At 54.6% G+C, this 54,746-nt stretch carries 66 protein-coding genes, 1 tRNA gene and 1 pseudogene (2 of these 68 cut by a window edge); 51 read left to right on the top strand and 17 right to left on the bottom strand.

Annotated elements, in window-relative coordinates; translation table 11 throughout:
• Positions 1-306, top strand: the 3' end of a protein-coding gene (gltX, locus tag RBT11_01830) for a glutamate--tRNA ligase (protein ID MDX9785486.1). It extends 1,104 nt beyond the left edge of the window; only the last 306 of its 1,410 coding nucleotides appear in the window; the start codon falls outside the window, past its left edge; its stop codon occupies positions 304-306.
• Between the two features lie 129 nt (positions 307-435).
• Positions 436-509 (top strand) — tRNA-Gln (locus RBT11_01825).
• Positions 510-837: 328 nt separating this feature from the next.
• Here RBT11_01825 and RBT11_01820 read toward each other — a convergent pair.
• From RBT11_01820 to RBT11_01810, 3 genes are all read right to left on the bottom strand, one after another.
• Entirely contained in the window at positions 838-1,158 is a 321-nt protein-coding gene (locus RBT11_01820; protein ID MDX9785485.1) for a hypothetical protein, read from the bottom strand.
• Between the two features lie 34 nt (positions 1,159-1,192).
• Positions 1,193-1,882, bottom strand: coding sequence for a hypothetical protein (locus RBT11_01815; protein ID MDX9785484.1), 690 nt, complete (start codon positions 1,880-1,882; stop codon positions 1,193-1,195).
• Positions 1,883-2,177: 295 nt separating this feature from the next.
• On the bottom strand, positions 2,178-2,885 hold the full coding sequence (locus tag RBT11_01810; protein MDX9785483.1) for a helix-turn-helix transcriptional regulator: 708 nt from the start codon (positions 2,883-2,885) through the stop codon (positions 2,178-2,180).
• A 143-nt stretch (positions 2,886-3,028) separates the two neighbouring features.
• Between RBT11_01810 and RBT11_01805 the strand changes: the two genes are divergently transcribed.
• The 3 genes from RBT11_01805 to RBT11_01795 all read left to right on the top strand — a co-directional run bounded on the left by RBT11_01805 (position 3,029) and on the right by RBT11_01795 (position 4,485).
• Positions 3,029-3,310: a hypothetical protein gene (locus tag RBT11_01805; GenBank protein MDX9785482.1), complete on the top strand. Its 282-nt coding sequence runs from the start codon at positions 3,029-3,031 to the stop codon at positions 3,308-3,310.
• 234 nt (positions 3,311-3,544) lie between these two features.
• A complete protein-coding gene (locus RBT11_01800) occupies positions 3,545-3,961 on the top strand; it encodes a hypothetical protein (GenBank protein ID MDX9785481.1) in 417 nt (138 codons plus the stop codon).
• Positions 3,962-4,056: 95 nt separating this feature from the next.
• Complete coding sequence (locus RBT11_01795; GenBank protein MDX9785480.1) at positions 4,057-4,485, top strand: hypothetical protein; 429 nt, start codon at positions 4,057-4,059, stop codon at positions 4,483-4,485.
• Positions 4,486-4,494: 9 nt separating this feature from the next.
• Here RBT11_01795 and RBT11_01790 read toward each other — a convergent pair whose 3' ends face one another.
• A complete protein-coding gene (locus tag RBT11_01790; GenBank protein MDX9785479.1) occupies positions 4,495-5,136 on the bottom strand; it encodes a hypothetical protein in 642 nt (213 codons plus the stop codon).
• 97 nt (positions 5,137-5,233) lie between these two features.
• Between RBT11_01790 and RBT11_01785 the strand changes: the two genes are divergently transcribed.
• The 33 genes from RBT11_01785 (at position 5,234) to RBT11_01625 (ending at position 26,205) form a co-directional block, all read left to right on the top strand.
• Positions 5,234-7,444 (top strand): transposase, encoded by a 2,211-nt coding sequence (locus RBT11_01785; GenBank protein ID MDX9785478.1) that lies wholly within the window; start codon positions 5,234-5,236, stop codon positions 7,442-7,444.
• A gap of 67 nt (positions 7,445-7,511) precedes the next feature.
• Positions 7,512-8,231, top strand: coding sequence for an ATP-binding protein (locus RBT11_01780; protein ID MDX9785477.1), 720 nt, complete (start codon positions 7,512-7,514; stop codon positions 8,229-8,231).
• 5 nt (positions 8,232-8,236) lie between these two features.
• Positions 8,237-8,794, top strand: a complete 558-nt coding sequence (locus RBT11_01775) for a hypothetical protein (GenBank protein MDX9785476.1) — start codon at positions 8,237-8,239, stop codon at positions 8,792-8,794.
• 446 nt (positions 8,795-9,240) lie between these two features.
• The gene (locus RBT11_01770) at positions 9,241-9,600 is read left to right on the top strand and encodes a hypothetical protein (protein ID MDX9785475.1); all 360 of its coding nucleotides are present in this window, start codon (positions 9,241-9,243) and stop codon (positions 9,598-9,600) included.
• A gap of 3 nt (positions 9,601-9,603) precedes the next feature.
• Positions 9,604-10,317, top strand: coding sequence for a hypothetical protein (locus RBT11_01765; GenBank protein MDX9785474.1), 714 nt, complete (start codon positions 9,604-9,606; stop codon positions 10,315-10,317).
• Positions 10,318-10,383: 66 nt separating this feature from the next.
• Positions 10,384-10,605, top strand: coding sequence for a hypothetical protein (locus RBT11_01760; protein ID MDX9785473.1), 222 nt, complete (start codon positions 10,384-10,386; stop codon positions 10,603-10,605).
• A gap of 24 nt (positions 10,606-10,629) precedes the next feature.
• Positions 10,630-10,836 (top strand): hypothetical protein, encoded by a 207-nt coding sequence (locus RBT11_01755; GenBank protein ID MDX9785472.1) that lies wholly within the window; start codon positions 10,630-10,632, stop codon positions 10,834-10,836.
• Positions 10,837-10,855: 19 nt separating this feature from the next.
• Positions 10,856-11,386: a DUF1018 domain-containing protein gene (locus RBT11_01750; protein ID MDX9785471.1), complete on the top strand. Its 531-nt coding sequence runs from the start codon at positions 10,856-10,858 to the stop codon at positions 11,384-11,386.
• Positions 11,383-11,595, top strand: a complete 213-nt coding sequence (locus tag RBT11_01745) for a hypothetical protein (protein ID MDX9785470.1) — start codon at positions 11,383-11,385, stop codon at positions 11,593-11,595. The genes RBT11_01750 and RBT11_01745 overlap by 4 nt, the downstream gene beginning before the upstream one ends.
• 17 nt (positions 11,596-11,612) lie before the next feature.
• On the top strand, positions 11,613-12,041 hold the full coding sequence (locus RBT11_01740; protein ID MDX9785469.1) for a hypothetical protein: 429 nt from the start codon (positions 11,613-11,615) through the stop codon (positions 12,039-12,041).
• A 2-nt stretch (positions 12,042-12,043) separates the two neighbouring features.
• Positions 12,044-12,559: a host-nuclease inhibitor Gam family protein gene (locus tag RBT11_01735; protein ID MDX9785468.1), complete on the top strand. Its 516-nt coding sequence runs from the start codon at positions 12,044-12,046 to the stop codon at positions 12,557-12,559.
• A 15-nt stretch (positions 12,560-12,574) separates the two neighbouring features.
• Entirely contained in the window at positions 12,575-12,790 is a 216-nt protein-coding gene (locus RBT11_01730) for a hypothetical protein (protein ID MDX9785467.1), read from the top strand.
• 12 nt (positions 12,791-12,802) lie between these two features.
• Positions 12,803-13,255 (top strand): DUF1353 domain-containing protein, encoded by a 453-nt coding sequence (locus RBT11_01725; GenBank protein ID MDX9785466.1) that lies wholly within the window; start codon positions 12,803-12,805, stop codon positions 13,253-13,255.
• A 22-nt stretch (positions 13,256-13,277) separates the two neighbouring features.
• On the top strand, positions 13,278-13,802 hold the full coding sequence (locus tag RBT11_01720) for a hypothetical protein (protein ID MDX9785465.1): 525 nt from the start codon (positions 13,278-13,280) through the stop codon (positions 13,800-13,802).
• The gene (locus tag RBT11_01715; protein ID MDX9785464.1) at positions 13,799-14,110 is read left to right on the top strand and encodes a DNA-binding protein; all 312 of its coding nucleotides are present in this window, start codon (positions 13,799-13,801) and stop codon (positions 14,108-14,110) included. Before RBT11_01720 ends, RBT11_01715 begins: the two co-directional genes overlap by 4 nt.
• 190 nt (positions 14,111-14,300) lie before the next feature.
• Positions 14,301-14,747 (top strand): N-acetylmuramoyl-L-alanine amidase, encoded by a 447-nt coding sequence (locus tag RBT11_01710; GenBank protein ID MDX9785463.1) that lies wholly within the window; start codon positions 14,301-14,303, stop codon positions 14,745-14,747.
• A 1-nt stretch (position 14,748) separates the two neighbouring features.
• The gene (locus tag RBT11_01705; GenBank protein ID MDX9785462.1) at positions 14,749-14,937 is read left to right on the top strand and encodes a hypothetical protein; all 189 of its coding nucleotides are present in this window, start codon (positions 14,749-14,751) and stop codon (positions 14,935-14,937) included.
• Entirely contained in the window at positions 14,918-15,151 is a 234-nt protein-coding gene (locus RBT11_01700; GenBank protein ID MDX9785461.1) for a TraR/DksA family transcriptional regulator, read from the top strand. The genes RBT11_01705 and RBT11_01700 overlap by 20 nt, the downstream gene beginning before the upstream one ends.
• On the top strand, positions 15,148-15,492 hold the full coding sequence (locus tag RBT11_01695) for a DUF2730 family protein (protein ID MDX9785460.1): 345 nt from the start codon (positions 15,148-15,150) through the stop codon (positions 15,490-15,492). The genes RBT11_01700 and RBT11_01695 overlap by 4 nt, the downstream gene beginning before the upstream one ends.
• 5 nt (positions 15,493-15,497) lie before the next feature.
• The gene (locus RBT11_01690) at positions 15,498-15,803 is read left to right on the top strand and encodes an ArsR family transcriptional regulator (protein MDX9785459.1); all 306 of its coding nucleotides are present in this window, start codon (positions 15,498-15,500) and stop codon (positions 15,801-15,803) included.
• Positions 15,796-16,398 (top strand): DUF3486 family protein, encoded by a 603-nt coding sequence (locus tag RBT11_01685; protein ID MDX9785458.1) that lies wholly within the window; start codon positions 15,796-15,798, stop codon positions 16,396-16,398. Before RBT11_01690 ends, RBT11_01685 begins: the two co-directional genes overlap by 8 nt.
• Positions 16,395-17,708, top strand: coding sequence for a terminase family protein (locus RBT11_01680; protein MDX9785457.1), 1,314 nt, complete (start codon positions 16,395-16,397; stop codon positions 17,706-17,708). Before RBT11_01685 ends, RBT11_01680 begins: the two co-directional genes overlap by 4 nt.
• Positions 17,701-19,209, top strand: coding sequence for a DUF935 family protein (locus tag RBT11_01675; protein ID MDX9785456.1), 1,509 nt, complete (start codon positions 17,701-17,703; stop codon positions 19,207-19,209). The genes RBT11_01680 and RBT11_01675 overlap by 8 nt, the downstream gene beginning before the upstream one ends.
• The gene (locus RBT11_01670) at positions 19,196-20,500 is read left to right on the top strand and encodes a phage minor head protein (GenBank protein MDX9785455.1); all 1,305 of its coding nucleotides are present in this window, start codon (positions 19,196-19,198) and stop codon (positions 20,498-20,500) included. The genes RBT11_01675 and RBT11_01670 overlap by 14 nt, the downstream gene beginning before the upstream one ends.
• 110 nt (positions 20,501-20,610) lie before the next feature.
• Positions 20,611-21,105, top strand: coding sequence for a phage virion morphogenesis protein (locus RBT11_01665; GenBank protein ID MDX9785454.1), 495 nt, complete (start codon positions 20,611-20,613; stop codon positions 21,103-21,105).
• Positions 21,106-21,215: 110 nt separating this feature from the next.
• The gene (locus RBT11_01660; GenBank protein ID MDX9785453.1) at positions 21,216-22,256 is read left to right on the top strand and encodes a hypothetical protein; all 1,041 of its coding nucleotides are present in this window, start codon (positions 21,216-21,218) and stop codon (positions 22,254-22,256) included.
• 40 nt (positions 22,257-22,296) lie between these two features.
• Positions 22,297-22,692, top strand: a complete 396-nt coding sequence (locus RBT11_01655) for a hypothetical protein (GenBank protein MDX9785452.1) — start codon at positions 22,297-22,299, stop codon at positions 22,690-22,692.
• Positions 22,693-22,726: 34 nt separating this feature from the next.
• Positions 22,727-23,710, top strand: coding sequence for a hypothetical protein (locus RBT11_01650; protein MDX9785451.1), 984 nt, complete (start codon positions 22,727-22,729; stop codon positions 23,708-23,710).
• A 45-nt stretch (positions 23,711-23,755) separates the two neighbouring features.
• On the top strand, positions 23,756-24,208 hold the full coding sequence (locus RBT11_01645) for a DUF1320 domain-containing protein (GenBank protein MDX9785450.1): 453 nt from the start codon (positions 23,756-23,758) through the stop codon (positions 24,206-24,208).
• Positions 24,209-24,217: 9 nt separating this feature from the next.
• Positions 24,218-24,655 carry a DUF1834 family protein gene (locus RBT11_01640; protein MDX9785449.1) on the top strand — a complete coding sequence of 146 codons (438 nt, stop codon included), beginning with the start codon at positions 24,218-24,220 and terminating at the stop codon, positions 24,653-24,655.
• 11 nt (positions 24,656-24,666) lie between these two features.
• The gene (locus RBT11_01635) at positions 24,667-25,638 is read left to right on the top strand and encodes a hypothetical protein (GenBank protein MDX9785448.1); all 972 of its coding nucleotides are present in this window, start codon (positions 24,667-24,669) and stop codon (positions 25,636-25,638) included.
• Positions 25,639-25,702: 64 nt separating this feature from the next.
• Positions 25,703-26,062 carry a hypothetical protein gene (locus RBT11_01630; protein MDX9785447.1) on the top strand — a complete coding sequence of 120 codons (360 nt, stop codon included), beginning with the start codon at positions 25,703-25,705 and terminating at the stop codon, positions 26,060-26,062.
• Complete coding sequence (locus tag RBT11_01625; protein MDX9785446.1) at positions 26,062-26,205, top strand: hypothetical protein; 144 nt, start codon at positions 26,062-26,064, stop codon at positions 26,203-26,205. Before RBT11_01630 ends, RBT11_01625 begins: the two co-directional genes overlap by 1 nt.
• On the opposite strand, the gene RBT11_01620 is transcribed toward RBT11_01625, so the two are convergent.
• A complete protein-coding gene (locus RBT11_01620; protein MDX9785445.1) occupies positions 26,185-26,400 on the bottom strand; it encodes a hypothetical protein in 216 nt (71 codons plus the stop codon). The two genes, RBT11_01625 and RBT11_01620, sit on opposite strands and share 21 nt — an antisense overlap.
• Before the next feature lie 17 nt (positions 26,401-26,417).
• Between RBT11_01620 and RBT11_01615 the strand changes: the two genes are divergently transcribed.
• From RBT11_01615 to RBT11_01570, 10 genes and pseudogenes are all read left to right on the top strand, one after another.
• A complete protein-coding gene (locus tag RBT11_01615; GenBank protein ID MDX9785444.1) occupies positions 26,418-29,567 on the top strand; it encodes a hypothetical protein in 3,150 nt (1,049 codons plus the stop codon).
• Positions 29,568-29,936 (top strand): hypothetical protein, encoded by a 369-nt coding sequence (locus RBT11_01610; GenBank protein ID MDX9785443.1) that lies wholly within the window; start codon positions 29,568-29,570, stop codon positions 29,934-29,936.
• Positions 29,937-29,945: 9 nt separating this feature from the next.
• The gene (locus RBT11_01605; protein ID MDX9785442.1) at positions 29,946-30,929 is read left to right on the top strand and encodes a hypothetical protein; all 984 of its coding nucleotides are present in this window, start codon (positions 29,946-29,948) and stop codon (positions 30,927-30,929) included.
• A complete protein-coding gene (locus RBT11_01600; GenBank protein ID MDX9785441.1) occupies positions 30,926-34,717 on the top strand; it encodes a hypothetical protein in 3,792 nt (1,263 codons plus the stop codon). The genes RBT11_01605 and RBT11_01600 overlap by 4 nt, the downstream gene beginning before the upstream one ends.
• Positions 34,717-36,189 carry a hypothetical protein gene (locus RBT11_01595; GenBank protein ID MDX9785440.1) on the top strand — a complete coding sequence of 491 codons (1,473 nt, stop codon included), beginning with the start codon at positions 34,717-34,719 and terminating at the stop codon, positions 36,187-36,189. Before RBT11_01600 ends, RBT11_01595 begins: the two co-directional genes overlap by 1 nt.
• Positions 36,190-36,212: 23 nt before the next feature.
• Positions 36,213-36,449: a hypothetical protein gene (locus RBT11_01590; protein ID MDX9785439.1), complete on the top strand. Its 237-nt coding sequence runs from the start codon at positions 36,213-36,215 to the stop codon at positions 36,447-36,449.
• The gene (locus RBT11_01585) at positions 36,446-37,174 is read left to right on the top strand and encodes a hypothetical protein (protein MDX9785438.1); all 729 of its coding nucleotides are present in this window, start codon (positions 36,446-36,448) and stop codon (positions 37,172-37,174) included. Before RBT11_01590 ends, RBT11_01585 begins: the two co-directional genes overlap by 4 nt.
• A gap of 16 nt (positions 37,175-37,190) precedes the next feature.
• Positions 37,191-38,807, top strand: coding sequence for a NosD domain-containing protein (locus RBT11_01580; protein MDX9785437.1), 1,617 nt, complete (start codon positions 37,191-37,193; stop codon positions 38,805-38,807).
• Between the two features lie 201 nt (positions 38,808-39,008).
• Positions 39,009-39,290, top strand: a complete 282-nt coding sequence (locus tag RBT11_01575) for a hypothetical protein (GenBank protein MDX9785436.1) — start codon at positions 39,009-39,011, stop codon at positions 39,288-39,290.
• Between the two features lie 190 nt (positions 39,291-39,480).
• A pseudogene (locus tag RBT11_01570) lies at positions 39,481-40,239 on the top strand (DNA adenine methylase).
• A 1,037-nt stretch (positions 40,240-41,276) separates the two neighbouring features.
• On the opposite strand, the gene RBT11_01565 reads toward RBT11_01570, so the two are convergent.
• From RBT11_01565 to RBT11_01545, 5 genes are all read right to left on the bottom strand, one after another.
• The gene (locus RBT11_01565) at positions 41,277-41,762 is read right to left on the bottom strand and encodes a response regulator (protein MDX9785435.1); all 486 of its coding nucleotides are present in this window, start codon (positions 41,760-41,762) and stop codon (positions 41,277-41,279) included.
• A 1-nt stretch (position 41,763) separates the two neighbouring features.
• The gene (locus tag RBT11_01560) at positions 41,764-43,524 is read right to left on the bottom strand and encodes a hypothetical protein (protein ID MDX9785434.1); all 1,761 of its coding nucleotides are present in this window, start codon (positions 43,522-43,524) and stop codon (positions 41,764-41,766) included.
• A 38-nt stretch (positions 43,525-43,562) separates the two neighbouring features.
• Entirely contained in the window at positions 43,563-44,501 is a 939-nt protein-coding gene (locus RBT11_01555) for an NAD-dependent epimerase/dehydratase family protein (GenBank protein MDX9785433.1), read from the bottom strand.
• A gap of 80 nt (positions 44,502-44,581) precedes the next feature.
• On the bottom strand, positions 44,582-45,511 hold the full coding sequence (locus RBT11_01550; GenBank protein MDX9785432.1) for a DUF4037 domain-containing protein: 930 nt from the start codon (positions 45,509-45,511) through the stop codon (positions 44,582-44,584).
• Positions 45,512-45,591: 80 nt separating this feature from the next.
• The gene (locus tag RBT11_01545) at positions 45,592-46,170 is read right to left on the bottom strand and encodes a YgiT-type zinc finger protein (protein MDX9785431.1); all 579 of its coding nucleotides are present in this window, start codon (positions 46,168-46,170) and stop codon (positions 45,592-45,594) included.
• Positions 46,171-46,382: 212 nt separating this feature from the next.
• On the opposite strand from RBT11_01545, the gene nifU reads away from it, so the two are divergent.
• Positions 46,383-46,898, top strand: coding sequence for a Fe-S cluster assembly scaffold protein NifU (nifU, locus tag RBT11_01540; protein ID MDX9785430.1), 516 nt, complete (start codon positions 46,383-46,385; stop codon positions 46,896-46,898).
• Positions 46,899-46,920: 22 nt separating this feature from the next.
• Entirely contained in the window at positions 46,921-48,090 is a 1,170-nt protein-coding gene (locus tag RBT11_01535) for a cysteine desulfurase family protein (GenBank protein MDX9785429.1), read from the top strand.
• Positions 48,091-48,111: 21 nt separating this feature from the next.
• Here RBT11_01535 and RBT11_01530 read toward each other — a convergent pair whose 3' ends face one another.
• From RBT11_01530 to ndk, 3 genes are read right to left on the bottom strand one after another with little or no spacing between them, the layout of a single operon-like run.
• Positions 48,112-48,957, bottom strand: coding sequence for a fumarylacetoacetate hydrolase family protein (locus RBT11_01530; GenBank protein MDX9785428.1), 846 nt, complete (start codon positions 48,955-48,957; stop codon positions 48,112-48,114).
• A gap of 40 nt (positions 48,958-48,997) precedes the next feature.
• Positions 48,998-49,789 (bottom strand): RNA methyltransferase, encoded by a 792-nt coding sequence (locus RBT11_01525; GenBank protein MDX9785427.1) that lies wholly within the window; start codon positions 49,787-49,789, stop codon positions 48,998-49,000.
• Positions 49,786-50,205: a nucleoside-diphosphate kinase gene (gene ndk / locus RBT11_01520; GenBank protein ID MDX9785426.1), complete on the bottom strand. Its 420-nt coding sequence runs from the start codon at positions 50,203-50,205 to the stop codon at positions 49,786-49,788. Before ndk ends, RBT11_01525 begins: the two co-directional genes overlap by 4 nt.
• A 256-nt stretch (positions 50,206-50,461) precedes the next feature.
• On the opposite strand from ndk, the gene RBT11_01515 reads away from it, so the two are divergent.
• Positions 50,462-50,713: an acyl carrier protein gene (locus RBT11_01515; GenBank protein ID MDX9785425.1), complete on the top strand. Its 252-nt coding sequence runs from the start codon at positions 50,462-50,464 to the stop codon at positions 50,711-50,713.
• Positions 50,714-50,735: 22 nt separating this feature from the next.
• Here RBT11_01515 and RBT11_01510 read toward each other — a convergent pair whose 3' ends face one another.
• The 4 genes from RBT11_01510 to RBT11_01495 all read right to left on the bottom strand — a co-directional run.
• Positions 50,736-53,429: a bifunctional acetate--CoA ligase family protein/GNAT family N-acetyltransferase gene (locus RBT11_01510; protein MDX9785424.1), complete on the bottom strand. Its 2,694-nt coding sequence runs from the start codon at positions 53,427-53,429 to the stop codon at positions 50,736-50,738.
• A gap of 107 nt (positions 53,430-53,536) precedes the next feature.
• Positions 53,537-53,881, bottom strand: a complete 345-nt coding sequence (locus RBT11_01505; protein MDX9785423.1) for a carboxymuconolactone decarboxylase family protein — start codon at positions 53,879-53,881, stop codon at positions 53,537-53,539.
• A gap of 94 nt (positions 53,882-53,975) precedes the next feature.
• Positions 53,976-54,221 carry a phosphopantetheine-binding protein gene (locus RBT11_01500; protein ID MDX9785422.1) on the bottom strand — a complete coding sequence of 82 codons (246 nt, stop codon included), beginning with the start codon at positions 54,219-54,221 and terminating at the stop codon, positions 53,976-53,978.
• A protein-coding gene (locus RBT11_01495) for a dihydrolipoamide acetyltransferase family protein (GenBank protein MDX9785421.1) crosses the window boundary here: on the bottom strand, positions 54,218-54,746 show its 3' portion. It continues 683 nt past the right edge of the window; the window shows 529 of its 1,212 coding nt (coding positions 684-1,212); its start codon lies off the right edge, out of view; it ends in the stop codon at positions 54,218-54,220. The genes RBT11_01500 and RBT11_01495 overlap by 4 nt, the downstream gene beginning before the upstream one ends.

Here is a 54,746-nt window from a genome sequence, read left to right as displayed (position 1 = left end):
ACCTACGAAGAAAAAGGCGCTCAGAAATTCCTGAACCGGGCGGCGCTGGAACCGATGGAACACCTTATCGCAAAACTGGAAGCGCTTGACCCGTTCACGCACGAAAACCTGGAAGCCGCTTTCCTTTCCGTTATGGAGGCAACCGGCTTAAAACTGGGCAAAATCGCGCAACCGGTCCGACTGGCATTAACCGGCACCACGGTAAGCCCCGGGATTTTTGAGATCATCGCAGTGCTCGGCAAAGACCGAACCCTGGTCCGGCTCAAAGCGGCCAGGGCGTTCATGGCAAGCCGCCCGGAAAGCTGATTCTTTTTTGAAATCCGAGGGCTCGCGGGCCGACGGAAAGCGTGCATCCAACCGCTTAGCGCGGCCCGCGCCGCGCCATATTTTTATTGACTCCACCTTTTCGCTGTTATAAGGTCGCGCACAATTTGATGGGAGATCGTCCAGCGGCAGGACTACGGACTCTGACTCCGTCAACCAAGGTTCGAATCCTTGTCTCCCAGCCAAAAGAAATCAAAGGGTTACGGCAAAAAACGCCGTAGCCCTTTTTTCATCTCCGGTCCTCCTCCGGTCCGCGGACGAAATTACATATGTGCATATGGGATTTTGGATGTGAATTGACAGATTAACTAAGAAAAATAGATTTGGGGCGGGATTGGGTGGGATTGTGTGGGATGCTTTGGGATATTGGTAGGTTATATTGGAGGATGTTTTGGTAATTGGGTGGTTTAGGGCGTGATTTTTAAAATGAGAAATTTGGCCGAACAGATACCGAATCGGGATTAGATTTGCAGGTTATCTCAGAAAAACCAGATTAATGTTCGGCCGATTGTTTTAAATATTGTCAGGGATCTCCATAATAGGCCGGTTATCTTTATAGTGGCCGAAAGCTCCGAGGGGGCGGGCGTTTGTGAAGCGCCATGGGGCTTTTACCATGATTTCGATGGCGGGCTTACCCATACCTACTAAATAAACCGGGAGCGAAATGCCAGCCAGGGTTAATGTCGAGCCTATGGCCACGGCTAAACTAACAGGCCTTACAAAAATCAAATCCACAGCTTTGAGGCCGCCTGAAGGTTGACTTCCAGCGAAAGCTGTGTGGCACGATGCCATTACGAGAGCGCACGCAATAGCAACAACAAAAAGATTTTTCATAACACCCTCCTTTGTTTGGTCAACGGATAAATTTTTATTCTTCCTGCTTCACGTATTCACTAAAAAACATTTTGAGATTATTAAGGAATGAGGCAGAAATATCCTGGAATTCGTAAGTGACTGAACGCTTTGAACCTTGTATTTGGACAGCCAACGAATCTGCGGCAACTATATCATGGTATTGATTGACAGAAATGAAAGCTGTCCCGGATTCAATTATAGTCGAGGATGCTGATTTGCTGACATTGTTATATTGTGCCTTATCGCCCCACGATACATCACCATTCTTAATTGGTAATGATATGGTTTGATTGTTATTTAATAAAAAGGTGATGTTAGACATCACGCCAAGTGTGTTGCTGCCCCCAAACTTTGTATCGTAGAACGTTTTATTAAAAATTGAGAGCCAAAGAGAGATGATCTCTCCGGTATCCTTGGCCTTCATCACCGTTGGATTAATAAAAACACCACTATCATCAATGTGGACGCCGCCAGTTATTGATTTTGTTGAAATTCTATTGTTTCGGCTCATCAGGATTGGGCCTTTTTGATTGCTGAATCTTGTATCTGCCTCAACGACTTCAAAAGGCCCAGGGCCGAACAAACCATATTTCCCAGAGCATCCATAAGCGGCAGTTAAAATAAAGACAATAATTATCGCGAAATTTAAATGGGTTACATTTTTTTTATCTGTTAAACAAGAGAGGGTTGAAGTGTCATGCATTTTTAAGTACTCCTACCATACAATATGGGCGATTCATTATTGAGCAAAGTTGGGGGGGGATGGCTTTTTGTATAGCATTAATGGTGGGGTATGGCACAATAGGCATAAGTGCCTATTTTGCGCCTGTTAGAAATACCTATTGTTTAATTTAAGTGGGTGCCGATGATTGATTTTGTTAGATATATCGTGTTCCCGTCTGTGATGTATGTGTGGTTTTGGTCCCAGAGCAGCCCGCTTTGGGAACATGCGTATATCAAGCCCGCCCGGGCGGTCAGACTGCAACCCCTACCGAGCGTCAACGATGGTTCGCGGCGTCAAGCAGACCACTTCCCCGGTCCGCCAACCGCTGTTGCAAATCCCCCAATTCCTCCTTCAGCTTCCCGTTTTCCTTACGCAACTCCGTATTTGCTGCTTCAAGCTCGCCCTGGCGGCGGTCCTGGGAATCCATCCGCCGTTCCATCTCGGCCATTCGGTCATCCCGGGCCTTTTGCCCTGCCTCAAATTTAAGGGCTTGGTGGAAGGCGTTTATATTGCTGGCCAGCGCCGTCCTAAAAATCGTTTCAGATTCGAGTATCTCCATGGTTTTAGTAACCATATCGGTTATTTTAAAATCTTCAGCATTATGTATCCTTGCCTGTTTTTCAACGGGTTCGGCCTGTTTCTGTTTGGTGACGCAATCAATTTCGTTACCAATTTCTTTTGTTACCGGTCCGTTCGGGTCACCCTCACCTATTAAAAGCCAGTCCGTGGTACATCTTAACGCCTTAGATATTTTTACAACCGCATCACCCTTTGGAGGTTTACCATATTCGTAATTTTGGATGGTCGCCTTCGTAACATCTGCTTTATGCGCAAGAGTCTCTTGAGTAAGCCCTAAAAATTCACGCCGAGACTTTAATCTGTCAGCAAAATTTTGGTCACACCTTTTTTCGTCCAAGGTGTGACCAAAGCTGTGACCAGATTCTTGGGCGGTTGCGCCGAGGTTTTTTGTTATTTTATCCATATGTTAAAAATAAATACCGGTAGGTGCGTAAAAAATTAAAGGTGTGACCAAAAAAAATATACTTTTAGGGTTGACATCAGTAAAAATTTGGCCTAAAAAAATAATTAACTCAAACACTCAATTCAAACCCAAAAAGAGGCCTTATGAAAAAAGAACCCAAAGACATGTCTCCTCAAGAAATCAGGGTGGCGATGTTGCTTGCCAAAGTGACGCAGGCCGAGCTTGCCAGGCGGTTATGCGTGTCGCCAAGCATGATCAACAGGGTGATCGACGGCTTGACGGTATCCGATCGGGTCCGGCGTGGTATCGCTTCCGCCATCAATATGGACGTTAAAACCATCTGGCCTTCTACCTATATATATAGCGAGCCCAGAAAGCAGGGCCGGCCGTTTTGCGGTCCGAAAGAGGTCAGGGATGCTGCTTGATAGCCTGTTCCCCATCGGCCGCATACTTGAGAGAGGCCTTGGCTTTAAACATATAGTAGCAAGAACGGGATGCGTTACGCCCCATGCGTTCACGACCGACACAGCCCTTATTCGCGGATTCCCCGGATTTTTGCTTTTTGGAAATTAAATCGTGGAGAAACCAACCAATGTCGAACCCTCCCCCCGTACAATTCGGATTGGGGCAGGGAGAAAAGTTTCCAGGAGAATGTTGCAATGAGTAATTATACCTCTCTGCTCGACCAAACCCATTCGGGGTCGCCGTCACCTCCAAATCAAGGTGTGTCAATTGCGGATAAGCCTTCTGAAACGTCGTCTTTTGTTCAAGAAAATGATCCGACTTTTCAAGAAGATCCTGCGCGCTCGGAAGTTTTTTCATCGGCAATCCTCCGTTCTAATTTTCCAGACCTCAATGACCGCGTGCATGCAATCTGGCACTTCTTAAGTTTGCTTGTTGTCGAGAACGTCCCTTATGACGATTACCGCCAAATCGGCCAGGTCTCAATAGACGAACTTATTGAACTCTCCGGTTTCAAGATCAGCGATTCCAGCCGTCGATATTTTGATGACCATTTTCGATGCAGACGCCCGACCACCGAGCGTAATCAACCAAAAGTGAAGGGCTATCGTTAAGTTAACTTATAAACCCATTTTTTTAATCGGTCAACGTCCGATTAGGCCTAAAAATTGGACAGCTTGACCAGGATTTACGGACAAAAGGCATAAAAATGGCCCACCATACCCAACTTTCCTTGTTCGACGCACCCACTTTTAATGTGTTCAAACCGTTAAAAGAGGCCATGCAGTCGGCGGCAAAAAAGAGCGGAAAATCCGTTGCCCAAATCGTGGACATGATGAATGACCTGGCCGGTCGTTTCGGGGTCAAACTGACGAACGGGAACAGTGAGGCGCTGAGTAAGGACACGATGGAAAAGTGGTTGAACCCACAGGATACCAGCCGGTTTGTCACGCTCCAGGCGCTGCCGATTTTTTGCGCGGTTGCAGGGGACAGCAGCCCGATGGATGTGCTCGCGAAACCGCTTGGGTTCCGCATCATCGGTCCGGAAGATCAAGAACTTCTGGTTTGGGCGAAGAACAAACGCGTTGCCCGCAAATCGAATCGAATTGCACGCCAAATAGAATCTAAGTGGGATTGATCCAGATCGTTATATTTCGGCTAACAGGCTCCCCCCGGGGGTCAAAGGGAAGAAGTGTAACCCATCAAAGGCATCAACAAATACTTTAGGAAAAACGAAAAACCCGTTCGTATGAAGATCATCTACGCATCCGTTGTAAAAATCAGCGGCATATCCGAGCGTCTTTACGTCGGAAGATGAAAGCCCGGTTTCACTAAACGACAACCCTTTTTCGAACGGAGCGAGAGGAGATAGATCAAATGAAAACGCAGAAAGCTTACGGAGCGCAACATCCCGGACGTAGAAGCCGGAAACAAGCCACGGGACATCGCTATCAGCCTTCAAATACTCTTTCCAAACACCGGGGGGATAGCCAACAGACCCGAAATAAAGTTCGGGCGTATATATCAAGGAGCATAGAAGAAGCTCGTCTGGAAGATGTTCTTGAATGTTTACAATGCTCATCACCATCCATGCATGGGCTATTTTCAGCGATTGCAGCGGACGATGAACTTTTGCGGACTTTTCGCCAAAAGGCAGCCGAGGTTTTTTGTACGGGGGACGCATCGTATTTTTTAGAAAAAGTGCCTTCTTATCCATTTTGCTGCGTAACGCCAGGATATTCAGGTCGGATATGCGTTCTAACCCAAAAACATCACCGGGACTATTCATTACAGGACCTCGCTGATCTAGCTGAAGACTTATTGGGTGCGTAACGTGAGATGGCATCATAGCGGATATGATGTTGACGGGTCAATGGGACAAAATCATGAAAGATAGCCTCACAGCCTCAGAAATAGCGGGTGCACTCCAAACCGGATGCCGGTTCGTAAGGAAACGCGCCCAAAAAGAAAAATGGGCGTTTGAAAATAAGACCGTCATTGGTGGGTGCCAGAAGCTTTTCACCTTCGAGCACCTCCCGGAGGATGTCCGGGTAGCGGTCATGATCTGGTATCAGAAGCAGACCCAGGTGGCCCCGGCGGATGAGGCGGCGGGGCTTCCCGCGAAACGGGCCGCCATCGATCCGGCGTCCCTTCCCCAGGCGAAAATTGATAAAGCCATGGCGAAGGCGGATCTTCTCCGGCTGTATCTTGCCGCCCTTAAGCGGCCAGGATGGGGCGGGAAGGAAAAGGCCCGAGACGGTTTCATGACGGCCTACAATACCGGACTTGCCTATCCGAAGCTTTTCGGCGCGCTGGGGCCGGTGAGCTGGAAAACAATCGAAGGATGGAAGCGCAAAGTCAGCGCCGCCGGCATGGAAACCATGGCGCTGGCCGACACCAGGGGCCGCGCCCGCCGGGGGAAAAGGACGCTTTCAAAGGTTCAAACCGACATCCTTTTAAAATGCGTGCTGCATCCGAACAAACCGACCATCGCCGCCGCGATCCGGATGGCGAGCGCCGTAATAGAGACAAAGGGGCTTGGCGACTGGGCGTCCGAGGCGACCTACCGCCGGTGGCTCCAGGACTGGATATCCACCAACCATCACTTCTGGACCTTCAACCGCAAAGGCGCAAAGGCATGGAACGATGAGTGCGCCTTCTATATCGAGCGGGATTACAGCCTGATCAACGTCGGCGACATCCTGGTGGCGGACGGGCATGTGCTGAACTTCGACATCCTCGACCCCTGGATCGGCAAACCCCGGCGGATGACGCTCATTCTCTGGTACGACATGAAGAGTAACTACCCCATGGGCTGGGAGATCATGCCGACCGAAAACACCCAAGCCATCGCATCCGCACTTCGGCGGGCCATTATGCGGCTCGGTAAATACCCGAAGATGGCCTATCTCGATAACGGGAAAGCCTTTAAATCCAAATTTTTCAACGGGGTTGACTTCGACCAGGAAGGATTTACGGGGCTTTTTGATCGCCTCGGCATCGGCACCATCTTCGCCTGGCCGTATCACGGGCAAAGTAAGACGATCGAACGGTTTTTCGGTACGACGGGAGAGTTTGAGCGCTGGGTTCCGACCTATGTCGGTAACAACATCGAGAACAAGCCCGCCCGAATGATGCGAGGAGAGCGCCTGCATCGAAAAGCCTACGCCAAGGTGATGGGCGATGGGTGCATCACCCTGGAGCAGGCGCACATAGCCCTTGCCGCATGGTTTGATACATACGCCGGCCGCCCGCAAACAGGCCATTTGGATGGAACGACCCCGAACGAGTGGTACCTTGCCGAGCGCGGCCAGGGGGTGGACCCCGTTGAGCTTCGATATCTGATGATGAGCATGGAGATCAAGCATATTCACCAGAACGGTATCCGGCTGTTTAAACAGAACTACTATCACCCGGCGCTCTATGGCCGGCGCCATTCCGTCATGATCCGCTACGACCTTCAGGATAAATCGGCGGTGTATGTGTTCACACCGGACGGCGAGTTTCTGTGCGAAGCGACCCCCGTTGATAAGGTCCATCCGGCGGCCACCATTTTAGGGACGGATGCCGACCGGAAAAGACTTACCGATCACATCGAGCTGAAAAAACATCAGGAAAAAGAAGCCTCCCGGCTCACGAGGGATTTCCTTGAAGAGACGGTGCTGCCGGAGCATCGGCGACAACTGGCGGCGGCCGGTATCGAGATGGTTCAAACCGGCGGAAAGGTCCTCGCCCTGCCGGCGCCCGAAAAACCGGCGGTGATGACGGCATCGGATGAGAAGAAAATATTAGCCGAGCTTGAAGGGCTTAAGGCAATGAACGCCAAGCTTCCTGAAGAAGTAGAGGAAGAAGAATATACGCCGGAACGGGTTGATGAGACCGCGCTTGAATGGGCAAAACTTTCCGGAATGAGGGACATGGACCGGATGTACAAGCTCATCGAGTTCGAGGTGCGCGGCTGGTTAATCCCGAAGGAATGGCAGGCGTTCATGAAATTTTACGAGCAGACGGCGGAATATGCGCGCTATTCGGATCATTTTGAAATGCACCGGGCGCAGATGGTTATAGAGTATCAGGTGGAAGTGGCCGCCAGATAAAAAACCGGGCCCGGGTGCTGAAACACCCGGACCCACAACATCCCCACAAAGGAGGGAACAAAACGTAATGAAACCCGTACAATTTCAACCGACATTTGTCAAAACGAAAAACGTCCGGAACTTCGCGGTTATGATGGATGGCCTTTCCATGGCGGACGGCGAGGGGCGCCTGGGCCTGGTGTCTGGACCGGCAGGCCGCGGTAAAACCCGAACGAGCCAGTGGTACCAGGCCCATCACGATTGCGTGTATCAGCGCATGGCGACCATCTGGCGGCATAGTGAGACGGATTTTCTTCAAGCCCTATGCCGGGAGGTGGGAATCCTCACGCCGCCGAAGCGCAAAGGCCCCTGTTATATGGCGGTAATCGATGCCCTCATCGAGCGGCCCCGGCCGGTCTTTCTCGATGAGATCGATAAATTGCCCGACACTTTCATCGACCTGGTGAGGGATTTAAGTGACATGAGCCTCTCCGCGTTCGTTCTGGTCGGAGAGGAGCGGCTTCCAGAAAAGATAGGCCACAACAAACGGGGGTGGTCTCGGGTTTACCAGCAAATCGAGTTTCAGCCGATTCATGTGAGCGACATCATGCTCTACGCGCTGGAAGCCACCGGGCTAAAACTGTCTCCCCAGGTGGCGCAGATTCTTCACGGGTCATCCAAAGGAGATTTCAGGCTGGTGCGGCGAGACACACTGGCGCTGGTGCAGATTTGTAACGCCAAGCAGACTACGGATGTGACCGAGGAAATGGCCACGATCGCAACCAAGGCGGGCCTTCACGGGAGGTGATCATCATGGCGGGGTGGGGATTTGCAGATAAAGTGAGAAAAATGATGGAGGAGATGGGCCGAGGGGGGCGGGAATTAACCGTGGCCGATATAGCCCTTGCGCTGGATCTGATTTCTGACGCCGACAAAGGGCCGTTGTATCGCGTGCTGTGTGATTTCAGAAAGACTGGCGAAGTAGAGCGAATCGGGTCCGGTGTTTACCGGTATGCCGGGAAGGGCAGGAGCGCCCCGCCGGAAAAACGCCTGGTGATGTGGCGGTTGCTGCGGGCGCGGCGGGTGGTGAGCATTGAGGATTTGCAGGAGCTTGCGGGCGCAAGCCTTCTATATGCGCAGGAGTGGCTGTTGATGCTGACCCGTCGCAATATTGTGAGAATGATGGACAACGGGAAATATATGATGATCTCCGACCCGGTGGTGATGCCCGCGAACGAGGATAAGGCCGAATATTTGAGGCGGCACCGGATGGCGCTTAAGGCCTTGGATGAGGCGGCACAGGCGATCGATGCGGCTCGGACTGCGCTTTCGGATGATGAGGAGGGCCGCAATGATACAGCGACAAAATGACATCGCGCTATCGCGAATGTTTATTGGATTCATGCATTCTAACTGCCCGTGGCCAAAAGTTTATTTGTGGTCAGCCGTTTGGTGGAGGGTCCACGCCAAGGAAAGTGCCATCCCGCACGAATGTATCCAAACAGCGAAAACCCAGCTTAGACTATACAAAGATATTATGGCCCGCCCAAAACATTACGAGCGTTTACGCGATGTTAGGAGCGATTTTAGCATTTATCTGGATGGCTGACAACTCAGTCTGCGCAACGTTGGCCACAACTTAACCAGGAGAGGAGGTACTTTTGTAAAAAAAACGGGAAGCGGCGCGGCTGGAAAAAAACCAACCGCGCCTGGGAATCACAGGCCGGACAGCACGGCATGGTGCCGTGTCCACCGGGTAGCCGCCCGGGAGAACCGGCCAAAACAAACACCAGTATATTACCAAGGAGAATATGAACATGCAAACAAAGACAAACACCGTATCGCTGGCAACACTGAATGACGGCGCCGTTATTGAGGCGGTGGACATTGCCCTGCAACGGGTATTCGACAACATCGTTGACCCCAACACAGATGCAAAAACCGTTCGCGAGGTAACGCTGAAGATCAAGATCAAGCCGAGCGATGATAGGGATTTCGGGCAGATTTCCTATCAGGCGGTGCCGAAGCTGGCACCGGATATTGAGCAGATAACGCAGGTTGAAATCGGGCGTGCTTTGAGCGGCGCCGCCGAAGCGCGGGAACGCCAAAAACGGCAAGCGCCTGAAAGTGCGCCTGAGAATGTAACTGATTTTAAAACCAAAGCGGCGGGGAGGTAGACGATGCTTTCAAAATTGATTGATAGAATATGTGCGCTGAACGATCCGGCGATGGTTGAGATGGGTGACCGTTCATACAGTGACAAGCAATTGCTGCCCGTCTTAGCGCCTGCGGCACAGCCGCTGGTTATGCATACGCTTACCGGGCTGGTTGACTACATACGGGCGGATGTGGATGGCCTCCCCTTGGATAGGGTAATGATTCATGTGGTAAGCCATGAAAAGGTAGCGCTTTGCTCCGCCCTGTTCGGTGGATTCAGACAACGCGAAGTGTTTGCGGAATGCCGGCTGGTTACAGACGAATATCCATTTAACAAAAAGCTGAGCCAGGAAGCCTTCAGCATATGGTTGCAAACGGGCTTTGCCGCGACGCCGGATCTTGCGCCCGTTCTAAAGGTTACCGGCACCGTTACGGATGAGGCCGTTCGGACCAATGAGGATGACGGGGTCACCCAGCGGGTAACGGCGCGTGTCGGTATCGCCCGAAAAGAGGAGATCAGCGTGCCTAACCCCGTGGCGTTAAAACCCTTCCGAACCTTTCTGGAGGTTGAACAGCCCGAGGCAAAATTCGTTTATCGCATGTGGCGGCAGGAAGATGGCCAGCCGCCGCAATTCAGCCTGCATACGGCTGACGGCGGGGAGTGGAAGCTCGCCGCGATCGATAGTATCAAATCCTATTTTATCAAAGAATTACCTACTGTCACAGTGCTCGGATAGCGGCCTGATAATAGCATTATGGGGGCGTAGCGCATACGCCCCCATATCGAAAAGCAGGAGGCGGATATGCAGATACAACAAGAAGCGGTTGATTCGATCCATGCGTCGGCGCGGGAAGCCTTCAGATGCCTGACGAAATGGGAGGTGAAAACAGAGCAGGCGCGCGCGGCCAGGCAGACCGCCATCTGCGCGGTTACGAAAATCATGAAGCGGATCGAGGCCGCCGAGCTGAAGCACGCCGCGGCGGGATTGTCATTTAACAGCGCAGAAACAACGACGGCCGCTTAATCCGCGGCGAAGAGGAGGAAGCATATGGCAAAGGTTAGAAATACATCGATATGCAGCAACTGTGACGAGGTGTTTGCATCCAATGAGGCCGGTTTGTGCCCGGTGTGCGGGTCCGCAGTGGTGACGCCGTTGTCTGTCTGGGTGATGCCGTTGGATTGGGTTTGCGTGTCCGATACGCCCCGGCCGGGGCGATCCGATGAGAAACGCTTGCGGCTTGTAAGTTCACGGTAAAACGGGGAGGGAAAAAACCATGGCGATGCAGACCACGGGCGCGATTTACGGCGCCCAGAATAAAATTTTTCATAGAGGGTGCCAGTTCGCCGGAATGCCCTACCAGGAGAGAAAGGATGACTGGATCGGGCTCTTCCGGGAGATTGCCGGGCGAGAGCGCATCGATTCTTTCGCGGATCTCACGCTGGGCGAGCGCGCGGAGGTGATCACGCATTTGCAGAAACGGGGGGTGAAACTGTTCAACCCGCGCGTGCCGGCCGCGGACCGGGACTGGCAAAAGGGGGATGGGGACCGGCCGGTGGCATCGACCAAGCGGCCGTTGGAGGTGCCGGGGCACAAGCGGGGGCTGGTCTCGAAGATCGGCGCGATTCTGGCGGACAAAAAACTGCCGTGGAAGTATGCGGACGCAATCGCGAAGAAGCGATTCGGCGTGGATACGGTGGAGTGGTGCGATACGAAGGCGCTGCTTAAAATCGTGCAGATGCTGGCTGTGTATCAGAAACGGCAGGCGCGGCGGGATGCGGCCGCGGAAAGGGGTAGCGAGGAATGAAAATAAAAATCATATGCGTATCCGGCGTGTTCGACCTGTCGACCGATGAGCGGGAGCGCGGGGTTGTATTCGCGGAGAGTGATTATACCAGCGCGCTGCGGACGTTTGCCGGAGACAATACGAGTATCACAATGCGGGGGAAGAAGTTTTGCGCCCGCGTTTCGAGGGACAAGGTCGCCCCTTTGTTGATGGGGCTTTTGGACCGATAGCGAAAGGGGGGAAGAGTATGAAATATCCAGAAATAGGCGAAGAGATCACAACGGAGCGGGCCATCGAATTGTGCGAACACTTCGAGCTGGCCTATCTGGTGAAACGGATCCGGGAGAACGCGGGAAATTATAAAAGCTGGAAGTTCGACGGGTGCTCGATACTGCCCGATGAGCTGATGGGACTGTTAACCGGCTGCGACTGGCGGGATATCGCCTATAAATGCTGCCTGCCGCATGATCTGAAATATGCGTATGGAGATCCGGAAAACGGGACGGAGCGGAGCCTGGTGGATATTCAATTCCGGTCCGATTTGATGCTGAAGGCGGATATGCCGCACTGGTGCGCGTATGCGTTTCATTCAGCGGTGCAGGTGGGCGGCGCGGAGATCTTCGGGCTGTCGTTTTCATGGGGGTTTGCAAGAATAACAACAGAAAAGGGAGAATAGCCATGGCGCGTGTAAAACCGAACAATTTATACCCGATCAAGGATTTGCCGGCGGCCAATGCGGCCCTGGCGGAAATCGCGGTGCTAAAGCGGCAAATCGAGCAGATCGAGGGCGAACTCAACGAGCAGATCGACCGGCTGAAGGCGGACGCTGAAGCCAGGGCCGCTTCGCTCCAGACCTCGCTGTCGGCGATCGAGGGGGGTCTGCTCGCATTCGCGGAATACAACAAGACGGATCTTTTCGCGGACAAACGCTCCAAGGAGCTTGATTTCGGCATGCTTGGATACCGGAGATCAAAGGAGATCCGGCCGCGGCCGAAGCATACCTGGGCGATGATTTTAGGGCGCATCAAGGAACTTGGTTTTACCGGTGCCCTTCGGGTCGAAGAAAAGGTGAACAAGGATGAGCTGCACCAATGGCCGGATGAACGGCTGGAGCTGATCGGCGCCCAGCGGGTCGAGAAGGATTCTTTCTGGTACGAGATCGACCAGCAGAAGATTGCGGATATGGCGGCATAGATGAAAGGTGACGATATGAATGAGCATCTACGGGCATGCCCTTTTTGCGGTGGCAAGGATTTGTACGAAGACCGGGATGGAGATTACCACTTTATCGTATGTTCGTTTTGCTGGGCGGAAGGGCCGAGCTGCAAAGCCGTCGGCAATACAACGCTGGATTCGGCATCGATCGCCCAGATTGCATGGAACGGCGGCGTAAAATTCAAAAAAAATGAACGAGATGGGATATAAACGGGGAAGCAGATGGAAGCGTTGCTGTTACTTCCGGTCATAAATCCGGACGCAAACAAGCTGGAAGAAGCGTACGAGGTCGCGCGGGACCATTGGGCGGCGTATAAGGGCTCCCGGATCCGGGTGCCGGCGGCATTCCAGTACGACGGCGCCAGTATTCCGAGGCTGGTGTGGCCCGTCATCGGCTCTCCGTTTCAGCCGCGTTTCATGAACGCGGCGGTTTTCCATGACTGGATCTACCACACGCATCAAATCGAGCGGTGCGAGGCGGACAATCTGTTCCATGAATTGTTGCTCGAAAGCGGCGTGGCGGCGGAAACGGCCGCCACGATGCGCTATGCCGTCCGGAGCTTTGGCGGGTGGTATTGGGAGAATGATGAGGACGACTGCGCGTACATACGGCGGCTGACCGATAGAATTATCGCGGACGGGCGCACCCCGGCAATTTACGGGTTGTGCGCCTGATTTACAGGCGGAGGCGGTACGGATGAAACTGATTTGTCCCTCATGCGGAGCAATACACAGCGCGGAAGCGTGGCTGGCGGACGCGGATGCCAGGCAGGCCTTCCGGATCATGGGCGAGCTGCCGTGGGAGGTTTCCCGGCGGGCGCTGCAATATCTCGCGTTTTTCCGGCCGAACACGGGCCGCGGCCTTGCGTGGAGCAAAACCCTGCGGCTGCTCACGGAGATAAAGGGCCTGGTGAGCGACCCCCATATTCAGTGGGACAGGGGCGTTGCCAGGCCGAACAGCGGCCGGGCGTGGGGGCTTGCCATGGAGCGATTGATCGAGAACCCGCCCAAGCGCCTGCCGCTGACGAACCATAACTATCTCAGGGCGGTGGCCTATGAGATCGCCAACGAGATGGACCGGGCGAACGAGGTGGCGCGCAATCAGGCCGAGCGGACCGGGGCGGCGCGGCCTGCGCGGCCCGAATCGGATTTTTCATCGGTATCCGTCGAAGAAATGCGGGCGATCCGGGAGGAACGGTTGGGTAAGCGTGGGGCGCGATGACGATATCCGCAGAAGAAAGATTGCACGAAATGCTGACCGCCGCGGGGTTGCCGGTAAAATCGAGCTACCGGCGCGCCGAGGTGTGCGAGGTGCTGGGATGCTGCCGGCGAACCTTCTGGGAGCTGGTGGACCGGTACGAAAAGGACCCCGAGACAGGCGGCCCACGGCGGCCGGACAGCCTGGACTCCTATATGTTCCGCCGGGAGCGTCGCATCCCGTTTGACGAGCTGGTGGATTATCTTCGCAGAAATAACACCTATCATCGAAAAAACGCCATTGACACGGTGCAAATGAAGATGTTTGATTGACCGTCCCTCCCCTTTTCTTCTTTTCCCCCGAAAAACAAACAAGCTGTGCACGCTGATATAGCGCGGACGCGCGAAAAATCCCAACCCGGCCTATAGATAATTCGACTGTTCAACTTCCTCCTCACCGGGCACCCGGGCGGGCCTCTAAAGCACCCGTCCGGGTGAACCGGCAGAAAAAGGCGGCATACCGATGGCACGAAATTTGGGCGACATCAAACGGGTGATTCTTCACTGCTCGGATTCCGAATTCGGGGACGTGAAGCTGATCGACCAATGGCACAAGGCGCGCGGCTGGAAGGGGTGCGGGTATCATTATGTGATCACCAACGGCGTGATCGACCCCGGCAAACCCTACAACCCGGCGCTGGACGGGATCATTCAGCAGGGCCGGATGCTGACCGAAATCGGCGCGCACTGCAAAAACCATAACCATGACTCGGTCGGGGTGTGCCTGATCGGGCGGCACCATTTTTCCGGCAAGCAGTTATACGACGCGCTGCCGAGCCTGCTCCTGATTCTGGCCGACATCGGCATTACCTGGCGGGATGTGTACGGCCATTGCGAGTTTACGGCGCTTAAAACCTGCCCGAACATTGACCCCGCCTTGATTCGCAGGTGGGCGATGAAAGGAAGATGAAATGAAAAACCTCTTGAAGACCAAAACGTTTTGGACCGGCGTCAGCTCCCTGCTGGCGGCCGGGGCCGGCTATTACACGGGGACGATGGACACGGGCACGGCCATTCAGACGGCGCTGGCGGGTCTGGCGGTGATTTTTATTCGGGACGGCATGATCTCCACCAAAGCCGATGACGCAGGGCAACGCTGAGGCGCCGATGGATGAGTGCGATATCGGCCTGCGGGCGACCGAGGCGATGCAGCGGGCCGGCATCGCCCGCGCCCGGCGGCGGCTTTACGGTGGCGAGGGGTTGAGCGAATGCGAGGATTGCGGAGAAGAAATTCCGGAAAAACGGCGGGCGCTGGTGCCGGGATGCACCCGGTGCGTGGCATGTCAAACACGATTTGAGAAGGGGCTCGGATGACGCGGGATTTGGCTTTTTGGGCGCTCATATTCAACGTGGCGAATAGCGCGCTGACCTTTATCGTCGGGGCGTTCGTCTGGCTGATGAAGCGGGCGCAGATCAGCATCGACCGGTTCCGGGCGGTGGAACACGGGATCGGGTTGCGGCTGGATGATCATGACCAGCGGTTGATAAAAGTGGAGGCGGCGTGCGGGTATGCGCCGACCCATACGGATCTCGGGAAGATGTACGCGCGAATGAACGATATTTCCGGGCAGGTGAAGCAGTTGACCGGCGGGGTGGATGCGCTCAAGGCGAGTGTGGAATTGATTCACGAGCACCTGTTGAACGGCGGGAGGTAGGGAAAATGCCTGTAAACTATGAAGACATCGTCAGAGAGCATTTACGCATCACCCTGCTGCGGCTGCTGAACGAGCAGCCGGATTGTACGCTGAATGAATCGCTGTTGACCGATCTTTCCGGCTCCTACGGGTTTTCCGCGAGCCGGGACCGCGTGCGGACCGAGCTTGCCTGGTTGCGTGAGCAGGGCCTGGTCACCGTGGACGATATGTGCGGCCTCATGGTGGCGACGCTCACGAGCCGGGGCGAGGATGTGGTGTGTGCGCGCGTGGTGGTCCCCGGCGTGAAGCGGCCGAGGCCGAACCATGGCTAAAAAAAAGCGCATCGGGCGCGGGCAGCTCTCCACCGTGGATCGGATTCCGGAGGATATCCGGGTCGAGATCAACGCGGAGTTAAGATCCCGCAGAAAAACCCAGCAGGAGATCTTGCAGGCGGTGAATCCGCTGCTAGAGGAGCGCGGGGAACGGCCGCTGACCCGGTCCGCGCTGAACCGGTACGCCATGTGGGCGGAAGAGAAAAACACGATGATGCGGCAGGCCAGAGAGGCCGCGAACACCCTGGTGGGCGGACTCGGCGAACAGACCGGGACGGATCTTGGCCGGGCCGTGACGGAGCTGGTAAAGACCCTCACATTTGACTTGATCCTGCGGGCGCAGGACGGGGATTCCGAAGAGCCGATCGATGTGGACACGCTGAACAAGGTGGCGCTGATCGCGCAGCGCATCGAGCTTGCGAGCAAAACGAGCCTGGACCGGGAAACCGCGATCCGGGACGAGGCGCAAAAACAGGAGCGGGAGCGGCTCAAAGCCAAAACCATGGGCGCGATGGCCGAAGCCTCGCAGCAGACCGGCGGCAAGATGTCTTCCGAGATGTTCAAGAAAATCATCATGGAAACCTACGGCGCATGAGCGAGATCTTCTACCCATACCAGCAACGCTGGGTAACCACCGATTCGCGGTTCAAGGTGGGGATGTTCGCTCGGCAAACCGGCAAAACCTTCACCACCACGTTTGAGGTGGCCAAGGACTGCCAGGTCGCGGACATCGAAGGCCGGCGGGCAAGATGGGTGATTTTATCCCGCGGGGAAAGACAAGCCCGCGAAGCCATGGAGGAAGGCGTTAAACGGCATTGCCAGGCCATGGGCGCGGTCATCAAAGCCGTTGAAACGGAGTACCGGGGGGATGCCACTTACAAGGCCCTTGAAGTCGTTTGGCCCAATGGGTCCAAGATTACGGCCCTTCCGGCGAACCCGGACACGGCGCGGGGGTTTTCGGCGAACGTCTTTCTGGATGAGTTCGCCTTCCATCAGGATTCAAGAAAAATCTGGACCGCCCTTTTCCCGGTTATATCCGCCGGGTGGAAGCTTCGGGTGGTTTCGACGCCGAACGGCAAGGACAACAAGTTTTACGATCTCATGACCGGCGATGATCCGGTCTGGTACCGGCAAACGACCGACATCTATCAGGCCGTTAATGATGGGCTTCCGAGAAACATCGAGGAGTTGAAGCGCGCGCTCGATGACGAGGACGCCTGGGCGCAGGAATTTGAACTGAAGTGGCTCGATGAGGCGTCCGCCTGGCTGTCCTTCGAACTCATCAACGCCGTTGAGCACGAAAAGGCAGGCGACCCTTCGCAGTACGCCGGCGGCCCCTGCTTCGTTGGGGTGGATATCGGCGCCAGAAAGGACCTCTTTGTCATCTATGTGCTGGAAGCCGTCGGGGACGTGATGTGGACCCGCGAAATCATCGCGAAGAAACGCATCAGCTTTGCCGAACAGGATGCGCTGCTGGATGAGGTGATGGCCCGGTACAGGGTTGCCCGATGCTGCATGGACCAGACCGGCATGGGGGAAAAGCCCGTGGAGGACGCCCAGCGCAGACACGGAACCTATCGCGTCGAGGGCGTGCTCTTTAACCTTGCCAGCAAGCTGATGCTGGCGACGGTCGGCAAGGAAGCCTTCGAGGATCGAAAGATCCGGATCCCGATGGGGGATGCCCATCTGCGGGCGGATTTGCACAAACTGAAAAAAGTGCCCACGGCCACCGGCGCCCCGAGGTTTATGGCCGATTCCGACAGCGCGGGGCATGCGGATAGGACGTGGGCGTGTTTTCTGGCGCTTCATGCGGCAGGCAATCCCGCCGGCCCGATCGAATTTGAGTCCACGGGGCGAAGGACATACACGAAACTGACGCACTTCATGGGAGCGCGAAATGGCTGACGAGAACCGCAAAAAACCGGTCACCGATGAAATCGCGACCGCCCAGAAAGACATCGATATCTTCTCCGGATGGCTCAACCGCCTTGAAAACCCGGACCCGGTGCTCTTAACGGAATCCAACGGCCGGGGCTTGAAGCTCTATGACGAGGTGGCCCGGGACGCCCATGCCGGAAGCGTGCTGCAAACCCGGTATCTGGCGGTGGCCGGGCGCGAGTGGGAGATCGTTCCGGCGGATGAGAGCAGCCGGGCGCAAGAGATCGCGGATAAAGTGCATGAGGCGGTTGAGGGCCTGAATTTCACGCGCAGCGTGGCCGAACTCCTTCAGGCCGTGCTCTACGGGTTTTATGTGGTGGAAGTGATGTGGCATGAAGCGGGCGGCCTCTGGGTCCCCGCCGCCCTGGTCGGCAAGCACCCGCGACGGTTCAGCTTCACGATGGACCGGGAGTTGCGGCTCCTGACGCCCGCCAACATGCTCGATGGCGAGGCGCTGCCGGATCGCAAATTCGTGGTGTTCAGTTGGGGCAGCTCGGACAACCCTTACGGCAGCGGCATGGGCCAAAAACTCTGGTGGCCGGTCTGGTTTAAGAAAAACGGCATCAAATTCTGGCTGGTGTTTCTGGAAAAATTCGGCATGCCGACCGCGCTCGGCAAATACCCGCCCGGCACGGCGCCGGACCAACAACAGGCGCTGCTGGATGCGCTCGATGCCGTTCATGCGGATACGGGCATCAAGATCCCGAACAGCATGGAGATAGAACTTTTGGAGGCGGCCAGGACCGGGAGCGTCTCCTACGAATCGATGTGCGATTACATGGACCGGCAGATTTCAAAGGCCGTGCTGGGGCAAACGCTCACCACCGAGGTCAAGGGCGAGGGCTCGCTGGCCGCCGGCAAGGTTCACAACGAGGTCCGCGGGGACATTATCAAGGCCGATGCGGATCTATTGTGCGAGACGCTGAATTCAACGCTTATCCGCTGGATCGTGGACTATAATTTTCCGGGGGTGACCGATTACCCGGCGCTGTGGATCCGCACCGAGGCCGAGCAGGATTTAAAGGCCCTGGCCGAGCGGGACAAGATTTTACTGGTCGATATGGGGATGGCCGGGAGAGTGCCTGAGAGCTACGTCAGCGATACCTACGGTATTCCCCTGGCCGATGCAGGCCAACCGACGATTAAGGCCAAAAGCGAGCCGGAAAAGGCCGATGCCGACGCCAAGAATGCGGGGAAAGCGCCGGCCTTTTCGGCTGGAAGCCGGTTCACCCCGGATCAGCAGGCGATCGAGGACGGCGTAGACAGCATCCTGCCGGTGGCCTCGGCCCAGCGGGACCGGATAACGGCCGACATTCTGGCGGCGGTCGAGCAGGCGCAGTCCTGGGAGGATCTGACGATGTTACTGGCCGAGATGCTCGATGATGAGCCGGCCGCGGAAGAACTGGCGCAAACCCTTTCCCGGGCGATGGTGGCGGCCCATATGTGGGGGCGGTATGCCAAGCGTTAATCCGTTCGCCATGCCCATGCGGGAGGCGCTGGCCTTCTGGGCCGACAAGGTGCCGATGGCGCGCGCCGATTTTGACGAGATGGCCGAACAGATGCACGCCAGGGGGTTTTACGTCACCGGTCTCAACCGGATCGACCAGATCGAGGCGGTGCATACGGCGATCTACCATGCCCTTTCGGACGGGGAGACCTTCGAGGACTGGAAGCTGCGGATCAAGGACATCATCGACCAGCAGGGATGGAGCGGCGTGCGGCTGGACATGATTTTTCGCACCAATGTGCAAAGCGCCTACATGGCGGGCCGGTATGCCCAGATGACCCGCCCGGAGATTTTGAAGGCGCGGCCCTATTGGCGCTACAGCGCGATCAACGACGGCCGCACCCGGCCGACGCATCGGGCGATGAATGGCCGGATTTTTCCGGCGGATCATCCGATCTGGGACACTTGGTTTCCGCCGAACGGATACCGGTGCCGGTGCGGCGTGGACAGCGTCTCCGGCCGGGAGGTCGATCGGGACGGATTGACGGTCGAAACGGAAGATCCGACCGGAAAGCTTTTTGAGCCGACCGACTGGCGGACAGGGCAAAAGCTCCCCGCGCGGTTGCTGATGCCGGATACCGGCTTCATGCACAACGTCGGCAAGGAGTGGACGGCCGGGTTTGCGCCCGAGGCCCTCTCCGAAAAACTCACGGATCTGAAATTGCCGAGGGGCTTCCCCGGTGCGATCTGCCGGGAAACCGGAGGGCCGGTATTCACCGAGAACCGTTGCCTGCCGAAACTTTCGGAGATGGACATCCGGCACGTTCTGCCCGTCACGGCGGCGGATGTGATGGAAAAAGGCCTTGCGCCGGAAACTTACGTGAAGGCCTTTCTGGATGAATTCGGCATCAAGGACATCGACGGGCAAAGCATGCACCCGCTGCCCTGCGGGCTCAGCGTGCCGGTCGATAAGGGATTTTTCATCGACAAGGCCACCGGCGGCTGGAAAGCCACATGGACCGACAAGGGGCCGTACATGCGCCTCCTGGCGCGAACGATCAAGGCCCCATATGAGATCTGGCAGCGGCCCGTGACGGTCCAGGGCGATACCCGCATGGCGCTCAGGCTGATCCGGATGTTTCGGACCGGCAAGGCCATCGTCGGTTATGTTTCGTGGAGCCTGATCGGCGGCAGATGGTGGAGCGCCACGGCGTTTATGCCGAAATCGGGCCGCAGCGAAAAAGCGATGTACCGGTATCTGGAAGCGCAGCGAGGCGGGGTGCTGCTGTACCGGGAGGAGGAGCTCAAGTAGGGCCGGACTCTTGAGCGGACCCGTCAGGATCCGGACCCCGCCCCGGCGGGACACCCTGACGACGCCACAATCACTAAAGTAATTTTAAGCCGGCCCAGGGGGGAAAGTCAATGGCAGGGGTAACGATTTCCATAAGCGCGAGCGATGACGGGGTGCTGAAGCTGCTGAAGGCAGCCGCCGACCGGCTGGCCGACACGCGGCCGCTGATGAGCGTTATCGCCGAGACCCTGAAGGCCTCGGTCGAGAAGAATTTCGCCGCGGGCGGCAGGCCGGACAGGTGGCCGGTTTCGAAACGGGCCGGGCGGGACGGCGGTCAGACCCTAAGCCTCACGGGGAGATTGCGCAGAAGCATCACGGCCGAATCGGGAGCCGACTGGGCGGCGGTGGGGACCAATGTGAAATACGCGGCCATTCATCAGCTCGGGGGCAAAACCGAACCGCGCGTGATCCGGCCCAGGGTCAAAAAGGCATTAAAAACGCCCTTCGGGATCTTCAAAAGCGTCCGGCATCCGGGCAGCGTCATGCCCGAAAGACCTTTTTTGATGGTTCAGAACGAGGATTGGGACGAAATCAGGGCGACGATATTCGACTTTTTGGGCCTGTAGCGGCGCGAGGGGCTAAATTTGAAGCGTTCGCCGTATGAGGTATGGAGTAAGGCGAGCAATTTGACCATCGCCTGAAATTCGGGCTTACAGCGCGTTTAAAGGAGGCGGGCATGTGGATTGAGATTTTTAAGGGCGGCAAGCAGACCGACAGCACGGGCCGCGATCACGACGGCGATCAACTGATCGATGCGGCCGTGGCCTCGTTCGATGAAAAAAATTTGCCGCCGCTGGTGCTGGGACACCCCCGCGACAACAGCCCGGCCTATGGCTGGGTCAACGGGGTCAAGGCGACGGTCGAGGGCGGTGTCAAGCGCCTGCTGGCCGACATCGCCCCGGTGGAAGCGCTCCGGGAGTGGGTGAACGGGAAGCTATACGCCAACCGAAGCGCGGCGTTTTATCCGGATGGGCGCTTGCGCCACGTCGGGTTCCTGGGCGGAAGGCCGCCGGCGGTCAAGGGCCTCGCTCCCCTGCCGGCTTTCGGGGATGGCGTCGAAACCATGATTTTGTTTGAAAACAGCAAAAAAGCAGAAAAGGAGACTGGCATGAAATTTAGTGAATTTTTAAATGCGATCAACGTGTTCAAAAAGCTCGGCGGTAAGGACGAAGATATCGATCTGATCGCGCCGGCGGCAAAGCCTGCCGACCCCGCCCCCGGACTGTTTACCGAGGCCGATATCACGGCGGCCAAAAAGCAGGCGGCCGAAGATGAGGCAAAACGAGTCCGCGCCGAGTTCGCGGAGGCGGAGGCGACCCGGAAGCGGGCCGAGCGGGAAGAAAAAATCCGTCAATTTTGCGAGGCGGGCGTCAAGGCGGGCAAGCTCGCCCCGGCCTGGGTGTCGGCAGGCCTCGCCATGTTCATGGCCCAACTGCCCGACGAGGACCCCCTGCAATTTTGCGATGGGGGCGAGAAAAAGACCCCGGATGCCTGGTTCCGCGCATTCATCGACGGGCTACCGAAACTGGTGGATTTTTCCGAAATCGCCACCCGGGACAAAGACGCGGGCGCCGGCGCCGCATCGCAAACGCTGGCGGCCCTGACGGCCCAAAAGCTGAAAGACAAGCCGGATCTTGGCTACGCGGCCGCATTCTCGGAGGCGCAGCGCGAGCGGCCCGACCTGGCGGCGGAATACAGCCGCGAGCTGGCCGTATAAACGAACAGGACCCGAAAACAACAAAAAAGGAGCTATTCAGATGGCAACCGAAAACAGAGTGTTAGACGTAAGTTTCGAAGCGGCCGAGGATCTTTCAAGCGATCAGTATCGCATCGTGGTGCTGGACACCGGCAAAGTCCGCCGGCCGAACGCCACTACCGACATACCGCTTGGCGTGCTGCAAAACGCGCCCGTATCCGGAGCGGCGGCAAGTGTCCGGCTGATCGGTATCAGCAAGATTCAGCTTGGCGAGACGGTGGCGGAAAACGAGTGGGTGAAACTCGAATACATCGATGCCGCGGACGCCGGCAAGGGCCTGGACGCGGATGTCGCGCTCGATCTGGCGATCGGCAGATGCCTTTCGGGCGGCGGCGAGGACGAACTGGGAGAGGTGCTTCTCTCCGGCGCGGTGCATCAGGTGAATGCCGCATCGTAACCCATAACCAAAAATACGTCAGGAGGTCAGTAACATGCCCCAACCCAATACGAGAGAATTGATTGTAGCCGGGCCGCTGGCAAACGTCAGCGTGGCCTATCGCAACCAGAGTTATGTCGCGGACCGGGTGTTCCCGATCATCGACAAGGTGTCCCCGAAAGCAAAAATCGCGCGCTATCTGAAGGGCGCCTGGTTCCGGGACGAGGCCGGTATAAGGGCGCCGGGAACGCGCGCGAATCGCGGCGGGTACCCGGTGGACTATATCGATATCGCCACCAAGGAATACGCCTTCGCCCATGAGGTGACCGACGAGGATCGGCGGGCGGCCAAGGTGGCCGGCGCGCCCCCGCTGAACCCGGATCAGGACGCCATCGAGTTCGCGGCCGACAAAATCGATCTGAAAAAAGAGCGGCGGGTCGCGGATCTGGTGCTTTCAACGACGTGGAGCGCCACCTCGGGCGGCGAGGATGCCGCCGGCCTCTGGGCACCGAACGACGCCACCAACACCTTTTTGGCCGACGTGAACGCCCGCATCGAAAGCATCCGGGCGGCAACGGGCATGAAGCCCAACACGCTGCTGATGGATCACGGCACCTACATGAAGGTCAAAGAATTGGACGATCTGCTGGCCCGTATTCAGTACACCCAACGGGGCATTTTGTCCGCCGATATGATCGCGGCCATCCTCGATCTCGATGAGGTGCTGATCGGAGAGGCCATTTATTCTTCGGCCAAGGAGACCAAGGCCGGCACCGATTTTACCGCCGTCAACGTCTGGGAGAAAAACGCCGGCAAGGGCAGCGCGTTTCTGTTCTATCGACCCACCCGGCCCGGTCTCAAAACCCCGTCCGCAGGGTACCAGGCGCGGGCGGCGTATGAAGACGGATCCCCGCGGCGCACCGTGAGGTGGCGGGAGGCCGCGGAGCATCAGGACGTTTATGAGGTGGCCGAGGATACGCATATCGTCGCCACCGGGGCGGATCTTGGCTTTTTGTGGGTGGATACCATTTTGACCTAACCCGCTGGGGCGGACCTGCGTGTCCGCCCAATGGAGGAGTGACCCATGCCGTACTGCACGATCGCCGATATCACCTGGCGCGTTCCGGAAAATGTGCTGATCCAGTTGACCGACACCGAAAACGGCGTCGAGCCGAACGAAGCGGTCGTGGCCGCGGCCATCGCCGACGCGGATGAGGAGATCGACGCGTACCTGTCGATGCATTACCGGCTCCCGTTTGCGACCGTGCCGGCCATGGTGCTGCGCTTATCTGCGGATCTGGCCGTGTGCAGACTGTACGCAAGGTGCAACCACATCGATCTGCCGTCTCAGTGGGACGCGCGCTGCAAGGCCGCCCGGAGAATGCTGGAAAAAATGGCCGAAGGCAAGCTCCGGCTGGATGTGCCCGAGCCGGCCGATGTGGACGCCGGCGTGGAAGTGACCTCCGGCCGGATGGATAAAATATTCACCCTGGGCCGCCCTTCGGACGGATCCCAGGGCAGCCTGGACAACTACTAAGGGGGCGCCATGCACGAATTTGCCGTTATTGAAGATGCCGCCCTGGCGGCGCTGGCGCCGCTTCGGGCCGAGGGTGTTAAATCGCTCGATCTATACGTCGGGCAGATGGAGGCGGAGGATATCGGCCAGGTGACGATGCTGTTTCCGGCCGTGTACGTGGTTGCCGAAACGCTCTCGATGCCCGAAAACGAGCAGGTGACGCGGCCCACCGTGACCCTGACCCTGCTCATCGGGGACCAGAACCTGCGCAGCGGACGGGCGGCGGTCCGCGGAGACGGCACCTCTCCCGGCGTCTACTATCTGCTGGAGCGTTGCCGGAAACTGCTGCACGGCAAACCCATCGTGCCGGGCTGGCGCACCTGGCGCGTGACGCAGGAAACCCCGCTGGTATACGCGCCCAAAAAAGGCGTCTGTATCTTCGGCGCCATTTATCAATCGCGAATCTGAAGGAGATCATCATGCTATCGCCAAACACCGAGAACTATCTATACGGCCGCGGGCACCTGCTGTTTCAGCCGTCCGGCGTTACCGGCCTGATCCATCTGGGCAACGTGCCGGATTTCGGCGTCACCGTCGGGCTCGAAAAGGACGCGCACTATTCGTCCATGGAGGGCACCCGCGCCAAGGATCACGAGATCATCAAGGAGAAATCCGCCAAAAGCACCATCAGCCTGGAGGAATTTTCGGCTGAAAATCTCAATATGGCCTGGATGGGAAACGGCGTGGTCAACACCACCCAGGCGGCCGCGGCGCTGGACGGCCAATCGGTCACAACGGTTGCCGATAAATTTGTAGAGCTTGGCAAATACGGCGTGTACTGCACCCGCATGTCCCACGGCGCCGTCACCGGCGGGCCGTTCGTGGCGGGGGAAACCATCACCGGCGGCACCTCGGCCAAAACGGCCAAGGTGGCCTGGGCCGGCGCCGGGTTCCTGGAGCTGATCGATGTTTCCGGCGCGTTTACCATCGGAGAAACCATCACGGGCGGCACTTCCGCCGCGACCGCCGTGGTAACGGCCTCCGAGCAGGTCGAGGATGTGGTGGTGACGGATCATGCCACGGTTCCGACCAAGCGCTATGCGCTGGGGACGGATTATAGTTTTGTTAAAGCGGGCGGCCTCATTCGAGAGCTGACCGGCGGCACGATCGCCGCCCATACGGCCTTTGTGTCCGCCGATATTCCGGCCAAAAGCCTGGCGACGGTCAACGCGCTCAAGAGCACGGTGGTGAACGGGCGGTTGCTCTTTATCGGCAATCCCGATGACGGGCCGAAGATGCGGGTCGAGGGCTGGAACGTCAATCTGACCATTACCGGCGAGGCCAAACTCATCAGCGAGGGCATTTCGTCCATCCCGATGGAGGCGGAGTATCTCAACGACACGGCCAATCATCCGGACAACCCGTTTTTCAAGGTGACCACGATCGCGTAACCGGCTCGTAACCAATAGGGGCGTATGGCAATACGCCCTTCGCATAAAACACAGGAGATTTTGAATGGCCAGAAAAATTAAAGTGATCAAGATCGACGATCTTGAAATCACGATCCGGGAGCTTCGGATCAAGGATATCATCGAGCTGGTGGAGGCGGCGGACCGGAAAAAAGACGCCGGCCCGATGGAAACACTCAAGGAATACCTGCCCCGGTTGACGGACCTCGACCCGGAGAAAGCCATCGGCATGGCCCCTTCGGAGCTAAAGGAGGTGATCGAGGCGGCCCGGGAGGTCAACTCGGATTTTTTCGATGCCGCCAGGGCAATGGGCGCGGGAAAGATCCTGGCGGAGCTTCGGGCCTCTCTGGAGAGGGACTTTTCCGCCATTGTTGCCGACTCATTGAGGCAGGCCACGGGGACGTGATGAACTACGGGTTCGGTGATTTTTTGATTGCTATGGAGTCCCTGGCGGAAAATCGGGAACGCGAGGTGAAGGACGCGGCGTTTGCGGCCCGTATGGGCTATCACGCGGACGGCAACACGTTTTCAGGATTCATGCGGAAGTGAGCCCAACGCGCAGAGAAACAGGATCAACCCGGCCAACGTCAACAGGGCCGCAAGAGCGGAAATAATATGCCATACGCCGATAAACAGGAGGGCAAAAAACAGCACATTGCCCGCCATCGGCCACACCGCCGCCGCCGGGAAGCTAAAGATCCTGGCGGCGATCACAATACCAATGACGGTAATCAACATGTCCATAAGGCACCTGTGAATGCATGAATAAAACGCTGAATCTCATCATAGCCCTGAAGCAGACGGGGGGTCAAGTGCTCGGGCAGGCGGTGACGGGCCTTGGCCGGCTGAATGCGGCCAGCCGGGCCTATCACACAACGCTGGCGGGCATGAACGGCGCCGCCAATCAGTTCACGGGCATGCTGACCAAAATGGCCGCGGTTCTGGGCGGCGCGGATCTATTCCGGCGGGCGGCCGGCGGCGCAACGGCCTTTAACGACACCGTGGAAAAATCCCGCATCGGGATCGCCGCCCTGGTGCGGACCTTTAACGATTTCACCGATTCCCAGGGCCGGGCGCTCTCCGCTCAGGACACCTACACAGCCTCTCTTGAGATCGCGGAACGGATTCAAAAACGCCTTCAGATCGAGGGCCTGAAGACCACGGCCACTTATGGGGAGTTGCTGCGCGCCCTGCAGGAAGGCATCGGCCCCGCGTTTAAGGCGGGATTCAACCCCGATCAGGTGGTTAAATTCACTTCTCAGATGACGCAGGCTGCCGCGGCGCTCTCAGTGCCTATGGACCAGTTGGGACAAGAAATCAGGACGGTTCTCAGCGGCATCGTCGATAAGAATGCCCGCGTCGGGACGGCATTGGGCCTTTCCGCTGATAAAATCAAAGAACTATCAAAAACCGGCGGGCTTTTTGAATATCTCAGCGAAAAATTAAAAGAGTTCGAACGCGCGGGCGAAGATACGGCCAAAACTTATTCCGGGGCAATCAGCAACCTCGCGGACGCCATTCAAATGGCGCTCGGCAAGGGGTTTGAAAACAGTTTTAAGCAAACCACGCAGTTTCTGCTGAACCTGCGGGACGCTATTGTCACCGTGGATGAAGCCACCGGGACATTTAAATTCAACGATCGCATGACGGCCGCCTTTGACCAGGTGGATCAGGCGATCGGCCGGGTGCTGGCGGATATGGGCCAAAATTTACAGGCCCGGATTGGAGATCTGGCAGGGGCTTTTGCCAATGTGGCGGAAGCCGTGATCCGCGTGGTGGGCCTGTTCACCCGGATGCTGGGCGTTGTTGGCCCTTTTTTGCCACTTATTGCCCAGACGGTCACCTATATCGTGATGCTGAAAGTGGCGCTTTATGCGGTGCTGGGGCTGCCGTTGTCCCTGTTTCGCCAGGTAACGGCGCTGGGAGCGGGCTTCAAGGAATTAGGACTTGCGCGCATCATCACGGGGTTTTCAGGTCTTCGGGCAGCCATTGCGGCGGCCGCGGCATCCACCGGCCTCATGAGCGTGGCGTTTAATGCGTTTATCGCAGCCGCCGCCGCGCAGGGCGCTTATAACATTGTCAGACTGGTAAAGGTGCTCTGGGAATGGCGGGATGCCGCCAATGGCGCCCGGGCCGCGCAGGACCGGCTAACCGAAAGCACCGCCCGGATGATGGATAAGTACAAGGCCTATGCGGATTACAAGCCGCCCTCTGCAAGCAGTCTGGCCGGAAAATCTAAAGACGAGTTGACCGCGTTGCAAGGCGAGCTCTCAAAAACACGGGCCTACCTGATCGCGCTGCAAACCGATCTATGGCAAAAATCAGAGGCCACGACATGGCTGCGGCGTCCCACGGATGAAGCGAAAGCGGCCAAGGTCGCGTTGTTGGAAGTCGAACGAAAACTGAAGGATGTCGATGCCGCGAGAAAGCAACTTGCAGCCGCCTTATCCGGGAAGGCCGCATCCTCCGGCACCGTGGTGAACCCGAAACCGCCCCCGGCGGAGCTGACCGATGCGCAAAAAGAGATCGTTGCGGAGCAAAAGCGCCTGGAAAAAGAGCTTGCCGCCGAGTTGATTCAGATATCCGGGGACAAATGGACTGTCTTGTCGAACCAGGCAAAGGCGCACTATGACGAACAGGTCGCCATGGCCCACGGCAACGTCGATCTTCTGGCCAAGGCCGAGAAGGTATACGCGGCCAGGGTCAAGGAGATCAACGCCGACCGGGAAAAAGAAGCGCTTTCAGGCGTGGTGGCGTCCAAATCGGCGCGGTTGTCCGCCGCCACCCAAACCGCGCTGGCCATGCTGGAGGAGGTGTACCGGAAGGGGGATGTCAGCCTTGCCGACTACTTCCAGCGCCGCCGGGAGATGATTGACGCACAAGTCCGGGCTGAAATCGATGGGCTAAAGGCCCTGGCGGCAGCCGAAACGGACCCGATCAAGAAACAAGAGATCAATGACCGGATTTTTGAAAAAGAGCAGGATCATCGCAGAGCGCTGATCGATCTCGCAAGACAGCAGGCCGACGCGGAACAGCAGATCGCGGAAAACCGCAAGGCCGCGGAAGCGATTCTGGCGGGCCTTAAAAACCGCGCCACCAGTGGGACCGGGACCAATTTGGATGGCCAGTTTCTCTCCGAAACGGGGGAGCTGGACGCGCGGCACGCCGAGGAAATTCAGCGCCTTCGCGACCTGAACGCGGAAAAAGCAAAAATTGATGAGGCGTACCGGCTGCAAAAGCTTGAGCGGGATAAGTTGCTGTTTGATCAGGAGCAACGGTTAAATGCGTATCGGTTGCAGGCGACGTCGGAGCTTGCCGGCGGGTTAAGCGATCTGTTCCAAGCGCTGTACGAGGCCGGCGGAGAAAAAAACAAGGAGTTTTTCGCCGTCGCCAAGGCGGCCGCAGTGGCCGAAGCCATCATCAATACGTACCAGGCCTATACCAAGGCGTTGGCGCAAGGCGGCGTCTGGGGCACGGTTCAGGCCGCGGCGGCGCTGGCCTCGGGCATGGCGATGGTGGCCAAGATCCGATCGCAAAGCCTGGCCACGGGCGGCCCCGTGCTGGGAAAAAGCCCGCACGACCGGGCCGACAACATTCCGATATGGGCCACGGCCGGAGAGTTCATGCAGCCGGTCAGCACGGTGCGATACTACGGCACGGCGGTCATGGAGGCGATGCGGAAAAAGCTGATCCCGAGGGATTTTTTCGCCGGGTTCTCTCTTCCGGCGGCAAGACCCGCGGCATCCTTCGCCCTGGCGGCCGGCGGCAGCGTGCCCTCATCCGCTGGGGCCTTTTCCGTGTCCGTGCCGGTGACTATTTCCGGCGGCGCGGAGGCTGCCCGGCTGGCAAAGGTACTGCCGGGTGAGATCGAGGCGACGGTGATCCGGGTCATGAAACGGGAGATGCGATAGATGGCGAATATGAGCCTCGGGGCCTACACCTTTGTGCTGAATCCTGCGAGCATGGATATTCCGGAATCCAAAAAGCTGTTTGCCGAGGTAAAGACCTACTCGGGCTCCGCCATCTTCCAGTGGCCCGCGCTGATTCAGGGTCAGACGGTGGAGCTTTTCTGGTCGCACATGGGCGTGGCTCAGTATGAGGCCTTGCGGGCGCTGTACCTTTCCGATGCGGTGGTGACCTGGAATCCGCAATATCTTGGCACCTATCAGGTGGTGGTGAGCCACCTTGAGGGCAAATACCTGGATGCGGTGTATAACGCGCACCCGTACCGGTATGACGTCAAAATGAAACTTAATATCAGAAGCTTTACGGCAACATGAGGTAATTCAATGGCATTAACATCCTATGCCCTTTCAGAAAATGCGCTATCCCGGCCGGTAGCGCAGGCGCTACTCCGCCACGCCTTTGACAAGGTTCCTTATGCGCCGCCGACCACCCTGTGGTGCGGTCTGCATCCCGTTACGGCGTTTGCGCAGACCGCCCTGTCCGCCGGGGCACCTTTTTTCGAGCCCGAGCCAAGGACCGATAACGGGTATCATCGGGTCGCGGTGGACTGGGAGCGGGTGGATACCCGGACTGTCACCAATGCAAGCGATGTCGTTTTTCCGGTCCCCATTGTGGATTTGGGAGCCATCGCCGGGTTTGCGTTATATGATGCGCCGGTGGGGGGCAATTATATCGCGCGGGCGATTTTTAACTACATGTTGGTCCCCATTCCGGCATACGCCGGGAAGAAGATTTATTTTCCCGCCGGGACGTTGGATTTCACCTGGGATGCGCTCAATCATTATGACAACGGGGCAAACTGGTGTGGGTTCAGCGATTATCTGGCGGATAAATTGAACGGGCTGCTCTTCCTTCATGAGCCGTTTCCCTGCCCGGATGTGTATCTGGGGGTTGCGAAAGCGGAGGTCACCCGGTCCGATACGGTTGCGACCATCACGGAATGCGATGCCGCCGATTATTTTCGGTTCCACATTTCGCCGTCCTCAGAAAGCGGGGACAACCCCCAGTGGTATTTTGATGAGATGCGATATGCGATGCTGGATGTCGAAGAGGACACGGAATACTCTCCGGGTGAGGTTGAATACGATCCAGTCGTCATGGACGGGTTTCTCTTTGAAACCTGGGGGTGGCTGCGTGGGTTTTATGTGGATGCAGAAACGCCCGGAACCGGGAATATTTTGGCCCATCATGGCCGGTTCGTAAGAATTGGCCCGGATGCAGCTATGACGACGGCAAGGAAATTCTATTCGATGAACAACAAAGCGATCCATGTAACCCCGTCGATTGCTTCTGTGGAGATAAGATGATCACACTGGACCCGGCATTATTATCTGCGCAGAACAGTATGGAACGCCTACCCATCGTCAAAATGCGCTCATCGACCTATTTGCCTGAGCTGCCATTTGACGGAAGTGTTTTTAACCCGAATTTCGCGGAAAACGAAGTGGCGCCGAACATGATCCGGCTCTCGGACGATTCACTGACGATCCTTTATAGCGAGCCGCGGTATGGCCGGGTATATTTCATGCGGTCCGATGCGGACAAATTGCAGTTTACGCAGCCGGTGGTGATTTATGACAGCGTTACGAGCGGGTTTGTCCCTTGCATGGTCGAGTTGCCAAACGGCAATATCGGCGTGATCCTGGTGGACGAACCAAATGGCCTGATCTTGCGGATGGTCATTACATCCGCTGGCGCGATTGTGACGGCGGCATCTACTATTCAGTATTGGAGCACCAGCTATACCGTCTCGGGCGGCACGGTCGTTAAGCTGGCCAACGGCACCTATATGGCTGCCATTGGCATTTTAAACGAGAGTACCGGCGTTTGGAGCATCGGCAGTTATGCATCCGCTGATTTTCTGACCTGGGGGGCCATCTCCTATTTCTCGCTGCCCGGGCTGGCGGATGATCGTGAAAAACTGAACCCGTGCCTGTATCAGGCCTCCACCGGCATGCTGGCGCTGGCCATAGAATACGCGAGTTTCGAAAATGAGAACGGCCAGATCATTACCAACATCGTCACCTTTTTGTCGAACGATAACGGCGTCACCTGGGCAGCCGGGGATCAGGTCACGGATTACACCAACCTGGCGCAGGATGCGAAATACCCCAGTATCGCCGAGAAGAGCGATGGGGACATCATATTGTCCTACACCGAGGAGGAGACGGTACGGTTTATCGATTCGGATTCGGTCGGGTATCTGGCTGCCAGCGGCGGCGACATCGTTAATGACGATTTATACCCCACCGCCATGCATTATGATCCGGCAACCGGGTTGCTGCATGTCCTAAATTCGTTCAATAGCACAGGGACCAAAGCCCTGATTGGTCTATTGGCCATTGATGTCGCCACCTGGACGATTCAAAAAGCGGTTACGAACCACACCGTGCCGGCATTCAGCGATATTTATACCGCCAACCATATCTGGTGGGATAAATGGCGTAGTGACGGGCAGTATCTTTGCTTCGGGACCAGCGGCGGATTTCATTTCGCTGTTTACAATGCCGAGGCCGATACCATTGTGCAATATAGCTTGAATGAAAGTATCACCTACGGCCTTGACCCGAACATGAATGCGCAAATGTCGGTGGGGTGTTGGTCTGTGCAATATAGCTGCCCAGTAATTGCAGCGCAAGTGGTGGCGAGCGACCACCGGTTGTACCTGCTATTTGCCTATAGCTCAGCCTATTGTGAGACGATCATCGTCGGCTTTATTGATCTGGCTGAGAATGTCGATCCTATAACGAATATCGCCAGCCTCAATGAGGTGTGGAAAGCCGCTTATCAGGAGGTAAGGTTGGTTATACCGCAGGGAACCGGCCGCGATAAGAATTTCTTGGTCTCTCCGGATGACGATCTCCTGTTCGTGGCGGCGCATAATTCCCTTGCGGTAGGCAACGAACAATACCATGGCGGGCTATGGGTAATCCAGCTATCTACCGGTCAACTGATCTTCTCCATGAATTATATTACAAACTCTTCTTTCCATAAATGCGGGATCATAGGGCTATGTTATGCCAACGGGCATCTGTACGGATCGTTCGATTATTGTGAGAATTATGGTCAGGAAGACCGCCGCGGCTTAATGGATATCAATATCGCAGCCCAGAGCGTTTCTTATCACCGGCCCACTTATGCATCCCTTGACAGTTACGACTTGCAAGGAAAAACAGTAGGCTCGGACGGGAAAATATTGATCGCCACTACGACAGCATTCGGCGTTGTCGCGTTTAATCCGCAAACCTACGAATGGACATATTTCAACGAGGATACAGTCCCTGGGATAGCGAACGGCGGATTACTCGGTTTTCACAGTGTCGCTTACAACCCAACCGACCAGACTATATTCGCAGGCGCATATTGGAAGACCAGTTATCAGACCAAGTCCTACGTGGCCGCCTTTAACGAGACCGGAGCTTTTCACCAGAGTAAACATTACACCGGCGCGCTGGTGGAAGGGAATACGTATTCGTTTTCAGCAGAACCGGCCGCGCTGACGCTGAATTCGTATGATTACGATGCATCCGTGGTTTATGATGAAACAGACAGCCTATGGGCGGTATGGACAAACCGAATGATAACCAAACGATCCGTTATGTGGGACTCAGAGACGCAATCGCCCGATCTGACATCACGGCTGGTGTCCGGAACCCCCATCGACATTACCTGGGACATCACGGGCCCGAACAGGTTAACATTCTCCCTGGCAGACGGCCATCTCTTCGACCCACAAAATGCATTATCCACGCTGTCCAATGTCGTCAAAAAAGGCCGGATAATCGATATCAGTTTTGGTGAAACCATCGGTGGCGTGCCTTACTGGCAATCTCAAGGGCTGTTTATCGTTACCGAAAACCGGGTTTCTTATGTGAAAGGGTCGGCGCCCGTTATTTCCGTGACCGCGGAAGACCAGCGCACAGTGTGGGAGCACATGAATATCGTGGCGACAGAAGATTATTCTTCGGCGATGCCGGATAATATTCTGATTGATTTACTTCAGGATCATTGCGGGCTGACGGCCTCCGGCTACGATGTCCCGGCGTTTGCCAATGAGCACGAATGCTTCATTCAATGGGTGGATCAAAGCTTTGCGGACATCGTGAAAAGTTTGTGCGACCATTTCGGGTATTTTGCCTGCGTGGATACCAGCAACAAGGTCACCTTTCGGCGGATTGATTTATCTCGCGCAGAAACCGATAATATCTACCCGCAGGCCGTGATCATCGAGTTTTCGCCGGAGGATAATTATTCGAATTTCGTCAATCAGGTGGTCGTGAATGGCGAGAGCCATGACAATATAGAGGTCCTCTATGAGGCCGAAGCAATCAAAACCCTCAACGGGACTCTTGGCTGGTGGGGTGGCGAGAACAAGGTCAAGGTTTGGTACTCCGAGGACAAATCAAGGACGTGCCTGAATCCGCGGCTGGAAGTCCATCAGAGCGTAAAGGATTACGGGCCGTTCATGGGCTTGTTCTCAGGATATGGCAGCGAGGGCATCGTGGGCGAGGACGATCTGCACCAATGGTGCGAGGTTAAGACCGAGATGCCGAGCCTGATCGGTTATGTGATCGGTGAGATTGCATTGCTGGTAGGGACAGCCACCATGGCTATGACATGTGATGGTAGCCGAAATTGCGGGATTTACATCGCCATGACATCAACGGCGTGTTCCGCGCTATTTGAAACGCTGTCTTCCGTGGCGATGTATCATTACACCGTCTGGGCATCCCCTGTTGGTTATGAGAAGCAGCAAATATCGGGCAAGGCTGATGATGTCGAAAAGCAACAAGAGATGAACGGGCAGATAGTAACCGAAAGTATCGATGATCCGTTTTGCTACGAGGTAGGGCATTGCTTAATGGTGGCCGCCTTTGAGCTTGGCATTGCCCGGGCGCAACGAAACACGGTCAAGGTTGTAAAAACGGCCCATTTACAGGATGAAATCGGAGATATAGTCAGTCTATCCCATCCGTACACAGGCCAGCCGATCCGCGGGTTTGCTACCGGGTTGACGCGATCCTATTTGAAACCGGATTCAAATGACGGTGGTGACGGCGGGTTCACGGACACCGTCACGATGTGGAGGCTGTAATGCGTCAATACGGCAGAAAATTTGTTGACCGGTATGTCGCTAAAAAAATAGCGGGCGCGACTGAAACCAGGGACGCCGTGCTGGTGGATATCGATACGGTATCAAAGGTGGCCAGGGTTAAAATAAACGGGTCAAGCAAGCTCGTGACTGCCCATTACCCGCGCAACTGGTTTACGCTCCCGTATTATATGAAGGTCGGAAACGCCGTTCGGATCACGCATCGGGGCGGTGTCAGGGGCTACGTCGAAATCTCCGGCGAAGGCCGCGCCATTCCGTTTGCCGTATCGGTCACCGATTTGGTCAACCCGACATTGTCTGACGGCATCATCAGCGGGCTGGAAGTCACCATCGATTCGACCGGCACGCGCTTTATCGTTTCTCCAGGCACCTATCGCATCAACGGGGAATTATACGCTTACGCCGGCACGGAGGTGATGGCGACAGTGGACCCGATGATGATGGAAGACCCATCCTCTCACACCATGGGGGATTTTGCCGTTATGGGGGAAACATCCGAATGGGCTGGGGACGACCTGCAAATCATTCCGCCAGGTGGGTTCCCCGGCATGGGGTGGCACATTTTATTCGGATATATCGTTTTATCGATAGGAGTCGACGGGCCGGTGTTAACCGTTGGTGAATCCACTCCAGACTACACCATTCATGCGGCGCCGGTTATGCCGGATATTCCTTCGGATCATATCCAGCTGGCCTATCTGCTGGAATATACGCGGTATGGCACTGACTACGGGCCGTTATATGAGACCTCCGATTTGAATGTGCCCTGGATCGATCCATACCCATCCTATTTTAAGGTCACAAATTATCAAAACATATCAAAATGGCCATGCGATTCGATAGGCTATGAACCGCGAGGTGATGAAGACGGCGACGGGGTTGGCGCGTATATTAATACCAACCCATATAATGTAAAGATATGCGACCCCTATTGCCATTGGGAAAAGCATTTCCCGTGCCCCGCACCGAAATACAGACTTACGGTGAAGGTCATGAACCAATATGATTGGCCTGAATGGGGACCAGATGGCGAACCGTGGCAGGTCAATGGGCAGATGATATATGGGTCCGGGAATTCTACGTTTGGCGCCGTGCATGTCATCGACCAAAACAGGGGGTTAGTTAGTCCGTCTCGTATTTTGACAACTGAGCTATCGTCGGAGGCACAGACTGAATTTTCATTCGAATATCTGCGGGATACGGCAACGGCGGGCATAGCCTCCGGGTATGACGTGGAAGAGGCGGACCCGGTGTTCCAATTGTCATTGAACAATAAGGGCTACGAGTACGTTGTGACCAATATCCACATCAATATCCCTTACAAAGAAAGGCAGGACAACACTGGGATTTTTATAAGTGGTTGCTTCATTCAGGGGCAGGTATATGAAAAGCCGGTATTTATTAATTTCGGTGGGAGCGAGGCTCCGACCCAGCTGAAGGTGGAAGATCTATGACGATTTTTAGGCGGCATAACATAATGATGGGCCAATTGGCTGAGATAAGGGAAGCCGTGGCGTATCAGACAAAGTTGCTCGAAACGATTGTGGACCAACTGGATATGCGGGAAAAAACCGCTGCGCAAGCTCGCATGGATTGGGAACAGCATAAAAAGCGCATTTCCGGAATGCTCACGAGAATGCCGGGAGTCGCCGGCAACCAGCAATATCAAGAGGCTATCACCAATATTTTCGACACCATCGGGGCAAACAAATGACAACAGATTATCACACGCCATACCAGGATAACGTCACGACGTTCCGGGCCGCGGACATGAATCCGCCATTGGCTGCATTGGATGCAGCGATTGGAGCAAATGCGCTGGCTATAACCGGAAAGGCGGATTCTTCTCACACCCATGACGATCGGTATTACACAGAAGACGAAATCGATTCGATCGTATCTGGAATAGGCGATGGCGATGTCTTCGGACCTGTAACCAATACGGCTGATTACGTTCCGCAATGGAATGGCGCCGACTCAAAAACGCTCAAAAATGGGTTGTCCGTGGTAACCACCATCGGGGATCCGGGGTCTGATGCCGCCATCCCGACAGAGCAAGCCGTTCGGGAGGCGATAGCGTCCATAGGCGGCGGAGATCAGCCCTATATTATTGGCGGGTCCTTTATGGGTGCGCCGACCGCGAGTCTGGTGCTGGTGATTCACCCGTTCGCGATCGATGTGACATTCCCCGCCGGGCTGACCAATTCAAAACTGGTTGCGACCGTGGCAGCGACCGCAGAAACGGTGTTCAGTCTAAAGAAAAACGGGGTCGAGTTCGGGACGGCCACATTTGCGGCGGCCGGAACCGTGGCGACGCTTGCGGCGGCATCTGACGCGACTTTTGATGAATCAAGCGGGGATATATTCACACTGGTTGCGCCGGCAACGCCGGATGCGACGCTGGCCGGTTTAGGCTGGGCGATAAGGGGGGCAAGATAACATGGGGGGGAACAGCTTGAAAAAATACTTGATGGCAATTCTTTTTCTGTTGGCTTTTGCTGCGAGTGGTCATGCGGCTGTCGCTTACGTCGATCTGGTTTCAGGCAATGATACCACGGGGGATGGCACAGCCGGGAATCCATACCTGACAGCCGAAAAAGCAGATGATATTTTGACCGGCGGCGGAGATGAAATCCGCGTCAAGAAGTCTACGATCGTAGCGCTTGCCGGGACGCTGACCTTCACCAACGGAAGCGATTCAATCACGACCAGCGCCGACCTTTCGGGCGTTCTCGCCTCTGGATATTTAATCAGCAAGAACTCCGAAAGCGGTGGAACCGAGGGTTGGTGGCATGTAAGCAGTGTTACCACCAATACCATTACGCTGTCCGCGCAATACTGGGGCACCTCTCAAACGACATCGGCATATTACGTTATCCCTGCAGCTACAGATGATTCTCACTGGGATGGTGTTAAAGCAGGGGCATCAAAAACCAGCCGAATGAAGATCTCCGGCGGGTGGGATTTATCAACTGAAACGCGTAATGGATACACGGCGGTTACCAATAGCGATCCCAATGGCACTATTCGAATAAGCAGTGACTATATTGAATTGGGTTATTTCATTGCTGTGAGCTTGTACTCAAGCAATAGCACTTACGGCGCTTTTTACGTTACCGGCTCATACGGCTATTCCCATGATTTATATGCGAGTGGAGCAAACTTAAGTATCGGATTTAATCTGACTGGTAGACAAAATATAGTTTCAGATGTCGTCTGCACTGGCGGAGAGCAAAATTTTTTAATTGCGGGCGGCGATAATAATTATGTAGAAGATTTATATTGTTACACATCATGCAGCACGCCCTCATCTTATGGCAACCTGGCTTTTATATATTCCTCTAATAACATCATCAAAAACGCAAGCATTTTTAATTCGCCGATATATGGTGTTGTTTCTGCCAATTCAGGATATGTATATATCAGCAATGCCACCATCTCGAATAACGTGTCTGCTGGTGTCTACACACAAAACACCGGTCCAATTTATTTGAGCGATTCGACCATATCTTATAGCACTATTGGCATATCTTTAGATGCAAGTTCCATCGCTTACATTTATGATATTACGTACTCAAACAATTCCGGCGTGGATGTGGGAATTGTGGATATTTCATCTTGCCCAGCGGCAGTGCCAGGGGCTTATGAACTGACATCTGCCGGGGTGCATAAAACTCATTTTAGGGATGCCGAAAACGGAACCAGAATCTACCAATCAAACACCACTGAAGCCAGAAGCGGCACCTGCATTAATATCCCAGCTGCTGGTGGCTACGTTTACACGCCTGTAAAAATTGGCTCTGTAAAAATCACCTCAGCCGCAAGCGACATAACCCTCTCTGTCTACATGAGAGCCGATGCTTCTTACAGCGGTTTCGTCGCAATGTACGCCATTCATAACGGGAAACCAGTCGTTCCTTATACCGACAAAACCCTGACAACGAGCTACACCCAGCAATCGATAACGGTTTCATCCGCCGATCTGGTGGTAGGTGAATATCTCGACCTTTGGGTCGGTGTCTCGGGTACAGCCGGTAACGTTTACATAGACGATTTTAGCTATGCTCAATAGGACTTTCTAATGGCCGGTGAAAACGATTTTACAGAATGGAAAGATGGGGCGCCGGTAATTGACCCTGCTTCCGACGGCTCCCTTGATGATTGGAAGGATGGCGAGCCGATCACCCTTTCGGCGGTTGACGCAGGGGAACCCCCGGGCCCCGGTAGCCTTCAACCAGTAGTGTTTATATGCACATAGGTTAAGGATTTTGCGATGCCCTGGATTCTCGAAAAATTAGAGCACCCCGCATGGGCAGCTAAATACGGCCCGGAACTGCGCGATACCACCCGATACGACCCCTACGAGCTGGCATGTGTAATTGAAGACCGTGGAGACGGTATTGCCTATATTTCTAATGCATCTGGAGGGCAAGGTCGGCTACCTGACCGCAGTGATCTCCGCAACATGCTCATAAATTTAGGGTTTATAAAAGTCCGATGGATAAGGGTTATCGAAGAAGATTTGATTAAAGATAAGGATAGCCGAGCAGTTTGAGTTCCGAGTTAATATGGGTTTGACGAGAAAACATAATTAAGTGGAAGCCGCCCCGGTGGATGCTGCAAACATCCCCGAGGCGAAAGGCTATGCACGCGAGCCAGACATCTGACAGACAGACGGCCCCCACTGCTCGGACCGAGCACGGGCCTTATAGCACGAAACGAGTGCTTATCACAAGGAGGTGCGCATGCATGGCCCACTGCCATATATCGGCGGCAAATCAAAACTGGCGGACACAATTATCAGTTTATTCCCGGAGCATAAGGCGTATTGTGAGGTATTCACAGGCGGAGGCTGGGTGTTCTTCAAAAAGCCCAGATCCCGATACGAGACACTAAACGACCTCGACGGCGACCTGGTCCGGTTTTACCGGGTTCTCTAAAACCATTTGGAGGAGTTCACCAAGCAATTCAGATGGATTTTATCATCAAGAGAATGGTTCGCGGATTTCAAAAGCCAGCAGGAGGCAACTGGCCTCACCGATATCCAGCGGGCCGCGCGCTACTATTATCTCCAGCGCCACTGCTTCGGCGGCCGAGTCAAAGGCCGAATCTTCGGCGCTAGTCCCATGCACCATCCGCGCATCAACCTACTCAGACTGGAGGAGGAGCTGTCAGCCGTCCACTTGAGGCTCTCCCGGGTCACCATCGAGAACCTCCCATGGCAAAAATTCGTCCAGCGCTACGACCGCCCAGATACGCTCCTGTATCTCGATCCTCCTTATTATAAAGCCCCCTACTACAATTATAATTTTGAGCTGGCAGATTTCGAGGAAATGGCAAGCATCCTATCAACCGTGAAAAGCCGCTTCATCCTAAGCATTAATGATCACCCCGACATCCGCGACCAATTCAAAGCGTTCAAAATAAAACCAGTCACACTAAAATACACAGTGGCAAAGGGCCAACAAACCAAGGGCAGCGAGTTGCTGATCACCAACTACTAACCCCTCTCAAACAAAAAACGGCTCGGTCTCTATCAAGACGATCGGGCCATTTTTTTTACAAAACAATTTTCTGAGATTACCTGCAAGATTTTCTGAGATTACGTGACGCGTTACATTGGACATTTTGGATGGATGTGCCGCCACCGGAAATCGCATCCAGATCCCCAAAACGTTAAAGCCCCTTTAAATTTGGTCACGCATATTCACATGGAAGAGTGGTTCCCGCCCGTCTCGGGATGGGGCGGAAATATCGAAGAATCAACTGTATCTCCCAAAGTTATAGGACAACGGAGTTTGTGGTATTCAGATGACGGTGGCCGCTCCCATTTTTGCCATTTCCGCCTTTTAGGCAGGGGATTTCGATTTAAATTTTTGAGGGTACTGCAAAAACCGAATCTAAACTTGTTCAATTCCCACAAAAAGGAAACGGCCATTCCGATATTCGGAATAGCCGTTAGGAGGAGAAGCAATCAGTCCGTTGCGCCCAAACAACTGACTGATTCGGAGGAGAACAGATGAATCTTTTTGTCTGGTTACTTTAATTGCAAAGCAATAAGCACGCCAAACCGGAAAAACTGCCCGCATTATTTTTGTAAAGCTTGCATAACAAGCTGTGTTTTTTGCTATATAAATAAAATATCGATTCTGGAATATTGCGTTGGGCACTAGACAAACCCCACCATTCAGCATCTTTAAATTCAATATTTTGAACGCCAATTATCCGGATTTCTGTTTTATTTTAAATATATTCGGAATGATATGGATTATTTTAGGAATAGTTCAAATTCCTGAACCGAATCTCCAGGCGTTTCTATAATCCCCACCCGAATGGGTAAAACTGCCTATATGACAGTCGGCATCAATCTACTCACAACTTGTTTTACTACTAAATCTGAAGAGGAAGCACGCTCAAAATTAATCTTTCGCCATTACTGTTATTGCGCGAATACTACTAGTGAAATTTTGCCAGGCCCCCCGCGGCCGTTTGAAATACGCTTATTTTGGGACCAACGGCAACACCATGGCTCACAAAGCTGTCATCCGCGCCGCATCAAGTATATCATTATATATTTCAATGCGCTATGGACCTCAGAAACTGCCAGTGGCACTTTTTCCAGGAAAAAGGTAGCCCCGGCGGCATAGGAGCGCTCCATAATTTCCTTATCCGGCCTGAGGGTATATTGAATTACCGGCAAATTCGCATGGGTCTTTCGAATCTCTTTTAATACATCCAAGCTGATATCGGCCGCCTTTCGCACGCTCCCGAACTTCTTTTTCGCCTGTTCGTGCCAGTACAAATCCAATAACACCAGATCCGGTTTTTCGCTCTCGATCAAGGTGCGCCAAGCATCGATATCGCCACTTTTAATGATTTCGAAATCAACACCGATGTCCTTTGACTGGGAGAACTCCTTCTCAATGGATTGAACCCACATATCATCAAAGGCGAGTTGTTCGTTGTCAAGGGTTTGCCTGAACGCGCCACTGAAGATATCATCCAGAAACAATACTTTGATTTTCATTTTATTTCTCCGTGTCAGCCACATTCAAATGAGGAAAAGTTAAATAAACACGATAAGGGCGGTCATATTTTCTGAATTTGCCGCCCAACTCTTTCATAATTTGCTTCATCTGGGGTGTTCCTCTGCCAGAAACGGTCTTATAGGGCATTCCGTTATCCTGAAAGCAAACAACGGACGCTTTTCGTTGCTCCCGAAGGATAATGTCAATCCTGCCGGCCGGTGCGGACCCGTGATGTCGCCTTTCATTCAATGCTCTGATACTATTGGAAAACAAGTTTTCAAAGACGGTTTCCAGTTGTTCGTAATTGGCGCGCACCTGGTATCGGCCCGGTGAAACATCTTTCACTTCAAAATTGATTTCTATATCGGGCTGTCGGGAACTGATTTGATTTACATACGCTGCAAGCCATTGTTTCAAATCAATATTTCTATCCCTGCATTTTAGAATTTTTCCCTTTTCATGCAGGTCACTTAACAACGCATCTAGACCGGATAGGGCCGTATTGATTTTTGGATGATTCAGTAACGCGGGGTTTTCCTGCAAAAGCGCCGATTTCAAGCCGGCCAGACAATAAAACCCGGGATTGTGTATCTTCAAACTGATCTCGGACAACAACTCCGCCACGCGTTCGTTCAACAAAAAAGATTTCAACAGGGAATTGTACAGGGAAAGAAAGGGACTCATCTGCAAGAACTTGCAAAAGTCATTTCTTGAAGACGCCAGGTGAACCGAGCCTAAATCCTGGCCCAGCATATGCAGGGGGTAGACCACATAGGAGCGGATACTGTCAATGACCTTTAGTAGAAACTTTTGTTCCTTTCTTTTGATTACGCTGGCGCTGTTGATTCTTTCGCGAAACCGATGCAGTCTTCGACAAGTGCTGTCGCCTTCAAACGGATAGGATATCTCCGATCGGTCGCATAGAAGGCTGTCGCTCGACGGTTGAAACTCCGGGAAATACACTTCCATGGTCTCTTCTCCGTACCATGCGACAATTCGAAGCGCATGCTTATCATATCCGGAGCCCCTTCTAAAAAAAGCAAAGCCCAAGTCCGCGGCGGACATGGTGCGGTAGACACTCACCGCATCGGTATAATCTACTTTTGCATCGGAGGCGATCAGCCGGGACAGAATATTTAATTTGTGATGGACCGTGTTCAGCGCGATTCGGTTTTTCGTGTCCAGAATATAGTTGATAATCAGGGTGCCGTATTGAGCGGCGAATTCATCCAGCGGCGCCTGCTCGTCTTGAGTGAACGACGGTTTATGTCGATAACGGCTCAGCTCGATAACGCAGAATACCTCGATTCCCCTTTTGATTGGCAAAAACAAGGTGCTGGCCACCGGTTTTTTGATATCCGCCACATAGTTCGCATCCATATAAGGGTAAATTTCCAGAAAAGGATTGGGGCCATTGCCGTTGGGTTCAGTCCATATGTCTTTCACAAGCAAGGTTTCTCCGGTGGCCAACATTCGCCCGGCATACCCTTTGCTCGGATTATAAAGGTGCAGATCCTTATCCGTCCGCAACCACGGCTCCCCGTCTTTTACGATGCACATTTTCTCCACCCGACCCCCCAGCGGAAACAGGCTAATTTGCCCGATATCCGCATCGACGGCTTTCATCAGCAGGTTCAGCAGTTCATAGGCGATACGGTCCACGGATTGCTCATCTCCTGCAATCGCAAGTTCCGGAAGCTTTCTGAAAAACTGTTCCGCGTGAATGATTCTTTTTGCGGGTGCCGAGGTCTTAACCTTCATATCCCATCCTCTTTATCACGCTTGATACGCCGTCCATTTCAGGTATTCCTCATTCCGGCTCTTCGCTGCACCACTTTCTGATAATACCGCCAAGTCTCAGCCATTCCGCGAATAAATGGCGTATGCGCATAGTTCAGGGCCCGCCGCAATTTGCCGCCATCGTACAGAAGGGGTTCATCGGGCGGAAACGGCAGGGGAAGTCTTTCCCGAATAATCTCTGCGATTCCCATCACCCGCCTGTCAACCCGCAACCCGCTCACCGATTCGATCACATCGGCCATCACGTCATAGGAAATTGACTCTTCTCCGGCGACATTATACGCTTGGCCTTTTACCGCGTCATTTTCAAGACACGCCGCGATAATGTCCGCCAGATCATCCACCCAAACAAAGCTATAACTGACGTTCTTATCTTCCGGAATCACCAGCGGTTTACCGGCAATGACGGTATCAAAGAGATAAGATTCGCGCGGCGCATAATTGTATCGCCCGTAAATAATCGCGGGACGTAATAGGGTGAAAAAAAATCCTTTTTCCCGGCACTGCCTTTCCAGCTCCCCTTCGGCCAGCCATTTAAGGTACCCGTAATCGGCGAACGCCCCCAATTCGGGTTGGGGGCCGGTCAGCTTGGCGGCCTCCTCGATAATGGGCATTTTTTGAGTGGGCGCATAAATCGAGGTGGTGCTGATGAAAATATAATGGCCCACGGTACCACGAAGATGATCGAGCAGGGTTGAGATGTGCTCGGGCGTATAGGCACAAAAATCAACGATCACATCCCAATGTTTTCTTGGAATATTGCCGGAAATGGCGGCCGGATTTTCCCGGTCGCCCAGCAACTGTTCAACCCCTTGAATGCCGATGGGGATATTGCCTCTGTTAAATACGGAAAGCTGGTATTGGTGCGATTTAAACAGCGTTTCGACAAAAACTCTTCCCGCAAAATAGCTGCCGCCGATAATCAGGAGTTGTTTCATTCATCCTCTTTTCTATCCCGGCAAAGCCGGAAGCTGGGCGGCTGGACTGATTGGCAGTCAACGACCTTCGGATAAAGGGTCTAAGCGCCGGGCCACCATAGATCCAGCCGTTTCACGGCTTCATCCTCAATCAACGCGTGAACACGCGGGCCGTGATCCAAAAGAAAATCGCTTCGGGAATCGCTGAGCCCCTGGGCTTTTAGCGTTTCGATCAGCCGTGAACATATGGTTTCAATGCCGTCCCCTTTTGAACGCGTTAAATCGCCACGGACCAAATCCTCAACCGCCTTGGAAATATAGGATCCGAGCACTGGGAGAGACTCGGCGGCTTTGCAAGCCCATTTGTAAAAAGGCATATACCGCCGGTTGAGCAAAAACACCAGATGCAGTACTTCTTCGCAAAACCGCATCAAGGCCTGAAAAGCGGGAAAAACCGCATTCCGGCGAAGACACCGCGTGTAGTTATACTGCCCGGACTGCGCAGCCAGCATACACCGGGCGGCAATTTTCTTTAATCGGACATCCTTTGGATAATGGTTTGCAATGGCTTGCCGAATCGCTGAAAACGCCCCCAACGGATCACTGAATACGCGACCATTGGTGCAGGCCGCCAGATTCGTCTCCGGAATGGTCAGCCACTTCTCCGGGCTTTGCGGGGCATGAGGCAGGCCGATAAAAGAAGCATAAAAAGCAGCCGTATGCAGCACCCCGACCCTGCTGTCCCCCCAACGGCTCTTTTTGCGCTCAAACCCCATGAATTGTTGCGGTAGCGCCTCGTACGCCCGTTGAAGGGAAGCGCCGATTTGTTCATAATCGTTTTTTTCAAGCCACAGGCAAAACCCGGGGCCCCAGTCATGATCACGAGACAACGCATCATCAAAGCCGAAGCACTCGGATCCGAGCCCGACAAGCCCTGCGGCAATTCGATCCTTGTGGTTCGGGAATTTTTCCGTGATCATCCCCGAACCAAAGGCACGATAATATTCTTCTGAAAGATTTAATCCCTTCATCCGCTTCAACAAGCGGCACCGTGGTGATATTCAAACGGCGCCGTCCTTGACGATTGTGCCGGCTTTCCACACGATCGGTTTTAAGAATATTGCATCACACGCACTTCCTCGGTACCGGAAAACTCACCGGCTTCGATCAGTGCGTTGATCTTTTTCGCGGTGGCGGCCGTCACGTATTTCTCACCGCATTGAAGGCAAAGGCCAGCCGGCGTGTTCTTAATCACATAGAGTTTGCCTTCCAGCCGGTAATCAAAATTTCCGATGGTAATCGAATCAATATCACCGCCGCAGAAAAAACATTTTCGATACGGGTTTTCCATGGACTTGCCTCCATAAGGTTTGGCGCATTGAAGCTCCGCCCACTCGGGATGAACCGTTAGGTACGCCAGGGAAATGATTAACCACTTATCGTGCCCCTTGGCGCACAACACGAGAATCGTTTTATCCTGAGCGTTCCCACGAACCAGTGCGCTGTCTCCCCGTTTAGGATGTCTTCGAATCTCTACCACCTGCCCGGTCAGCAACGCGGTCTCCATCTGCGGAACCGTCAGCAGGCCGGCCATGAGAAACTTGATCACATGCTCGGATATTTGGTAATGCGCACTCCGAACCTTTTCACGAATCCAGTCGATTTCCGGCGCGGCCGATTCTATTAGCATATTCATTTCCCTTTATGATTTTTATCCTATATTTTCACAAAATTCGATTGATTGCAATTCGAGTTCATTTTTTTACCATATTTTAATAAATTCATTTAAAAACGGCTTGGTGCCATCATGAAGTCTGTACTTTAAAAATTTGGTGATTATGCTAAAGATTATACGTTAAACGGCTGTGAAAAAAGCACCCATAGGAACTGGAGGGACATAATATGCTGTATTCTAAAACGGTAATGGATCATTTCAGAAACCCGAGAAATGTGGGCGTGATCGAAAATGCCAACGGTGTCGGCGAAGTCGGTAACCCCCTCTGCGGGGATATGATGACGATTTACCTAGATATTCAGGACAATGTGATCAAAGATATCAAATTTCAAACCTTTGGATGTGGCTCGGCCATTGCCGTTTCGAGCATGCTGACGGAAATCGCCAAAGGAAAAACCGTGTCGGACGCCAAAAAAATCACCAATAAGGATGTGGCCGAAGCCCTGGAAGGCCTGCCCAAAAACAAGCTCCATTGCTCCAATTTGGGTGCGGATGCGTTGCACATGGCGATTCAGAACTATGAGGACCGCATGTCCGGAAAACTGCGGGCGGAGCCGCAACGAACGGAAAAGCATGAGCACAATCCCACGGGTAAATGTTACTGCCCCTATTGCGATGTTGAAATCAAAGAAGGCATCACTTTTTGTGAGGCCTGCCAGTCCAATCTTGAAGAAGCGCACTGATTGCCCGGAAAGGATTCGCCCAATGACATACATCAACCTGGATCATATCTCCTATAAGCCGTTGTTGCCGGAAGTCAAAACGGCCATGATAGAGGCCATCAACGCGGATTACGCTAATCCGTCCAGCCAGCACCGTCACGGTGAGAAAGCCGCGGCGGTATTGGAAAAGGCCAGAGAATTCGTGGCGGCCCTGGTTAACGCCGCGCTGCCGAAGGAAATCGTCTTCACCTCGGGTGGCACTGAGTCGGTGAATCATGCCATCAAAGGGGTTGCAATGGCCAATGCGGAAAAAGGCAGACATATTGTCACCTCCAATATCGAACATAACGCAGTGGTACGAAGTTTGAAACGGCTTCAGAGTCAGGGATATCGAATCACCTCTCTTCCCGTGGACGCGTTCGGCCGCGTCAACCCCAACACGGTGGCGGAAGCCATTACACCCGAAACGATTCTGGTTTCCATCATGCACAGCAACAATGAAACCGGCACCCTTCAGCCCATCGCGGAAATCGGAAAGATCTGCCGGGAAAAAAAGGTACTCTTCCACTCTGATGCGGTGGATTCCGTAGGGGTGGTGCCGGTGGATGTACAAGCACTGGGCGTGGATCTGCTCAGTTTTGCCTCCAATCCCTTTTACGGCCCAACAGGTGTCGGCGGCCTCTATATTCGCCGCGGCACTCGAATTTTCCCCCTTCTGGATGGGGGCGTTCAGGAAGGCAGCAAGCGGGCTGGTACGGAAAATCTGATCGGTATTATCGGCATGGGCACAGCCGCTGCTCTCGCCCTGAAACATCTGCCCGCCCGAATGGCGCATACGCAGGGGCTTAAGGATAAATTGCTCAGAGAACTGCCCCATTATATCGATGAATACATCATCAATACGCATCCGGAGGATAGCCTTCCGGAGCTGGTGTCCCTTTCCGTTCAATACATAGAGGGCGAGAGCGTGATGTTGATGCTGGATGATGAGAATATTGCCGTGTCCACTCGTTCCGCGTGCGCCACGGGATCCCTTCGGGCCTCCCATGTGCTGCTTTCCATCGGGTTAAGCCATGCAGATGCCCAGGGCACGTTGGTGGTTACCTTCGGCATTGATAATACGGAAGCGGATGTGGATCATTTCCTGAAGGCGTTGCAGGCAACGGTCAAAACTCTGCGGGATATCTCTCCACTCTACCAGAAGAAGGGATAGGCTGAAACCGATTTGGCAGGGTCATTCCGCCACAACGCGGTTTTCAATGGCGCCGATTTTTTCAATGGCGCAGGTTACCACATCGCCCGCTTTGAGCAAGATGGGCGGATCCCTGAAAAAACCGACGCCCGCGGGCGTGCCGGTGGCGATGATATCCCCTGGCATCAGGGTTATGTCCTGGCTGATGTCGGCAATAATTTCCGGAAGGGTAAAGATCATCTCCCGCGTATTGCCATCCTGCATGGTTACCCCATTGACAACCGTTGTCAGGCGCAGGCGCTGAAGGTCTTCGGGCCCGCCGATGTCATCCAGAGTGACCAGGGCGGGCCCCATCGGGGCAAAGGTATCAAAGGATTTGCCGCGAAACCACTGCCCTTCGGCAAACTGCGCATCCCGTCCGGAAACATCATTAAACACCGAAAATCCGGCGATATAATCAAACGCGGCCGCTCGGGTGATTCGTTTTCCTTCTCTGCCGATAATAACGGCCAGCTCCACCTCCCAGTCGATTTGGCAGCTGCTTTGCGGCATCAAAATGGAATCAAACGGGCCGCTCAACGCATTGGCGGTTTTACAGAATAACAGCGGCCGCTTGGGCATATCCAACCCGGTTTCCTTCGCATGGGCCGCATAATTTTTGCCGAGACAGATAATCTTGCCGGGCCGGGAAACCGGGCATCCGATGCGGACGCGCATCCGCGTCCCCGGTGCCTTTACGGCACGAACTGTTTCAAGCCAGCCTTCTCGAAAAAAATCTTCTCCGATATCCGGTATTTCCCGAAAAACCGCTGTTAGATCGACGATATTGCCGTGTTGCCACAGCCCGGGCCGTTCCTTGCCTTTTTCTCCAAATCGAATGAGGTGCATGTTGAGGTATCGGGTTCCTATGGGTTTTTAGAGCGAATAATTATCGCCGCAGGTCTGCATTCATTTCCGAAGCGCTATCTTCGGCGCTTTTCTGACCGTCTCGATAGCACTTTCCAGCGTACCAGTCTACCTGGCGGCAAATGCCCCGAATGATACTGACATCACGTGCTCGAAGTTGAATGCGGGTAAAAAAATGGCGCAGCTTGTTCAGCCAATAATCGGGGTTGTCAGGTTTTATGTAATCAATGCGAAGCAGGATGTCCTTCAACTGATCATACATGCCGTCCAGTTCATGCCGGGTGGCCATGCGGGGTGAAAATTCTCCGCGCGGCGCCCGTTCGGCGTTGAAAAGCTCATAACACAGAACCATGACCGCCTGGGCCAGATTAAGGGAGGAAAAATCCGCAGTGGGAATATTCACCAATTCATGGCAAAAAAGAATATCCTCATTGGTCAGCCCCCGGTCTTCGGGGCCGAACAGTACGGCGATTTGATTTTCCATCGAAATGGAAATCAAATGTTCGGCCAGTGCAGCCGGAGAAGGCCTGACCGGCCGCTTTCCACCGAGCCGGGCGGTTGTTCCCACGACATAGCTAAAGGGCGCAAGCGCCTCGGGCAGGGTTTTGAAAACTTCCATTTCTTCCACCACATCCAAGGCGGCATGGGTGGCCATGCGCAGTACACGGGTCAGATCGCAATTTTCCGGGTTGACCACGATCAGTCGCCGAATGCCCATATTGCACATGGCCCTGGCAGCGGCCCCGATATTTTCAGGGAATCGGGGCTGATGCAGGACAATCGCGATGTTTTCCAGCCGAAGCGTTTCCGTCATTTGCCCACAATTTCAAGGTGATTGAAAAAATAGCCGATTTCAAACGCCGCCGATTCCGGGGAGTCGGAGCCGTGAACCACGTTTTTTTCGATATCTGTGGCAAAATCCCGCCGAATGGTTCCTTCTGCGGCTTCCTTATAATTGGTGGCGCCCATGAGGAGCCGGTTTTTCTGAATCACGTTGTCTCCGGAAAGCACCATCACGATACACGGCCCCGAGGTCATAAAGGTGGTCAAGCTGTTAAAAAAAGGGCGTTCCTTATGAACGGCGTAAAACCCTTCAGCCTGGGCTTTGGTCATGTGAATCATTTTCATGGCGATAATATTGATGCCGTTGCTTTCAAAGCGGTCTATCACTTTGCCGGCAAGATGGCGTGCAACACCGTCCGGCTTAATAATCGACAATGTTTTTTCCATGGGGGAAAATCCTTTCATTATATAACCTGTTGTTAGATCAAATAGTTTCGGTTCGTACGGCTGATCGTTTTTTTGTTTCGGTGCCATAGCAGAAGCGTTGTGGCAAGTCAACGGATCTCGTATGCTGCAGGATTCACTATTGTTAGTGCCTATATTTTCCGTTATAAAAAGCATGTTCTGGTGCCATGCAACTCACTAGAGCCGGGGCTTTCCATCGTTTTCACAAACCATAAATCTCACATTGAAAGTGCGATCCATGGGGACCGAAGATCACATCAAAAAAGTCGCGCTGGACCTTATTGCCAAAATCGCGCCGGAAGCCGATATTCAGAACCTTGATCCCGCCAATCGCTTTCGCAACCAGTTCGATTTCGATTCGGTTGATTTTATGAACTTCGCGCTTGGACTTCAAGAAGAACTGAACATGGCGATTCCCGAGGAAGACTTCCCGCAGCTTGCGACGCTTAACGGCTGTGTTGCCTATTTAAAATCGAAACTGGCCCCATAGCGGTTTTCCGTTCCTGAAAGTGTCACAGCGCCAACGTAACCAGCATCACACCAAAGTCTTCCGGGTGGTGTCTCTTTTTAAATCCGAATGCATCGCAGAGTTTGAGCATGGGGCTGTTCTCGGCCGATACTTCTCCGTACATCTCCCCGATGCCTCGACTCTTGGCATAATTGATAATGCGGCGCAGAAGCATCGGGCCCAGGCCCATGCCGGTCATGTCGCGGCGAATGAGAATAGCGAACTCCGCGCGTTCGTTGTCCGGATCGGCCAAAATACGTACCACGCCATGCAGCTCCGTTTTATCGGGAGCGGTCGGCTCGCAAAGAACCAGGGCCATCTCCCGATCATAATCGATCTGGGTCATCCGCGCCGCCATTTGGTGGGACATAATTTTTATTGGATGCAGAAATCGCAAGCGGATTTCATCCATGGAAAGTTTGGAGAAAAGCCCTTGAAATGCGGGTTCGTCTTCCGGCCGAATGGGGCGAAGTATCAGTGTTCGGCCATCCAAAAATGTAAGCGTCTCCTCCAGCTCCCTGGGGTAGGGTCGAATCGCCAGTCGTTGGGCGGCGGGAAGACGCGATCGGCCTACCTTGATGCGTGCGTCCAGCGCCACTACGCCCTGTTCATCGGCAAGCAGCGGGTTGATATCCAGTTCGATAATCTCCGCGATGTCGCTGATCAGTTGCGACACCTTGACCAAGGTCAGCGCAATGCTATCCAGATCCGCGGCCGCCTTGTCCCGGTACCCTTGCAGCAAGCGGCATACGCGCGTGCGGCTCATTACTTCTCGGGCAAGGTTCATGTTCAGCGGTGGCAGGGCGATGGCCTTATCCTGAATAACTTCCACGGCCGTCCCGCCCTGGCCGAACAGAATGACCGGGCCGAACTGCACATCCTCGCTGGCGCCGACAATTAATTCCCTGGCGTTGGAACGATGCACCATCGGCTGTACCGTAAATCCGGACAGTCTCGCCGCGGGCAGTCTTTGGTGGATCTGTTCCCTCATGATCTGCGCGGTTTGTTTCACCATTTCTTCAGAGGTAAGATTCAATGCCACGCCCCCTACGTCCGACTTGTGCGTAATATCGGGGGATAAAATTTTTAACGCCACCGATTCACCCAGCCGGCCGGCGATCTCGGCGGCCTGTTCGGCCGTAGCCGCTTCGTAGGTTGGGACCACGGGAATCTTGTAAGCGGCCAGAACCGCTTTGGTCTCCGTTTCGGTCAGCCATAATCGGCCTTGAGACAACGCCTTGTCAACAATTCCTCGGGCCTTTTCCGTTTCCGGCAAGAAGACTTCCGGAATGTTGGGGGGCGTTTCCATCAGCATTTCCTGGCTGTGGCGATAGCGCACCATCTGCATAAATCCCCGAATCGCTTCGCCCGGTGTTTCGTAAGTCGGGATTCTGTTTTCGCCGAACATCTTGCGGGCCTCAAGGGCGGAATCGATCCCCAGCCAGCTGGTGAAAATACCCCGTGCGCCTGCCTTTGAACCGCTCTCTTTCAGCGTTTCGATTACCGCCCGGGCGCACGCAGTGCTCGAGGCCACGGCCGTCGGACAGTTTAAAATCAGCAGGGCATCAACCCCCTCATCCGCAAGAAGCGGTTTTAACGCATCGATATAGCGACCCGGCGGCGCATCGCCGATGATGTCCACTGGGTTGTTATGGGACCAGGTGCGCGGTAGCACGCGGTTGAGGCGCGCAATGGTTTCATAAGACAGCTCGGCCAGGCACCCCTTTTTATCGATTAGCGCATCAGTGGCCAGTACGCCCATACCGCCGCCATTGGTCAAAATAGCCAAACGATCTCCTTCAAACGGCTGGGACATGGCCAAGGTTTCCACGGCATCGAAGAGTGCCTGCATGTCCATTACCCGCAGCATTCCAGCCCGCTGAAAGGCCGCGTTATAAACTTCATCGGCACCGGCCAATGCCCCGGTATGGGAGGCAGCGGCTCGGGCACCCTCGGCATGGCGTCCGGCCTTGACCACGACCACAGGCTTTAAGCGCGCTGCGGCCCGGGCCGCAGACATGAACTTGCGGGCATGGGTGACGTTTTCGATATAGAGCAGTATCGCTTTGGCCTTGTAATCGGTGGTCAGGTAATCGAGCATGTCGCCGAAATCGACATCGGACATGTTGCCCACTGATACGAAATGGGAAAATCCGATCCCCTTCGAGGTGGCCCAATCAAGCACGGAGGTCTGCACTGCGCCTGACTGGGCGACAAACGCAATGCTTCCTTTAAGCGGTTGGACATGGCCGAAACTTGCATTAAGGCCTACCCCCGGCACCATGATCCCTAAACAGTTGGGGCCCACGATGCGCAGCAGGTGCGGGCGCGCTGCGTCGAGCATTTGAGCGCACAGTCGTCGTCCTTTGTCATTGTCGCTTTCAACGAATCCGGCAGTGATGACCACCGCCGCCCGGGTACCCCGTCTGCCGATCTGCTCAATGAGTTTCGGAACAGTATCCGGCGGTGTGGCAATCACCGCAAGATCCGGTGTTTTTGGCAGGCTCTTTACACTCGGATAGGCGCGCAACCCTTCGATGGTCGAGTATTTCGAATTAACGGGGAAGATGTCCCCCTTGAATCTGCCGCTCACCAAATTCCGGGCAAGGACGGCACCGATAGAGCCGGGCTTTTGGCTTGCGCCTATCAGTGCGACCGTGGCGGGGTTGAACATGAAATCCAGATTACGGATCGTCATCGCATGACTCCATCTTGCTATAAATCTGCTCTGATTTCACCACGAGCCTCACTTGGAGCTGAACACCGGTGGCCTTGCAACCCAATCATGAAGTCAAGCCTTCGATATCACGATGATGTAAACTGATCCACTGCCGCCATCACCTCGCAGGCACAGACCGCTGCCGGGCCGCCGCCCATCAGAATGGCGATGCCCGTTGTTTCCAAAATCTCTTCTTTGGTAGCGCCGGCCCGAATGGCGTCATGCACATGGTAGGCAATGCAGCCTTCGCAGCGGGAAGTAATGACGATGCCCAATGCAATGAGCTGCTTTGTTTTGGCATCCAGGGCGCCAGGGGCCGTTGCCGCGGCGTTCAGTTGGACAAATGCCGACATGGGGCCACGCAGATTTCTTGCCAATTTGGCGAACATTTTCTGCAGATGCTCATATAACGCAGGGTAATTGTCATTCATATCGCGCATCTCCTTACAGGGTTGAGGCGAGGCGGGGCCTGAAACCCCCGGTCCCAGTCCTTTCACCGGTTGCCGAAATCAAAGGAAAGGTGTATCACCCCAAGCGGCAGGAAAGATAACTGAGGATTTCCGATAGGGTATTGAGCTTTCCATAATCCGCCTCGGGGACGTTAACGCCGAGTTTCTCATCGATGTGGACAAAGAAATTCAGAGCATCGAAGGAATCGATATCGAGAGTTTTGCGTATGTTTTCATCCGGCCCCAGGGCGCCCGGGTCCTGCTCGGGCGCAATCTGCTTAAGTATTCCGAATATGACGTTTTTAATCTCATCATTGTTCATAGTTTTGAAGGCTCCTGAAGGTAACGGTTTAAAGCATCCAAGAACTGAGCGCCGCGATGGCCGTCGGTTGCCCGGTGGTCCGCGGAAAGGGTCGCCGTCAATCCCGGCCGTACCCCGAGCATGCCGTTTTCGGCCCAAGGTTGCTCCATGGTCTTGCCGAATCCCACCAGCGCCACCTGGGGCGGGTAAATGATGCCGTAAACCGCCTCGACCCCGAGATCGCCCAAGCTGGTGATGGTGACGGTGGCATCCGTCATTTCGGAACTGCGCAACCCGCCGGAACGAGCGCGTATAATCAGATCCCTCAGGGACGCCATCAGTTCATCCGGACATTTTTGATCCGCATTGAGAAGGGCCGGTGCGATCAGCCCGCCCTGGCGAAGGGAGATCACAAAGCCGATATGGATTGCTTCCGATATGCGATGGTGGTCGTCAATCCAGAAGCCATTGAGTTCCGGAACATCCCCCAGCGCCAGCGCTACCGCCCGAATGAGCGGGACGATAGGCAGCATCCGGTCCTTGATC

Source organism: Desulfobacterales bacterium, assembly GCA_034003325.1.
GTDB lineage: Bacteria > Desulfobacterota > Desulfobacteria > Desulfobacterales > JAFDDL01 > JAVEYW01.
Note: the sequence above shows the minus strand (reverse complement) of the source record. Positions and strands in the feature narration are given on the sequence as shown.

What these genes read in the sequence shown, in the direction of transcription:
- RBT11_01815 (MDX9785484.1), bottom strand. Translation starts at nt 1,882, where the DNA reads ATGCATGACACTTCAACCCTCTCTTGTTTAACAGATAAAAAAAATGTA.
- RBT11_01715 (MDX9785464.1), top strand. Translation starts at nt 13,799, where the DNA reads ATGACGATATCCGCAGAAGAAAGATTGCACGAAATGCTGACCGCCGCG.
- RBT11_01680 (MDX9785457.1), top strand. Translation starts at nt 16,395, where the DNA reads ATGAGCGAGATCTTCTACCCATACCAGCAACGCTGGGTAACCACCGAT.
- RBT11_01530 (MDX9785428.1), bottom strand. Translation starts at nt 48,957, where the DNA reads ATGCACCTCATTCGATTTGGAGAAAAAGGCAAGGAACGGCCCGGGCTG.
- RBT11_01700 (MDX9785461.1), top strand. Translation starts at nt 14,918, where the DNA reads ATGACGCAGGGCAACGCTGAGGCGCCGATGGATGAGTGCGATATCGGC.
- RBT11_01665 (MDX9785454.1), top strand. Translation starts at nt 20,611, where the DNA reads ATGGCAGGGGTAACGATTTCCATAAGCGCGAGCGATGACGGGGTGCTG.
- nifU (MDX9785430.1), top strand. Translation starts at nt 46,383, where the DNA reads ATGCTGTATTCTAAAACGGTAATGGATCATTTCAGAAACCCGAGAAAT.
- RBT11_01740 (MDX9785469.1), top strand. Translation starts at nt 11,613, where the DNA reads ATGAAATATCCAGAAATAGGCGAAGAGATCACAACGGAGCGGGCCATC.
- RBT11_01525 (MDX9785427.1), bottom strand. Translation starts at nt 49,789, where the DNA reads ATGACGGAAACGCTTCGGCTGGAAAACATCGCGATTGTCCTGCATCAG.
- RBT11_01505 (MDX9785423.1), bottom strand. Translation starts at nt 53,881, where the DNA reads ATGAATGACAATTACCCTGCGTTATATGAGCATCTGCAGAAAATGTTC.
- RBT11_01705 (MDX9785462.1), top strand. Translation starts at nt 14,749, where the DNA reads ATGAAAAACCTCTTGAAGACCAAAACGTTTTGGACCGGCGTCAGCTCC.
- RBT11_01810 (MDX9785483.1), bottom strand. Translation starts at nt 2,885, where the DNA reads ATGGATAAAATAACAAAAAACCTCGGCGCAACCGCCCAAGAATCTGGT.
- RBT11_01790 (MDX9785479.1), bottom strand. Translation starts at nt 5,136, where the DNA reads ATGAATAGTCCCGGTGATGTTTTTGGGTTAGAACGCATATCCGACCTG.
- RBT11_01630 (MDX9785447.1), top strand. Translation starts at nt 25,703, where the DNA reads ATGGCCAGAAAAATTAAAGTGATCAAGATCGACGATCTTGAAATCACG.
- RBT11_01555 (MDX9785433.1), bottom strand. Translation starts at nt 44,501, where the DNA reads ATGAAACAACTCCTGATTATCGGCGGCAGCTATTTTGCGGGAAGAGTT.
- RBT11_01805 (MDX9785482.1), top strand. Translation starts at nt 3,029, where the DNA reads ATGAAAAAAGAACCCAAAGACATGTCTCCTCAAGAAATCAGGGTGGCG.
- RBT11_01745 (MDX9785470.1), top strand. Translation starts at nt 11,383, where the DNA reads ATGAAAATAAAAATCATATGCGTATCCGGCGTGTTCGACCTGTCGACC.
- RBT11_01610 (MDX9785443.1), top strand. Translation starts at nt 29,568, where the DNA reads ATGGCGAATATGAGCCTCGGGGCCTACACCTTTGTGCTGAATCCTGCG.
- RBT11_01695 (MDX9785460.1), top strand. Translation starts at nt 15,148, where the DNA reads ATGACGCGGGATTTGGCTTTTTGGGCGCTCATATTCAACGTGGCGAAT.
- RBT11_01770 (MDX9785475.1), top strand. Translation starts at nt 9,241, where the DNA reads ATGCAAACAAAGACAAACACCGTATCGCTGGCAACACTGAATGACGGC.
- RBT11_01820 (MDX9785485.1), bottom strand. Translation starts at nt 1,158, where the DNA reads ATGAAAAATCTTTTTGTTGTTGCTATTGCGTGCGCTCTCGTAATGGCA.
- RBT11_01590 (MDX9785439.1), top strand. Translation starts at nt 36,213, where the DNA reads ATGATGGGCCAATTGGCTGAGATAAGGGAAGCCGTGGCGTATCAGACA.
- RBT11_01650 (MDX9785451.1), top strand. Translation starts at nt 22,727, where the DNA reads ATGCCCCAACCCAATACGAGAGAATTGATTGTAGCCGGGCCGCTGGCA.
- RBT11_01750 (MDX9785471.1), top strand. Translation starts at nt 10,856, where the DNA reads ATGGCGATGCAGACCACGGGCGCGATTTACGGCGCCCAGAATAAAATT.
- RBT11_01795 (MDX9785480.1), top strand. Translation starts at nt 4,057, where the DNA reads ATGGCCCACCATACCCAACTTTCCTTGTTCGACGCACCCACTTTTAAT.
- RBT11_01595 (MDX9785440.1), top strand. Translation starts at nt 34,717, where the DNA reads ATGCGTCAATACGGCAGAAAATTTGTTGACCGGTATGTCGCTAAAAAA.
- RBT11_01640 (MDX9785449.1), top strand. Translation starts at nt 24,218, where the DNA reads ATGCACGAATTTGCCGTTATTGAAGATGCCGCCCTGGCGGCGCTGGCG.
- RBT11_01575 (MDX9785436.1), top strand. Translation starts at nt 39,009, where the DNA reads ATGCCCTGGATTCTCGAAAAATTAGAGCACCCCGCATGGGCAGCTAAA.
- RBT11_01545 (MDX9785431.1), bottom strand. Translation starts at nt 46,170, where the DNA reads ATGCTAATAGAATCGGCCGCGCCGGAAATCGACTGGATTCGTGAAAAG.
- RBT11_01655 (MDX9785452.1), top strand. Translation starts at nt 22,297, where the DNA reads ATGGCAACCGAAAACAGAGTGTTAGACGTAAGTTTCGAAGCGGCCGAG.
- RBT11_01675 (MDX9785456.1), top strand. Translation starts at nt 17,701, where the DNA reads ATGGCTGACGAGAACCGCAAAAAACCGGTCACCGATGAAATCGCGACC.
- RBT11_01780 (MDX9785477.1), top strand. Translation starts at nt 7,512, where the DNA reads ATGAAACCCGTACAATTTCAACCGACATTTGTCAAAACGAAAAACGTC.
- RBT11_01710 (MDX9785463.1), top strand. Translation starts at nt 14,301, where the DNA reads ATGGCACGAAATTTGGGCGACATCAAACGGGTGATTCTTCACTGCTCG.
- RBT11_01720 (MDX9785465.1), top strand. Translation starts at nt 13,278, where the DNA reads ATGAAACTGATTTGTCCCTCATGCGGAGCAATACACAGCGCGGAAGCG.
- RBT11_01560 (MDX9785434.1), bottom strand. Translation starts at nt 43,524, where the DNA reads ATGAAGGTTAAGACCTCGGCACCCGCAAAAAGAATCATTCACGCGGAA.
- RBT11_01670 (MDX9785455.1), top strand. Translation starts at nt 19,196, where the DNA reads ATGCCAAGCGTTAATCCGTTCGCCATGCCCATGCGGGAGGCGCTGGCC.
- RBT11_01620 (MDX9785445.1), bottom strand. Translation starts at nt 26,400, where the DNA reads ATGGACATGTTGATTACCGTCATTGGTATTGTGATCGCCGCCAGGATC.
- RBT11_01730 (MDX9785467.1), top strand. Translation starts at nt 12,575, where the DNA reads ATGAATGAGCATCTACGGGCATGCCCTTTTTGCGGTGGCAAGGATTTG.
- RBT11_01760 (MDX9785473.1), top strand. Translation starts at nt 10,384, where the DNA reads ATGCAGATACAACAAGAAGCGGTTGATTCGATCCATGCGTCGGCGCGG.
- RBT11_01725 (MDX9785466.1), top strand. Translation starts at nt 12,803, where the DNA reads ATGGAAGCGTTGCTGTTACTTCCGGTCATAAATCCGGACGCAAACAAG.
- RBT11_01510 (MDX9785424.1), bottom strand. Translation starts at nt 53,429, where the DNA reads ATGACGATCCGTAATCTGGATTTCATGTTCAACCCCGCCACGGTCGCA.
- RBT11_01775 (MDX9785476.1), top strand. Translation starts at nt 8,237, where the DNA reads ATGGCGGGGTGGGGATTTGCAGATAAAGTGAGAAAAATGATGGAGGAG.
- RBT11_01565 (MDX9785435.1), bottom strand. Translation starts at nt 41,762, where the DNA reads ATGAAAATCAAAGTATTGTTTCTGGATGATATCTTCAGTGGCGCGTTC.
- RBT11_01755 (MDX9785472.1), top strand. Translation starts at nt 10,630, where the DNA reads ATGGCAAAGGTTAGAAATACATCGATATGCAGCAACTGTGACGAGGTG.
- RBT11_01690 (MDX9785459.1), top strand. Translation starts at nt 15,498, where the DNA reads ATGCCTGTAAACTATGAAGACATCGTCAGAGAGCATTTACGCATCACC.
- RBT11_01615 (MDX9785444.1), top strand. Translation starts at nt 26,418, where the DNA reads ATGAATAAAACGCTGAATCTCATCATAGCCCTGAAGCAGACGGGGGGT.
- RBT11_01785 (MDX9785478.1), top strand. Translation starts at nt 5,234, where the DNA reads ATGAAAGATAGCCTCACAGCCTCAGAAATAGCGGGTGCACTCCAAACC.
- RBT11_01625 (MDX9785446.1), top strand. Translation starts at nt 26,062, where the DNA reads ATGAACTACGGGTTCGGTGATTTTTTGATTGCTATGGAGTCCCTGGCG.
- RBT11_01515 (MDX9785425.1), top strand. Translation starts at nt 50,462, where the DNA reads ATGGGGACCGAAGATCACATCAAAAAAGTCGCGCTGGACCTTATTGCC.
- RBT11_01585 (MDX9785438.1), top strand. Translation starts at nt 36,446, where the DNA reads ATGACAACAGATTATCACACGCCATACCAGGATAACGTCACGACGTTC.
- RBT11_01645 (MDX9785450.1), top strand. Translation starts at nt 23,756, where the DNA reads ATGCCGTACTGCACGATCGCCGATATCACCTGGCGCGTTCCGGAAAAT.
- RBT11_01535 (MDX9785429.1), top strand. Translation starts at nt 46,921, where the DNA reads ATGACATACATCAACCTGGATCATATCTCCTATAAGCCGTTGTTGCCG.
- RBT11_01600 (MDX9785441.1), top strand. Translation starts at nt 30,926, where the DNA reads ATGATCACACTGGACCCGGCATTATTATCTGCGCAGAACAGTATGGAA.
- RBT11_01685 (MDX9785458.1), top strand. Translation starts at nt 15,796, where the DNA reads ATGGCTAAAAAAAAGCGCATCGGGCGCGGGCAGCTCTCCACCGTGGAT.
- RBT11_01765 (MDX9785474.1), top strand. Translation starts at nt 9,604, where the DNA reads ATGCTTTCAAAATTGATTGATAGAATATGTGCGCTGAACGATCCGGCG.
- RBT11_01735 (MDX9785468.1), top strand. Translation starts at nt 12,044, where the DNA reads ATGGCGCGTGTAAAACCGAACAATTTATACCCGATCAAGGATTTGCCG.
- RBT11_01550 (MDX9785432.1), bottom strand. Translation starts at nt 45,511, where the DNA reads ATGAAGGGATTAAATCTTTCAGAAGAATATTATCGTGCCTTTGGTTCG.
- ndk (MDX9785426.1), bottom strand. Translation starts at nt 50,205, where the DNA reads ATGGAAAAAACATTGTCGATTATTAAGCCGGACGGTGTTGCACGCCAT.
- RBT11_01635 (MDX9785448.1), top strand. Translation starts at nt 24,667, where the DNA reads ATGCTATCGCCAAACACCGAGAACTATCTATACGGCCGCGGGCACCTG.
- RBT11_01500 (MDX9785422.1), bottom strand. Translation starts at nt 54,221, where the DNA reads ATGAACAATGATGAGATTAAAAACGTCATATTCGGAATACTTAAGCAG.
- RBT11_01660 (MDX9785453.1), top strand. Translation starts at nt 21,216, where the DNA reads ATGTGGATTGAGATTTTTAAGGGCGGCAAGCAGACCGACAGCACGGGC.
- RBT11_01800 (MDX9785481.1), top strand. Translation starts at nt 3,545, where the DNA reads ATGAGTAATTATACCTCTCTGCTCGACCAAACCCATTCGGGGTCGCCG.
- RBT11_01605 (MDX9785442.1), top strand. Translation starts at nt 29,946, where the DNA reads ATGGCATTAACATCCTATGCCCTTTCAGAAAATGCGCTATCCCGGCCG.